This window comes from Runella defluvii, from assembly GCF_014195535.1.
Taxonomy (GTDB): domain Bacteria; phylum Bacteroidota; class Bacteroidia; order Cytophagales; family Spirosomataceae; genus Runella; species Runella defluvii.
The window spans coordinates 1-57,671 of record NZ_JACIBY010000002.1 but is presented as its reverse complement, the minus strand read 5'-3'; the positions used below and the strand labels follow the sequence as shown (position 1 = coordinate 57,671).

The window sequence follows — 57,671 nt, the reverse complement described above, 5'->3', positions numbered from 1 at the left end:
GGGGTTTCTGCTCAAGTGACAGTGACCATCGCGGCGGCCAAGGCGCTTTAAACCGTCGTCGGATTTTGACGATACATCTACACATAGAAAATTAATGCCACGCAACGACGGCAGGAAACGTACTCGAAGGTAATAAAACTACCGAACGACGTTACCGCCGTCGTTGTCGGCTTTTTGAACTATAATCCATACTTTATGAAACAATTATTACTCGTTCTTCTTTTGCTGGGGACGTTTGCTGGATGGGCGCAGGGGCCTGCGGAGGCAGAGCTTGTTATCAAAGACGAATTTTATAACAACAAGCCTTTGCTGTTTGTGTTGACTGATTTGAAGAAAAAGTACAATGTCAAGGTCGATTACGACGAAGAATTGGTCAAGAAGTACCGCGTATCGTATTGGTTTGATAACACCAAATTTCTCGATGGCTTGAAAGGTGTACTGCGCGATACCAAAGAGCTTACCTTTTATATTACGGAGGCCAATATGGTTAAAATTGTCCCTAAAAACTCGCCTGAACTTCCCAAAGAGGCCCGTAAAGAATTTGATACGCGCTATCGTGGTGTACCTACCCGCGCTGATTTTACGCTCGTGGGGCGAATTGTTGAAAAAGGAACTTCTGAAAACATGCCTTTTGCCACGGTAGCGGTTCGAGGAACCAACATTGGGGCACAGACCAACGTGGACGGATATTTTACGTTGTTGAAAGTGCCTTCCGATACTGCTACGTTGCTGGTTAGCTACGTGGGCTACAAAAATGCGACCGTGTTTCTATCCCCCAAAACACCGCTTGATAATTTTATTATCGAAATTGAGCCAGGCGAGCAGGAACTTGAAGAAGTGATGGTGTTGGGAGAAAAAACGGAAGTGCTAAAAGCCAACGAGATTGTGGGAATGATTAAAATGACTCCCAAAAATTTAGCAAAACTCCCCAATATCGGTGAACGGGACCCCTTTCGAGCATTTCAATTGATGCCTGGGGTCAGTGCCTCCAACGAATCGTCGTCGGGGCTATATGTTCGGGGAGGGACTCCCGACCAGACCCTCGTTTTGTACGATGGCTTCACGGTCTATCATGTCGATCACCTTTTTGGCTTTTTCTCAGCTTTTAATTACAACGCCCTCAAAGATATTCAGCTCTACAAAGGAGGTTTTGATGCCAAGTTTGGCGGGCGGATTTCGGCCGTAGCGGAAATTACGGGGAAGGAAGGAAACAAAAATAAAATCAACGCAGGCGCTGATTTGAGCCTGCTGAGTGCCAATGCCTACCTTGAAACGCCGTTGGGGAAAAAATTGACGCTTTTGGTGGCAGGGCGGCGCTCGTACAAAGGGCCGCTGTACGAAAAAATCTTTAACACGTTTACCTCCGAACGCCAAACGACGGTAGCCCAAACGGGTTTTGGCCGTCCCCCTGGTGGTCCTGGAGGACGATTTGGGAATAATGCGCTTCAAAACCAAACAGCACAGTCGTATTTCTATGATTTAAACGCTAAACTGACGTGGAACCTTTCCAAAAAGGACATCTTGACGTGGAGTTTGTACAATGGAACGGATAAGATGGATAACTCGTCGGCGTCATCTTTCAACTTCGGTCGTGGTGGCGACTTGGGTGCTTCCACTTCTTCCAATGACATTTCGGCTTGGGGGAATTTGGGAAGTAGCTTTAAATGGTCGCGGCGCTGGAACGACAAATTGTACAGCAATATGCTTGTAAGCTATTCTAACTTTTACAGCAACCGCGACAATACCCGCACCGTCGTTAGTACCATTCCTGCCACGGATACTTCGGTGGCGATTACGCGCAAACAAAATATCGGACAAGTTGAAACCAATGATTTGAAGGATTTTACGGCCAAAATAGACTTTGAATACAAACTTACGCCGCACAATCAATTGGAGTTTGGAATCCACTCGACGGCCAATACCATTGATTATCAATACATCCAAAACGACACTGTCAATGTACTAAGCAAAAACGACCGCGGCCTTATCACGGCGTTTTATTTGCAAGACCAAATGCGGTTGTTTAATACCAAGTTGTTGTTGAAACCAGGTCTTCGTATCAATCATTTTGACGTGACCAATAAACTGTATTTTGAGCCCCGCCTGAGCGCAACTTTTGCCCTAAGTGATAAAATAAAGCTCAAAATGGCGACGGGGCGTTATTTTCAGTTTGCCAAACAAATCAACCGCGAAGATTTGACGCAAGGTAACCGTAGTTACTGGTTACTGGCCAACGGCGGAACGCTTCCCGTCACGCAGTCGGATCACCTCATTGTGGGGGGAAGTTATGAATACAAGCAGTACTTGGTGGACGTGGAATTTTATCAAAAAAACAACACGGGTATCACCGAATATACCCTGCGTTTTGTGCCCCAAATTCGCCAAGGGTTGAGCGTTCAGGAAACGTTTTTTAACGGAAATGAAGTAGTACGCGGCGTGGATGTGTTGGTGCAACGCAAGTTTGGGGATTTCAACGGCTGGATAGGTTATACGCTCTCAGAAGCGCTTCGGAACGTGTCAGCGTTTTCTGATTTGCCCTACCATTCCGACCAAGACGTGCGTCATCAATTTAAGTTTATTGGGGCATATCGTTGGAAAAACATCGACTTCTCCCTGACTCAAATAGTCTCGACAGGCCGTCCTTATACTTCCATTGTGGGGGCATACCAAGTTAAGTTGTTGGACGGCTCGATACGTAATTTTACAATGCCGTCGGATAAAAATGCGACCCGTTTCTCGTCCTATAACCGCCTCGATATTTCGGCGACCTACAATGCGCGTTGGGGAAGCATCGGACTTTCGGTATTTAACCTATACAACCGCAAAAATGTGTGGTACAAACGTTTTGAAGTCATTACCGAAAACGGCGAAAGTGTGCTTCAAACCACTAATGTCAATTACTTGGGATTCACGCCAAACGTCACTTTCTCGTGGAAACTCCGCTAGAAGGCGAGAGGAGACTGTGTTTTTGTAAACCTCAACATGAATTTTTCGATGAACTACATAGCAACTTTTTTCCAGAAATTTCAACAAATAACGCTGATGGGTCTGCTCTTAGGCGTGTTTGGCTTGGCGTCTTGTACGGACACAAATCAGGTGGTTTTTTCTAACCAAAAACCCGTCGTAGAAGCTTTCTTAGTGCCAGGAAAACCTGTAAGCTTAAAATTGACAACGGTGACTTCCTACGCTGCTTCGAGCGACGATGCTGATTTGGTTTCAAGACCAATAACGGGGCAAACGATTAAAATCCACGTAAGCAACGGGAAAGTTTTTACCTTAAAAGAAGTCAGCGAAGGAATGTACGAGTCGGCTGCGACAGAATTGGTGACTTTTGGCTTGACTTACACCTTAGATTTTGAGTATAAAGGATTGCCTGTTTCAGCAATTACCAGCATTCCGACACGCCCTACGGGTTTTGCCTTGAGCCGAAACGTAATTTATCGAACCCAAATCGACCTTAGTAGCGGCACGACGGGTGGTTTTCGTCCGCCGTCGGGGGAAGACCGTAGCCCAATTGAGGCAACGTGGAACAATCCCACCAGCGATTATCATTTTGTAGCGTTTATCAATACCGAAACAAACCCAACGCCTATTACAATTTTGCCCGCCGAAACTACCCAAAGCCCGTTTGCTCGTCGCTTCAACAATGAACCAACGATGGCGAGTTCGAGTAGCATTATGCCGCAGACATTTCAGTATTTTGGCAAGCATTACGCAGTTTTGTATCGGTTGAATGCGGACTATGCCGCGCTTTACAAATCAACAGGAACAACGACCCAAAACATCAGCACACCTCCAACGGCCATTACCAACGGTCTGGGTGTCTTTACGGGCGTAAATGCCGATACGCTGATTGTCAATGTATATCAGTTGTAGTCCGTGCAGGAGGTTGCTCGTATAGCGTGTAGGAGGTTGCTCACAACCTCCTTGATTAGCGTATAATGTGCAGGAGGTTGCTTACAACCTCCTTGGCTAGCGTATAGTGTGCAGGAGGTTGCTCACAACCTCCTTGATTGAGCGTATCTTTAGTAAAACTCAGGTTGTGAGCAACCAGAGACACAAGAAGGGAGGTTGTGAGCAACCTCCCTCTCACTGACTAATCGTGTTTCTCCTTTTGAAATACTTGAGCGCTATAAATGCTTGAGTGCCCCGAAAAAAGGTAAGCGATGACGCTCGATAAGGCAATAAAAACGCCACATTCGGCCCCAAAAAGCTCCATCCCCATCAGTGTACAGGCAATCGGCGTATTGGTCGCACCTGCGAAGACAGATACGAAACCCATCCCTGCCAGCAACGCCATCGGCAGCGGTACGAAAGCCGAAAGTGCATTGCCCAACGTAGCGCCAATGAAGAAAAGGGGAGTGACTTCCCCGCCCTTAAAACCTGCGCCGAGGGTGAAGGTGGTCAACAAAAGTTTGAGTACAAAATCGTAAGGAGCAAGCGGCTCGGTAAAAGAGGCGACAATGGTTGGCACGCCCAAACCAATGTGCCGAGTTGTGCCCAAAAGCCAAATACAAACCGCCAATACCGCTCCCCCAACCACGGGCCGAAGTGGGGGATAGGCAATGGTTCGTTTGAAAAAATCACCCCAAAAGTGTACGATTTTAGAAAAAGAAAGGGATGTTAGACCAAATAAAATGCCCGCAAAAACGACCCAAAGTAGCGTATCTGCATGAATATGAGGTACGTTGGGGATACTATAATGCGTATGAGCTACTTGCCATGCGTGGCAGGTATAATCGGCGACCAGTGCCGTGAGAAGGCTAGGTAAAAGCGCTTCGTAGCGCATACGCCCCACAATCAGGACTTCGAGGGCAAAAACACTGCCCGCTAGCGGTGTCCCAAATACCGAGGCAAACCCCGCACTGATTCCAATGATTAGTAAAATGCGGCGGTCATCGTCCGAAAATCGGAAGAGTTTGGTAAACTGATCAGCAATAGCTCCCCCCATTTGAACGGCCGTACCTTCGCGCCCCGCTGAGCCGCCAAACAAGTGCGTAACTAACGTTCCAAAAAGCACAAGCGGTGCCATTTTGAGCGGAACAATCTGGGATGGACTGTGAAATTCTTCGATGAGTTGGTTGTTGCCTTTTACCACATCTTGCCCCCAATAGTAATAGGCGGCTCCGACGATAAACCCACCGACTGGCAAAAACCAGGTAATCCAAGCATGCGTTTCTCGCCAGTTGGTAACCCAATTGAGCGATACCAAAAAAAAAGCCGAAGCCGAACCCGCCAAAACTCCCACGATAAGGGCCATTACCAACCATTTGAACACAAAAAGAAAAGTAGCGCTGGGGAAGATGACGGATTTGTTATTTTTCACGGCTCGATGGGTTATTTTGCCCCGAAAAGTACGAAAAAGTGAATTATTACCCTAGAAAATTAGTATGCAACAGGCAGAGGGCTTGCTGTGAAAGATAAGTTGTGTAATTTTGAACATGAATTCTATCCTTGACTTTTTCCAATACCTCCTTAACTCCGAGGAACTTATCCGCACGGGAGGGCTAGTGCTCATAACGCTTATTATTTTTGCCGAAAATGGGCTGTTTTTTGCGTTTTTTCTGCCAGGCGACTACCTCGTTTTTTTGGCAGGTGTATTTTGTGCGCTCAAAATCCTCGACGTTCCCATCTTTTTGTTGCTGACGTGCCTGTTTTTAGCCGCCATTGTGGGGTCTTTGACGGGCTACCTAACGGGACGTTTTTTTGGGGATCGCATACAAAATCGACCCGATTCGCTGTTCTTTAAGAAACAACACATCAACACCACCCGTAAGTATTTCGATAAGTACGGAAGTCGCACCTTGGTGATTAGTCGATTTTTGCCCGTTGTGCGCACCTTTGCGCCGATTTTGGCAGGATTGGTGCGGATGAACATTGGCGGCTTTATGTTATTTAATGTGTTGGGAGCGGGATTGTGGATTTTTGGATTGACAGGTGGAGGATATTATTTTGGGGAAAAATTTCCGTGGATTATAGATTACGTACATTACATCATCTTTTTCTTTTTAGGAATTACGACGTTTACGGTAGTAAAAGGGTATTTTAACGCCAAAAAAGAAATTGCTGACGAATAAATTGCCAATATCAAAATAGCTAGTCGTTATTATGTTCGTTTTTCACATCGGTTTTTTGAACGTTGAGTGGGTTGACGTCTTGGATATTGCCTTGGTAGCTTTCCTTTTGTATCAGATTTACTACTTGGTGCGGGGAAGTTTGGCGAGTAGGGTATTTTTAGGGTATTTGTTGATTTACCTTTTTTACTTGGTCGTCAGGGCCATTGGTTTGGAATTGCTCACCAAAATCCTGGAGTATTTCATGGGTGTGGGCGCGGTGGCTTTGATTGTTATTTTCCAACAAGAGATTCGTCGTTTTTTGTTGTTTGTCGGGAAATCAACTGCTTTTGCCAATAACCGTCTCATTGGACGTTTTTTTCGCCAACCAACTTCGGCCGATAAAATCAATGAAATCAAGCCTATCATAGAGGCGGTTCGGGCACTGGCAGCTGAGTTTACGGGGGGCTTGCTAGTACTCAAGAAAAACGATGAACTCGATAAATACATCCAAACGGGCGAAGAGGTGGACAGTGTGTTGTCAAAACGCCTTTTTCTATCGCTTTTTAATCAATACAGCCCTATGAACGACGGGGGCGTCATCGTGGCCGATGGGCGCATCAAAGCTGCACGCTGTATTTTACCCGTTTCGGATAGCGATGATTTCGGAAACTTGGGCTTCCGTCACCGCGCGGCACTTGGTATGAGCGAAGTAACCGACGCGGCGGTGATTGTCGTTTCGGAAGAAACAGGGCGTATTTCGTTGGCCATAGAAGGCCAATTCCTTAGCAATATTTCGGCTTCAGAAGTCGAAGAACGCCTCAAAAAGTACTTGTTTGAGGTAGGCAGAAAGTAAACGGCGCCGTTTTTATCCTTCGTTTTTTAATAAGTACTTCCGACGGATATCGTTGAGAAGAAACTTCTTTTGGGCGGTAAAACTCTCAGGGTGAATTTGAGAGAACAGCTGCTCCCATTCCTGAAAACGCTCCGCTTCTTGTTGGCTAAAGGTTTTTGTGTCAATTTTTTTGGTGACAAGGTATTCTTCAAAAGTCATGGCAAAAAAGTTTGAGTATGAACCACTACTAGACTAAATCAAATCGGGTAAGGACGTCGTTGAAGTCGCTGTGCATTTGCTGAAAACGGGCAAACACACTTTTTAGGAAAACCTCGTCCGCGAAAATTTCTCTCAAAGCAGCTTCGTCTCCCCAAAAGTCCAATTGATTTACTTTATACATTTGTTCGTAAGGCCCAGCTTCAATCTTGACGATGTATTTTTCATTCCAAGTATAGAGCGAAATTTTGTACGAATCAGTCGTGGCGATGTCTCCAACGTAGCGCATGTAATTGTGTCTTATATTTTTGAAATTTACTCACACGCCTCTTTGCGGCGCGTATCAATGATGCTGAGGATTTTCCAGCCCGCAGGTGTTTTTATTAATTGAAACGCATTGACACCACAGTGGCTAAAATTGCCTTTGTAATAAAATTTGTAGGGAGTCCAAGCAGTGGCCAAGTCACCATCAATGCGAATTTGCATTCCCGAGAGGCGTTCGTCAAGGTCGCCAGGTGTAGCTTTGCCAATGCTTTTTAGAAACCCATCAAACGAATCGGACTTAACACTGATGTCGCCCGATTTGGCTTTCACAATTGATTCGAGGCGGGCGTTGGCAAGCAATGTTTGGTGTACCATCGACGAGTCACTTTTTTTCATTCCTTCAAAAAGTTGTTGAATCGGCACTTTGACGGCAGCTTCTTCGGTTTGCGAAAAGCCAATAAATGACGCAGTGAGAAAAAAGCAAAGGAGAAAAAATGGTTTCATTGGTTTAGTAGAAGGTTGATGGAAACAAAAGAAGCGACGCTTGTTCGAGCGTCGCTTCAAATTTATAACAAATCCCGCAGAAATTATTTCGCTGCTACAACTGTATCAGCAGGGGTGGCCGCAGGAGCAGTAGTTTCTGGAGTAGCACCACCAAACAATTTTTCACGGATGGCGTTGGTACGTTGCTCCAATTCTGGTTTTGCCGTATATTTAATCTTGGTTTGACGAGCCGCCGAATCGGGATGAACGCCGTAAACGTATTCATCACCAGCACGCAAATCCGTCTGTTCGATGGTATTGTTCTTTTGATACTTACAAGAGGCTAAAGAAACCGTCAACAACAAAGCACTTATTTTCAAAAAGTTACGTTTCATCTTCAAGATTCGTTTATCAAATTTGTACAAAAATAGAGGTCAAATTTGAAAATGCCAACGTTTCTACATTTGTTTTGCAAAAAAAATGCCCTTATTGCCTTCTTAAATTTATCTATTTTCACATTGTCAAATTAACGGATGTCCTCACAATTAGATAAACTAACTCCCCGCGAAATAGTCGCCGAACTAGACAAATACATTATCGGGCAGCACGATGCCAAGCGCAACGTGGCGATTGCACTCCGAAACCGTTGGCGTCGGATGAACAGCACGCCCGAGATGCAAAAAGAAATTATTCCTAATAATATTTTGATGATTGGCGCGACGGGGGTCGGGAAAACCGAAATTGCCCGCCGCTTGGCCAAAATCGCCGATGCCCCTTTTGTGAAAGTAGAAGCATCTAAATTTACGGAAGTGGGATACGTGGGGCGTGACGTCGAAAGCATGGTGCGCGACTTGGTAGAACAAGCCGTAAATATGGTGAAAACGGCCAAAAAAGAAGAAGTAAAACAAAAGGCACAGGACATCGTAGAGGAAATTATTTTGGATGTGCTGATTCCGCCGATGTATCCCAATAACACGCCCAAGAACAACAGCCGCCCAAGCGTAGGTTTTGAGATTACGGATGATACCGACGCCGTTAATCCTCCTCCGCCTGTTTCGTCGATGCCCGACCACGAACTCAACGAGCGAACACGCGTGCGTTTCCGTGATAAACTACGGGCGGGTGAACTCGAAAATCGGAAAATCGAGATTGATATGCAGTCTTCGTCGGCTCCAAATATTGGTGTTATGGGTGGACCTATCGACGATATGTCGATGATGAATTTGCAAGAAATGCTTGGTAACATGATGCCTAAGCGTAATAAAAAACGTAAAATGAGCATTGCCGATGCCCGTAAGATATTGTTGGAAGAGGAAGCAGCCAAGCTCATTGACATGGATGAAGTCAAAGAAGAAGCGTTGCTGAAGGCCGAAAATTTAGGAATTATTTTTATTGACGAGATTGACAAAATCGCTAATTCCAACGGAAAAGGCGGAGGACCTGACGTAAGCCGCGAGGGGGTTCAGCGCGATTTGCTCCCGATTGTCGAAGGCTCAACGGTCAATACCAAACACGGCCCAATCAAAACCGACCACATTTTGTTTGTAGCAGCGGGGGCTTTTCACGTGTCTAAACCTTCGGATTTGATTCCAGAATTACAGGGACGTTTCCCGATTCGGGTCGAATTGCAAAGCTTGACGGAAAACGATTTCTACCGTATTTTGAAAGAGCCGCGTAACTCTCTCACGCGTCAATATTTTGCGTTGATGGAGGCAGAGGGTGTCGAATTGACGTTCCAAGATGACGCATTGCTAGAGTTGGCAAAATTGGCATTTACCATCAATTCAGAAGTGGAAAACATTGGTGCGCGTCGCCTTCAAACGGTGATGAGTACTTTACTCAATGACTTCATGTTTGACATTCCTGATGTTATCGGGCCTAATGCCCACGTGATTGTGACCAAAGAGTTGGTGCAGGAGCGTTTGGCTAACTTGGTCAAAAACCGCGATTTGAGCCAATATATATTGTAATGCTCAACTTTAACCTCCCGAATGTTCGCCTGCGTAGAGTACAAACATTCGGGAGGTTTGCTGTTTTAACGAATATGATTTGTGCTCAACCTCCCGAATGTTCGCCTGCGTAGAGTACAAACATTCGGGAGGTTTGCTGTTTTAACGAATGTGATTTGTGCTCAACCTCCCGAATGTTCGCTTGCATCGAGTACAAACATTCGGGAGGTTTGTTATTTTAACGAATGTGATTTGTGCTTAACCACCCGAATGTTCGCTTGCGTAGAGTACAAACATTCGGGAGGTTTGCTGTTTTAACGAATGTAATTTGTGCTTAAGCTCCCGAATGTTCGCCTGCGTAGAGTATAAACATTCGGGAGGTTAGTTAACGAATAACAATTTGCCCTTCTAATTTCGCCAATAAGCCATCCCGATATTGCATCCCAATCGGAATCTGCGTATGCGAATGAAATGATAACATATTGCCGCTGATGCTTTTGATTTTTGGCAAACTGGCAATGTACGATTTGTGTACCCGCACAAAGAGGCTTTCTGGCAGGCTTTCTTCCATTTTTTTCATGGTTAGGTACGTCACGATAAAACGGTCGCGGAGGTAAATTTTAACATAATCCTTCATTGCTTCTACGTACTGAATTTCATCAAATAGAACCTTGACCAAATTCCCATCTTCTTTGACAAAAATCCCGTTGTCTTCCCCGCGAGGCGTTGGGGGAGTTTTGGCTTCGGTTTCCAGTGCTGGTTCTTGTAGTTCGTTGCGGCGTTTTTCGAGGATTTCTTTGGCCTCTCGCCGCTCTTTTACTTTTTGGATGGCCCTTAGAAAACGCTCAAAGGCGATGGGTTTGAGCAGATAATCAGTAACATCCAGTTCAAACCCATCGTGAGCATACTGGTGAAAAGCCGTTGTCATAATCACTTGTGGCCGATACGACAGCGATTTGAGAAACTCCAAGCCTGAGATTTGGGGCATTTCAATATCGCAAAAAATCAAGTCGATGGAGTGTTGTGATAGAAGCTCATAGGCTTCAAAGGCGTTGCTTGCCTTGCCCGTAAGCTCTAAAAAAGGAAGCCGTTTGACAAAAGTCTCGATGATTTCCTGGGCGATGGGCTCGTCTTCAACAATAATGCAACGGAGATTTTTCATAGCTCAAGTTTTAAATCAACTTTATACATTCCTTCATTTTCGATTACCTTCAATCGATGCTTGTTGGGGTACAAAAACGCCAATCTTTTTTGTACAGTTTCGATGCCCGAATGCTGGCAGTCGGGAACGTAGTCCGACTCAATTTTTACCTCTAACACCGCGTCTTGCGTTTTTATATCGACCTCGCAGTTGGATTTTATACATTTAAAGGCTTTTTCTAACAGGGGAAAAATTAGTAATGGACTAATCGTCAGGCTGTCGAGGAAATGGGTTTTGAGCCGAAAATTGACGTTTACGTGGTCTGCGAGTCGCGTTTCTTGCAAATCAACGTAATTAATCATAAAATCCAATTCCTTCTGAAGCGCTACTTTCTCGACATCCGTTTCATAAAGAGTATAGCGAATCATATTTGAAAGTTTGAGGGTCATTTGTTCGGCCTTTTTAGGGTCGGTATTGACCACATTTTTGATGTTTTCGAGCGACTCATTGATAAACTGAGGGTTAATCTGCGATTTTAGAAGCTTTATCTCCAAGTCCATTTTGTTTTTATTCAGCGCATTGTTTTTGCGTTGCTCTAAGGCCAAGTCTATCATTATCTTTAAGGAAATGGGCAACCAACGGGAGGCTTGTATCAAAAATATAATAGGGTTGAGCAAAAAATCGGACAAGCGCTTCAGTAGTCCCCCTCCGTCGATATTGATCATTTTTTGGTAGTCTTGGTTGAACGTTCCAAAATCAAGGTGGCTTAGCGCAATTTGCCAGATGATTTCGTTGACGACCGTTTTGACTAAATGTCCCACCACATATACTAAAAACAAATAAATGACATACTTATAGTGCACAAACAGCCGACGCACACAGTACAATGCCAATCGGTAAGTGATGTAAAAAACGATGATGTTTCCGAACGACCAAAACAAGGCACCCGACGTGAACATATTGGTGGTAGAGCCGACGTAAATGGTATTGTTGAAAAACCAAAAAAGCCAAAACAAGAACTCAAAAATGCCTGCTCGTTTATCATAAAGGTAATCTAAGGTGGACTTCATAGCTGTTTGGGTTATCGTGGATTTGGAGCGAATGGTCGGGGTAAAGAAGCGATAGGCGGCGTTTGATATTGACCAAGCCTATTCCACCTACTTTGGTTTTCGATACTTTTAAATCGGGTTTTGAATTGTAGATATAGAAATGCAACTGGTTGTTTTTCAGGGAAATGTGGATGTCGATTTGGGCGTATTTGAGGTTGTCGCTTAGGCCATGTTTGAAGGCGTTTTCGACAAAAGGTAACAAAACCCGAGGAGCAATGAAATGCTTATTCACCGTGTTTTCGTCCACCTTAAAATCAATATGAACGTTTTGGTCGTGCCTGATTTTTTCGAGGCTGATGTAGTTTTTGAGGTAATTAATTTCTGAAAGTAGCGGTACGTTATTGCCCTTAGAATCATCAAAAGATTCTTTCAAAAGGCTCTGTAGTTGGCTGATGGCGGCGGTGGTGGTAGGCTTTTGGTTTAGAATGAGCCCATAGATATTGTTGAGCGAATTGAATAAAAAGTGAGGATTAAGCTGACTTTGCAAAAACCGAGATTCGAGGTCGTGGTTAAGGTCATTGAGGTGTTTTTGCTTGATGATATTTTCAATAAAGTACTTGACGGATTTTACGAAAATAATGAGTCCAAAATGAGACTTGAATTCAAAAAACACGACAAACGCAAACGATATGCTTCGAAAGTGCCCCCACAAACCGTATCGACTATAGACGTCGAGAAAGGCAAGGAAAGGGTTATCTTCTCTGGATGCCGAATAACTAACAACGGTATTGTTGCTGTACACTTCTTGAAGAAACGCGTGAGTGAAATAGCTAAAGACCGTAAAGTACCAGAAAGCGACGGGTAAAAAAAAGTACGAGTAGCGTTCTGTGACGAAGTAGGTAGGAAATAAATAATAAAAAATGGCGTAGGCAGCGGCTAAATTGGTGAGCCAGTACACATAAAAATGGACGCCGTATTTTAAGTCTTCAACGAAAAACTCGTTGGCAAGAAATGTATAGCTCAAGTAAATGTAACACAGATGTGCCAAAATACGCAGCCAAAGCCTAGAATTATAGAAATCTAAGGCTTGTTCAACGACATCAAATAGTTGTAGATTCGGTTGGTCGAGGCGATTCATACGTTCGTCTAAAAATTTGGGCAAATTTCGTCAAAGTGCATTAGTTTCTATCAATATGTGTCGGTGGTTATGTGCCTGCGGTTGCTCACAACCGCAGAAATCGCCGAATTGGGTCGGTTAGGAGTAACCTCCCGCACGTGTGGGCGGTTATGTGTGGGCGGTTGCTCACAACCGCAGAAATCGTCGAATTGGGTCGGTTAGGAGTAACCTCCCGCATGTGCCTGCGGTTGCTCACAACCGCAGGAAATCGTCGTATTAGGGTTTGGTCGTAAGCAACCTAAACGTCCCATTTGTTGAGTTTTCGTCGAGAGGAAAGCGAGGTTCGTCAAAAAACTTTGGTAACGACAACGTATCCGTGCAGTTTTGAACCACGATTTCTAAACAAACCAAAGCGTATGGCAAACCGATTTTTTCTCTGTATTTTCTTACTTTTTGCAACTGAAAGCATGGCCCAAAACTGTGAATGCTCGGCGGTATTGGCTACGTATATCCAGAAAACAGAAGCCAACTATGCAGGTTTTCAAGACAAAGTAACTACCCAAACACGACCACGGTACGAACGATTACTGGATAGTTTGCGAACGGCAGCCCGTGACTTGCCAGGTGATAAACAGTGTTTTCAATTGGTACGGGCGTACAAGCGTTTTTTCAAAGACGGGCATTTTCAGGTTTCTTTTAATACACCCGAAGTAACGGTTCCCATTCGTACCATCAGCACCGACGAGCAGCAAGCGAAAAGCTACTTTGATGCCCACGTTGGCAAATTACACCCCTTGGAAGGCATCTGGGAAATCGTGGATGGTAGTTACCGCGTGGCACTCATGCGTGACCCACAACAACCCGATAAAATGGCAGCGGTGGTGTTGGCGGCTCAAAATAAAAAATGGCAAGTAGGCATGGTTAAATTTGAAGCCGCCGCTAGTGGCCCAAGCCCTTATAAAGGAATTTACTGGGCAGGCGACCTCACTTCGTCTGAACGTACCTTCCCGCTGGAAGGAAACTTGCTCAACGTCCCTAATTCGGGCTACTGGGTACGGCAATATCCGCAAAAGGCAACCCCCGATGAGCTCGCTAAAGCACAGCAGGCTGAGGAGGAGTTTCATGTAAAAGCGATTGATAAGCAAACTTTTTACGTACGAATTCCTTCCTTTGGTATTTCCTTTGAAATGGTAGATAGTGTCTTGAAGGCACACGATGCAACGATACGGAATTCCTCCCATTTGATTGTAGATATTCGTGACAACTTCGGCGGAATGAATGGGTCTTTTCCTGCCATTTTAAAATACCTCAATACCAATACTTTTCGAGATATTCACTCACATTTTAGAAGTACCCCCGACAATTTAAAAGCGGAAGAAGCGATGATTGACCGAGCGCTGACTCAAGGGTGGATTTCGGCCAAAGATGCAAAACCTTGGCAGGAATCACTGGCTAAAAACCGATTAAAAGTGGGACAAATGGTGGAATATCCTGCCGATACGATGTCGTACGGGGAGGTGCTGCCGTATCCCCAAAAAGTGGCGGTGCTAATGAATGAAAACTGCTACAGCAGCGCGGAGTACTTTGTGTTTTATGCCAAACAAAGTAAAAAAGTGACGCTCTTCGGTAACCATACAGGCGGAATGATGGACTATGGTAATGTGCGTGAACACGAGTTGCCGTGCAAAAACTTTGAATTACGCTTGCCCACCACCCGCACAGGTTGGGTCGATTATGCCCCCATCGACAACGTTGGTTTTCAGCCCGATGTTCAGATTCCAAGCTCGGAAAAAGATTGGATAAAATTTGTTCAAAATTACTGGCAATCAAAATAGCGTTTTAACCCTTTTTTCTTAACAGTAATGAAACATCTTTTCGTTGTACTGACCCTGGTCAGCGGGCTATGCTTTGCCCAAAACAAAGGAAGCATCAAAGGACGCACGGTGGAATTGAGCACCCAAAAAGGCGTGGAGTTTGCGAGTGTAGCGCTGCTATCATCGTCAGATTCATCGCTCGTAAAAGGGGGCGTGACGGACACACTGGGGCGTTTTACGCTGCAAAATATCGCAGATGGACACTATTTGCTGGCCATTTCTAGCGTTGAATACCAGCGTTTTGTGTCGGCTCCAATCCATATTAATGAAAACCAACGAGACTTGGATCTAGGGACGCTATTCTTACAGGCCGACCAAAAACAGCTCAACGAAGTCGTGGTGAAGGGGACTAAGCCTGTTTTTGAACAAAAAATGGGGAATATCATCGTAAATGTGGACAGCAAAATGTTCAAAACCGCTACCAACGCCCTTGAAGTAATGCGGCGTTCGCCAGGGTTGTTGGTGGACATGAGCGGAAAAATTACGTTTAGAGGAACATCGCCCAAAATTTTGATTGACGGCAAAGACCTACGAATGACCGAAGAGCAGGAAAAAAACTACCTCAAGTCGCTGACCCCCGACCAAATCGAAACGATTGAACTCATGCCCACGCCGCCTGCCAAGTACGAGTCGTCGTTTCAGACGGTGATTAATATCAAGCTCAAACGTGATCAAAACTTGGGCGGGCGGGGTTCGATTTATGGGACGTATTTGCAACACCGTTTTGCGACGGGCGATGCGGGTGGAAACCTAACGTATAAAACGCAAAAAATGGCGTTTTCGCTGAATACAGGCTGGAATTCATCCAATTGGTACCAAGAACTGACCGACCGACGTGTAATGGGAAAAGAAGGAAATAAAGATGTGTTTGAGTCGTATTCGTACCTCAAAAACCCCACCCAGAGTTTCAACGCAGTGGCAGGGGTAGAGTACGTGGTCAGTCCGCATCATAGCTTTGATTTTAAAGTTACGGGTGATGTGGGCAGGGCTCCCAGCTCAACCTATGCGGAAAATAAGTCGGTGTTGCGTGGAAATGAGCAACCGTTGACGGTGAGTCACAACCAAATGACGGAAAATAGTCGCTCGTTGACGGGATTGGCGGGCTATACGTATAAAAATAACAAAGGCCGTGAACTGATGGTGGAGGTGGCCGTGGCAGGTAGTCAGAAACCAGGAACGCAGAACATGGTGTCGGAATTTGTGCGAAACAACGAACAAGTGCGGGGTATATCGGTGCAGCGCAATGACCAACTTGCTAATTCCACTTTCAGGACATTGAATGCGATTTACACGGATGTTGTGGGGAAAGAGTGGAAATTGGAGGCAGGTTTTAAAATGAATTACGTAAAAAACCTTGCTAAAATTGACTACGATACACTCATTCGGACGGACGCGTCTCGCTCGACTCCTTTGACAGTAGCGGATTTTCGTAGAGATTTTGGGCGAAGTAATGAGTTTACATTTGACGAAAACATCACGATGTTTTTTATGCAAATGAGCAAGCAGTTTAAAAAGCTAGGTTTTACGGCAGGGCTACGGGCCGAAAATACCGTTACCCAAGGTGAATCCGTCACATTGGGAGCGATTGTAAACCGCAACTATTGGAATATTTTACCTAACCTGACATTGCAGTATAAACTCAACGACAACAGTAATTTGGTATGGAGTTCGTCGCGCAAACTTTCGCGGCCTACTGTTTGGCAGCTCAATCCTTTCCCTTTTTTCATCGACCCTTATACAGTAGCGATGGGAAACCCGTTTTTGTATCCTCGTATTCGGAATGTATCGGAGGTGACGTATTCGTACAAAAAACTCATGTTGGTCACGGGTTATAACTACAACCAAAACGGGGTGACTCAGTTGCCATTGTACAATGCCACTACGCGTCTTACGACTTGGCAACAGGTCAATGCCAACAACCATCGCCTATTTTTTGATGTGAGTCATTCGGCTACGTTACTGCCCAAATGGAACTATCAAATGTACCTCAGCACGGCCTACGGGGGCGAAAATGTCACCCTCAATGGCCAAAGCAATTCGGTGGCTGGGCTATCGGCCTCGCTCTGGGTGTCCAACATGTTCACGTTGCCCAAAGGATACACGCTCGAAGTATCAGGTTGGTACAATGTTCCCGAGCGTGCTAGTTTCTACCGAGCGCGCTCGTTGGGAGCAATGAATGTAGGCGTCCAAAAAAGCTTTGCCAATAACCGCTGGAATACGCAACTGAACCTCAACGATATTTTTTGGACGAGCATTTTTAGGGCAAACATCAAAGTGGATGATTCGGATATGACGTTTACCAACGTGCAGCCGCAGCGCTATGCGTCGTTTCGGGTGACGTACAATTTTGGGAAGTCGAAGTACCAAGCTCGGGGCCGAAAATCGGGGGTAAGTGAGGATGCGGCTCGGATTCGTAAATAATGCTGTGTTACTTTAATTGTCTCTTTTTCAATGGCTGCCTTTGTGCTTTGCAGAGGTAGCCGTTGCCATTTTTAGCCCAGTGCTGGTCGATACAAAAAGATTTTCCGAAAACTGGCGAATCTTATTGTTTATGTGGATAATGTCCTATATTTTGGGGTTTTATTCCAATAAACTACTTCAACCTTGAAAATAGCTATTTTGAAAGAAACCAAAACCTACGAAAAGCGGGTTGCGGTCACACCTGACATTGTTAAGTCTCTTCTCAAAGCGGGTTTTACCTGCGCCGTCCAACATGATGCTGGCGAGAAATCTTCCTTACTTAACACCGATTACGAGAAAGCAGGCGCTCAAGTGGTAGCAGATGTCAAAACGCTCCTTGCCGACGCCGATGTCGTTCTAAAAGTCAACGCTCCTACGCTGGAAGAAGTGGCTCAAATGCGCGAAGGCGCAGTGAGCATTTCGTTTCTGTACGCCTACACGCAGCCTGAACTGGTTCAAGCCCTCAATGCCAAGAAAATTTCAGCCTTTAGCATGGATGCCGTTCCACGTACGACCAAAGCCCAAAGCATGGATGCGCTCAGCTCGCAGGCCAACCTCGCGGGCTACAAGGCGGTATTGCTGGGAGCCAACGCGCTGGGTAAAATTTTTCCGCTGATGATGACGGCCGCAGGAACCATCAAACCCTCGCGGGTACTGATTTTTGGCGCTGGGGTGGCAGGATTACAGGCCATCGCGACGGCCAAACGCCTTGGCGCGGTGGTGGAAGTAACCGACGTTCGCCCCGAAACCAAAGAACAAGTGGAGTCGCTGGGTGGGAAGTTTCTGAGCGTCGAAGGCATGGAAGCCAACAAGTCGGAAGGTGGGTATGCCAAAGAAGTGTCGGCGGAGTTTCTCCAAAAACAACAAGACCTTATCAAACAGCGCATCAAGGACGCAGACATCGTCATCACAACGGCCTTGGTGATGGGTAAAAAAGCGCCCATTTTGGTGACGGAAGAAATGGTGAAGTCGATGAAAACGGGCAGTGTGATTGTCGATATGGCCGTAGAATCGGGCGGTAACTGTGCCTTGAGCGAAGCCAATCAGACGGTCGTAAAAAATGGGGTCACGATTATTGGAGAGTCAAATCTACCCGCACTACTCGCGACCAATGCCAGCGACTTGTACGCCAAAAACATCAGTACGTTGCTATTGCATTTGGCCAACAAAGATGGTTTTAAGTGGGAACTGGAGGAGGAAATTACCAAAGGAAGCCTCATCACGCACCAAGGTCAGCTGGTCCACGCCTTTACCAAATCAATTTTAAAATAACGTCATCTTCAAACTATGGACGCAATCATCACATTTATTGGCGAAAACATACAACTCATCTACATCCTCATTCTCTCCATTTTTGTGGGGATTGAGGTGATTTCCAAAGTACCCTCCGCCCTGCATACCCCGCTGATGTCGGGTGCCAATGCCATCCACGGGGTGGTTATCATCGGGGCGATTATCGTCATGGGTCATGCCGAAGCGGGTAACTGGCCCGCGTTGATACTCGGCTTTTTGGCGGTTATTCTCGGAACACTCAACGTTGTGGGTGGTTTCGTCGTCACCGACCGTATGTTAGAAATGTTTAAAAAGAAAAAGTAACCGTCAACTGAAATGATACAACAATATTGGTTATACCTTATTTACCTTTTGGGCTCGGTATTTTTTATCGTAGGATTAAAAATGCTTTCGGGACCCAAAACTGCCCGTAATGGCAACTTCTTGGCAGCGGCAGGCATGGCGATTGCTATTTTGGGTACTATTTTTATGCATACCAACGAGGACGGCGAGCCTATTGGCAACTACGGCTGGATTTTCGGGGGGATTGCCATCGGAACAGTCGTCGGTTGGATTTCGGCCAAAAAAGTAAAAATGACCGATATGCCGCAAATGGTGAGCCTTTTCAACGGAATGGGAGGCGCTTGTGCAGCACTTATTTCGTTGGTCGAATTTGGACACCTGCACGACGATGCTTCTCCCGCCACGGTTTTGACGATTGTAGCAGGCTTGGTGATTGGTAGCGTGTCGTTCTCAGGAAGTATCATCGCCTATGCCAAGTTGCAGGAAATTATGAAAAAAACCTTCCGCTTGCCTGCGCAAAACATCCTTACCTTGGTGTTGTTGATAGCGACGTTAGGACTGACTGTTTACATTGCGTTGGGGCATCCAAGTGCGGTTTTGCTTTACACCGTTTTTGCGTTGTCGTTGGCCTATGGTGTCCTTTTTGTGTTACCAATTGGAGGCGCCGATATGCCAGTGGTGATTTCGCTTCTTAACTCTTTTACGGGAGTGGCGGCGGCTTTCGGTGGGTTTTTGTACGATAACCAAGTGATGCTTACGGGCGGGATTTTGGTAGGTTCGGCAGGTACGTTGCTGACGATTTTGATGTGTAATGCCATGAACCGTTCCCTTACAAACGTGATTTTTGGCTCGTTTGGCGGGGGTAGCGCTGCTGCCGCTGGCGGAGGAAGTGCCACAACGGGCGGGGCCGTAAAAAGCAGTACGCCTTCTGACGTGGCGATTATGATGAACTACGCCCAAAAAGTGATTGTGGTGCCAGGCTATGGTTTGGCAGTAGCGCAGGCGCAGCACGTAATTCACGAACTCGAAGCCTTGCTCGAACAGCGTGGTGTGGAGGTAAAATACGCGATTCACCCCGTGGCAGGACGGATGCCTGGGCACATGAACGTGCTTTTGGCAGAATCGAACGTAGCCTACGATAAGTTGGTAGAAATGGAAGAAATCAACGACCAGTTTGCGACCACCGACGTGGTGTTTGTCGTAGGCGCCAACGACGTAGTAAACCCCGCAGCCCGCAGCAATCCCGCCAGCCCGATTTACGGAATGCCCATTTTGAACGCCGACAAAGCCAAAACGGTGATTGTCAGCAAGCGTTCGATGGCGGCGGGTTACGCTGGTATCGACAACGAACTGTTTTATTACCCCAACTGTATGATGTTGTTTGGGGACGCCAAAGATTCTATCACCAAAGTGGTAACTGAATTGAAAGGCATGGATTAGCAAAGGTAGAATCAAGAAATGACGAAGTACGAAATTGGTAAGGCGCTTGGGGAAACCTGAGCGTTTTGCTTTTAGTAGGTAAAAGATAAAACAGCCTGTAGCCGAAAACTTGAACAGGTATTATGTTAGAAGAATCAGGATACCGTTATTTTTATAATAAAAAGCAATCGAAAAAAAAGGCATAATGAAATTTAAAGACTTTGAATTTACCGAAGACAACCATTTTGTCGCTATGGAATACTACAATCTTATTCTAAACAGAACCTATCTGGTAGTAATTGTGAAGGATAAATTGCTGGGAATAAAAGTAAATGGGCTGGTTAGTGTAGAGGGAGGTGGCGACATTTTGACGAAAAAAGTAACAAAAATGATGGCGATAGAAGGTGATTTAAGCAACCCCTATTCGTATTTGAGCGCTAAATATGTAGATAAAATACAAGAATGTGAACTGGAAAGTGAAGAGGTATTGGCCTATGATAAATCAAATTTTATACTTCCCTTGGCTCACATAAAAAAGGTCTACCATGATCCAAAGAACAAGTGGGGTATGGGATATTATCCCCACGACGGCAAAGTTTATGTCGAAACATCTGACAAGAAGAAAAAAGAATTTATCATATTGGGGAGTCAGTCAGGGAGTAAAATAGCTAACTTTATTTTAGGGAAATTAAAGGGGGGATAGAAATGAGTAAAGAAGACTGGAGTGATGAGCGGTTGTTAGTGAGGCTAACTCAGAATAAGTCGGAGAAGGCTCGTTGGGGGACTATTGTGATTCTAAGAAAAAGACCGACCGAAAAACTTTTTAACAAGTGTGAAGAATTTATCAAATCATCAGATTCTTATAAAAGGTGTCTAGGAATTGATATTTTAGCCCAATTAGGGCCTTCTCCGAGGCCATTTCTCCAGCCAACTCTCCAATTATACTTCGATACAATTCTAAGAGAAACGGATTCAAAAGTAATAATGTCATTGCTTTGCGCGATTGGTCATAATAATGACGACCTAAATGATATTCAGGTTGGTATTGTTTCATCTTTTGCAGAACATAAAGACAAAGAGGTACGAAAAGCAGTGGTTTTTGCTTTACTCGGATTGACTAATCTTAGGGCAGTTGATACCCTAATTAAATTGTCCTCAGACAAAATTAGCTACATACGAAACTGGTCAACTTTTGGACTCGGCAGGCAAATAGAAGTACATAGTGAATCTATTAATAAGGCATTGTGGCGTAGAGTTTCCGATAAATATCAGGAGACAAGATATGAAGCTATCATAGGTTTGGCCAAACGCAGAGATGACAGGGTTTTGCCTATTATCGCCCAAGAACTTGAGAAGGGAGAGTTTGGAACGTTACTTTTAACGGCCGTACTTGCGAGCGAAAAAGTAGAGTTAATCCCTTTATTGCAGCAAAATTTGGATTCGGCTAGAGCCGATACAACTATAAACCCTGAGTGGGTGAATGAACTTGAAAACTGCATCAATGAGTTGAGTGAGCGTACACCGTCATTCTGAAATTATATATAGACAATAACCCTTTTATCCACCATGTCGGAACAAAATAGCATACAAGAGATATTTTTTACGTTTTTGATGCAGTATCAGTATCGGGAAGAAGACCTCGATTATACCGTCCTTCCTGCGCACGTGTCGGCTTTACAAACGCTCTCCCAGATTGGAAATTCGGGTATCAGTATTTTTGATATAAATAAGAAGCAAATTGCCTTTTATTCAGCCAACTATGGTAAGTTGTTAGGCTATTCACCTGCTGATTACGAAGGTTTAGGACATCAGTTTTTTGATGGTAAAATTCATCCCGAAGATAAAGTTCAACTGGCTCTGAATGGGATTTCTATCCTGAAAATGTTTAATGCGTTTTCGAGCGATGAAAAACTGAACCACAAGGTCATTTATGAATACCGAATGCTGAACGCCGAGGAGAAGTACGTTCGCCTTATTGAGCAGTATCAAATGCTGGAATTGGACCGCAAAGGGCAAATCTGGCTCATGCTCAGCATCGTGGATGTGTCGCCCAACCAAGAAGAAAACCTACCCGTCAAGTCCCAGCTATTGAACTTCCGAACGGGGCATTTTATTCCCTTTGATACTCCCCCTAAAGCTGAATTGGAGTTGACCAAAAGAGAGTTAGAGATTTTAAAGTTGGTCAAAGAAGGTTTTTTAAGCAAAGAAATTTCGGACAAACTTTCCATCAGTGTGCATACGGTTAACACCCATCGTCAACGATTTTTGGAAAAATTAGGGGCCAATAATTCGTTTGAGGCTGTCAAATTTGCCTCCAAGTGGGGGCTTTTGGAGTAAACCTACTGATAAATCAGTATTGTGCTGGCAAGTGATTTGAGGGAATTTTGTGTCCTCAAATCACTCACTGCACAGTCCATGAAATATTTATTTTCTATCCTCTTTTTTTGGGGCATAGTCTTCACATCTGCCGCCCAGCCTAGCCAAACCATTCGCGGAACAGTCATCAACGACGCTACTCTTACCCCCATTCCGTACGCCTCCGTGGCTGTTCTTGCCACTACGCCTTTGCTGGGAGTGCTCACCGATTCACTCGGCAATTTTACCCTTTCCAACGTGCCCGTTGGGCGTTATACCCTCAGCGTGTCTTGTGTGGGTTATGAGCCTGTGCTCCTGCGCGAAACCGTGGTTAGTTCGGCCAAACAAACATTTTTGTCCATACAATTAAAAGAAACCAGTCAATTGCTCGCTGAAGTGGAAGTACGGCCTAAGGTCAACAAAGAACTTCCCCTCAACCCGATGGCTACCGTAAGTGCGCGGATGCTAAGCGTGGAGGAGGCCAAACGCTACGCGGGCGGCTTTGATGACCCTTCGCGGTTGGCGTCTTCGTTTGCAGGAGTAGCTGGCAACACCGACGATAACGGAATCATCGTACGGGGCAATGCGCCCAAGTTTTTGCAGTGGAAAATGGAGGGAATTGAAATCCCTAACCCCAACCATTTTGGCGATTTGAAGTCGTTTGGGGGTGGGTCTTTGACGGCGCTAAGCAGCCAAATGCTGGCCAATTCCGATTTTTTTACGGGTGCTTTTCCTGCCGAATACAACAATGCCTTGTCGGGCGTGTTTGACGTTTCGATGCGAAAGGGAAACAACCAAAAGCACGAACACACCTTTCAGGCGGGGGTTATTGGCATTGACGCCTCGTCGGAGGGGCCGTTTAAAAAGGGAGGAAAAGCATCCTACTTGTTCAATTACCGCTATTCGACGTTGGCCTTGTTGACGCCTATTTTACCCGAAAATGTCGGCGGCCTGAAGTTTCAAGATTTCTCTTTTAAATTAAATTTTCCGACCAAACGAGCGGGTACTTTTTCGGTTTGGGGGATTGGGCTGGCCGATAAAACGGGCGCAAAAGCCAAAACCGATAGCACCCAATGGAAGTACGACGACGATAGAGAACAAAACGATATTGAGCAATACATGGGAGCCGTAGGGGTAAAACATACATTGGTGCTCAAGAATAGTGCGTACCTCCAAACCACCCTCGCGGCCACTACAACAGGCACAGATTGGAGAACACAACGCCTCACGTCTGCCTTGGCTTTGGTACCCAAAAGCAACATTTCAGTGGCCAATGCTACGTTTGTTTTATCCTCTTTTATCAATAAAGCTTTTGGTACAAAACATACCAATAAAACAGGTATGTTGCTCACAGGAATGCAGTATGATTTAGCCTTGGCCAAGGCGCAGGGAGGGAATGATGCCCCGCTAAAATCATTGGTCGATGCACGCGGGTTTAGTACTTTATTGTCGGCGTACAGCAGTTCTTCGTTTCAGCTGTCCCGCTCGCTTTCCATGAATGTAGGTATTAACAGCCAGTTTTTTTCGTTAAACAAGCACGTCACGCTTGAACCCCGAGTGGGATTCCGCTACCAGTGGAATCCCACTCACTCGGTGGGAGTGGCCTATGGGCTGCATAGCCGATTGGAGCGTTTGAATTATTATTTTAACAATTCATTGGCAACGGGAGAAACCGCGGTCAATAAAAACCTAGATTTTACCAAAGCCCATCATTTAGTGTTAAGCTATGATTGGGCTATTTCGGACGTTGCTCATCTACGCATGGAGCCCTACTATCAATCGTTGTTTTCGGTGCCCGTGATGTTGGGAAGCTCTTTTTCATTGCTCAACGTTCAAAATGACTGGTTTTTTGCCGAAAAGTTGCAAAATACAGGAGCAGGGAGAAATTACGGGGTGGACATCACCCTCGAAAAGTACCTATCCAAAGGCTACTATTACTTGCTGACGGGCTCCCTTTTTTCGTCTGAATACAAAGGTGGCGATGGCGTGTGGCGAAACACGCGCTTTAATCGAAATTTTGTGGCTAATGTCTTGTTTGGAAAAGAATGGCAATTGGGCAACGAACACCAAAATGTGCTAAGCCTCAACGCTCGCTTTACGTACCAAGGAGGCAACCGTTATTCGCCCGTTAATCAGGCGGCGTCGGAAATAGCCAAACAAGCGGTTTTTGACGAAACGAAGGCATTTTCGATGCAAGTGGCTCCCGCACTCAATGTGCATTTTACGGCAAGTTATAAACTCAATAAGCGTAAAAGCTCCCGCGAAATTGCGCTGAAAATTCTGAACCTGACTTCCCAGCCTGATTTTAACGGGTTTCGCTATAACCTTCAAACCCGTGCAGTTGAGAAGGATTTGAGCCCGATTGTTATTCCCAATTTGAGCTATAAAATCGAATTTTAAAGGGCGATAGCACGAAATAACATCTCGTGCTATCGCGAACCATTACATTGCTTATTTGGACAATTGACTTGCCTCGTCTTTGGCCAAAATCGCAGCGGCGTCAGTATCGTCGTATTGTCGAATGAGTTGTTTTAGGTCGGCCGTAAGCTGTTTTTGAATCTTCTGATAGGCGGGTTTGCCGTACAAATTATTCATCTCTTCGGGGTCTTTTTGGAGGTCGTACAACTCCCAAAACTCACCGTCTTTGTAAAAGCGAATCAGTTTATAGCGGTCGGTGCGGATGCCAAAGTGCGTTTGAACGCTGTGTTCGGCGGGGTATTCGTAATAGTGGTAATAGGTCGATTTGCGCGCTTTTTTGCTAAAAAACGACTGCCCTTGCATATCAGTAGGAACACTCAGCCCTGCTTCTTGTAAAATAGTGGGGGCAAAGTCGGTATTGTTATGAATAGCTCGGTCGATGGTGCCTGCTTTGAGGCGTTTTGGATACCGAATCAGCATTGGCATGTGGTGCGATTCTTCGTACATAAATCGCTTGTCGAACCAGCCGTGTTCGCCCAAATAAAACCCTTGGTCGGACGAATACACCACCAAGGTATTTTCGGTTAAGCCTTTTTTGTCCAAATAATCAAGCACTTTACCCACGTTACGGTCGAGCGAAAGGAGGGTGCCCAAATAATCTTGCATGTACCGTTGGTATTTCCACTCATCAAGCGCCCGTCCCGACAGGTTTTGTTTCTTAAAATCGGCGGTTACTTGGTCGTAGTAAGCGAGCCACGCCTTGCGTTGGGCGGGGTTCATGCGTTTCACAAAAGGGTCGTTGCCCGCGTCCACTTTGAGGTCTTCTTTCAAGCGCATGGTTTTGGTGACGGTCATGTCTTGGCGCTTGGCGGCAATCCGTCCTTCGTACGAATCGTAAAAACTCTTAGGAAGGGGGAATTTTACGTGGTCAAAAGCCCGCAAATCGGTGGTGTCAGGTTGCCAATTTCGGTGCGGACATTTGTGACCAATCACCAAACAAAATGGCTTCGAAGGGTCACGGTCTTGGTCGAGCCAATGAAGCGCTTTTTCGGTAATGACATCGGTAGCGTAGCCTTCTTGGCGAACCGTTTTTCCTCCCATTTCGATAAAATCAGGGTTGTAATAAGCACCTTGCCCAGGCAACACCGACCAATAATCGAAGTATTGAGGGGTAGCTTCTAAGTGCCATTTGCCAATCCAACCCGTTTGATAACCAGCGGCTTGGAGGTATTTTGGGTACATCGGTTGGCCTGCGTCAAACTTTGTGAGGTTGTCGCGGTGGCCGTTTTTGTGGCTGTATTTCCCCGTCAGCAGCGTAGCACGGCTAGGGGCGCAGAGGGAGTTGGTACAAAACATATTTTGGTACAATGCCCCCTCTTTGGCCAAGCGGTCGATGTTAGGCGTTTTGATGTAGGGACTGCCGTAAGCGCTGATGGCTTGCAAGGCGTGGTCGTCCGAAAACAGAATCAGGATGTTTGGGCGTTTATCTTTGGGCTTAAACGACAACAATCCCATGCCGAGTGTCAGCCCAAAGGCAATGGTTGTGAGGAAAGTTTTTTTCATGTTTTTCAGTTTCGTGTTTACAGTTTCGAGTTTGCTCTATGTTTCTTTCGAGCGGGTTGTGAGCAACCCTTGACACGAGCGTGCTACTTATCAATCACAATTCCTTCAAAATCTGCCAACTTAGAAAGCTTCAATTCGAGCACCCCGTTTTTCCACGAATACACCACGGGTTCTTTGTTTACCATCGAAAAAACCTTGGAAGGTTTGAACGGCGTTTGAATCCGAAAACTCAGGTTAGCAATGGGCAGAGGAGCAAAATACGTATTTCCACTAAAACCAGTAATATTCACCAAGTGCAAAATCAGGCCATCGGAAACAGATTTATTTCTGTTTCCGGGTATGTTTTTGGTATATTCTTTCAAAATCACCTCTACGCGTTCGTGGGCATTGGTTTGTATTAATTCACCTGCTTCGGGATAAACGAGGTTGAGGGCATCGAGGAGAATGTTTTTGTGTTCTTCGTACCCATGTAAGTAATAAAGCTTACCGAGGTTGATGGGCAATAGCACTGCTTTGCTCCGTGCATGTTGTTTCATCCCCATCGCAAAATACCCCGTCGGGTCGTGACCACCAATGATTTCGGGCGGGCCAGGGCGGCCTTTGGAAAGAATAGGTAATAGTCGTTGGTCGGTGCCCGAGAAGTCGTACAGTCCCAAGTTAAATTTCCAAAACACCATTTTTTGTTGGGCAAAACGTTTGAAAACCTCTTTGTTGTCGGGTGCAAGGTAAAAGCCGCTGCCTTCGTGGTCTTTGTTGATGATTTTTGCGCCAAACAATTCTTGCAAAGCCGCTGGGTTATCAAACATCGTTTGATTGGTGGCAATGAGCTGAACTCCCTGTTTGACTGCTTCTTTCAATGCCTCAATGGCGGTTTTGCTCAAATACGTAATGTCAGGTAAAATCACCACTTTGTAACCCTTTATTTTGGCGGCTAAATGCTCAATTTGAGCGTCTTCAATAATGTCAAAAGGCAAATGTGCTTCGCGTAACATGAGCTGAATGCCACGGTATTCTTGCATGGGATTGCCGCTGGGCCATGCGCCTGGGGCTACCACAGCTATTTTGGCCACCGATTTATAGTTTCCGAAATAAGGCTCGTATTTTTTGTGGTGGGCGTATATTTTTTTGATGACTCCGTAATTGCGCTCATCCTCGTAGCCGCGCATGTCGCCCATCATGCTGATGTCGAGGCCAGAGCCATTGGCAATGTTTTCGTACAAACGAATGGATACTTCCTCGGGTTCCACGGCGTTGTAGCGCGACTGAAACGAGATTTGCTGAATACTACTGTTGCTAATGATGTGGTTGGGAAACGAATTGATGGCATTGCCCACGTTGTCGGAGGCTGAGTAAGGCCAGTACGGCAAGCTGTTGGTTTGCGACTCGTGCCGAATGATGTCCACGAAACGATCCATGTAGGTGCAAATGGCGATTTGCTCGTTTTTCGACTTTACCAATGTATGCAACCGCTCCGACCAATCTTCGACCGTGAATTTTTTGAAAGCGAGGTATTTTTGAAAAACGGGGTCGGCTTTGTTTTCCTCGACGGGCAGCGACAGGCCATTACTGTATTGCGCAAATCGCTTTTTATCCGCTTCGTTTTGGTCAATGCCGTGGTATTTGCCTTCGTACGGATTATTGACTTGGTACCCTGGCATGTTCAGAAAAATACCGTCGATGGGGTAGTTGTCGATGACCTCTTCGATGATTTTAAAAGCACATTCCTGAACGTAAGGCGCATTGATGGACACCACGTACATATCTGTATTGATGATTCGTTCGCCTTTGGGAGAAATATAGCACCAGTCGGGATGGGCTTTGAAAATGCTTTCGTGAACGCGACTAAAATCAAACCGAACAATGACCTTGATGCCTTTTTGATGACAACGGGCAACAACGTCGCCTAGCATGTTGCCCTTCATGTAGGGGTTGGTGTAATGGAAAGGTAGTTTGGTGGGGTAAAACGCCATAATTCCACCCGCATTGATAAGTAGTGTATTGGCGGAACAAGCTTCCAAATCTTTCAGCAGTGAGTCGGCATTGAGGGTAGCGGCTTCGTAAGCAGGTAGGTTGGTTTGGATGACGCGCAGGTTATTGCGCTTCCACCAAGGCAAATCGGCAGGCCATGTGCTCGCTTTTTGTGCAAAGCTCAGGCAACTACACAAACTAAAAAACAGGCAAAACGTAACTGATTTTAACATTGAAAGGAGGGGTTAATCATTTCTCAAAGCATTTTATGGGTAACGTTTACCTAACTCTTGCTTATGTATTGCATTCTGCATTCGGTCAGACGATAGTCAGACCGCGTTATAGCCCATTGCGTTGTTTATCGGTCAGATGATAATCAGACCGCTTTATGAGCTCGGTCATCTTATATCGGTCTGACTGTCGTCTGACCTAGTCGTTTTTACAAACTATTTATGAAAAAGCTATTTTTGGTAAGCATTGCCCTTTCGCTACTGGCCTTGTGCGCGTTTCAAGCACCACGTAAGGCGCCCAATATTGTTTTTATGTTGGCCGACGACCTCGGTTGGGCCGATTTGGGATGTTACGGCAATACGTTTCACGAAACCCCCAATCTCAATCAGTTGGCGGCCGAGGGAGCGCAGTTTCAGCGAGCCTATGCTGCTTGTGCGGTTTGCTCGCCTACGAGGGCGTCCATCATGACTGGAAAATACCCCGCCCGCCTCCAAATCACCGATTGGATTCCTGGGGTGGTGTATCCTTATGCCAAGTTTCAGACGGCCAAAATGCGTTACGAATTGCCGAAAGAAGAAGAGATTTTGCCCGAACTATTACATAAAAACGGATACGCCACCTACCACGTTGGCAAGTGGCATTTGGGAGAAACCGAGGAGTTTTGGCCGCACAATCGGGGTTTTGATGTCAATATTGGAGGACATTCAAAAGGGCAGCCTGGGTCGTATTTTTATCCCTACAAAAACGTAACGCCTAACGCCGATTATTCCGTCAAATTCCTTCCCGAAGGTGGAAAAGAAGGCGATTATCTTACCGATTTTTTGACGGACCATGCGCTGAAGTTGATTGAAAAACACGCCAATAATCCACAGCCGTTTTTTCTCAATATGAGCTACTACCAAGTACACACCCCGCTGCAAGGGAAACCCGATTACGTCAAAAAATACGAGGAAAAGAAAAAGACATTGGGAGTCAGCAAGCCAAATCCCATCTATGCCGCCATGATTCAGAGTTTGGACGAAAGTGTAGGCCGAATCTTAAAAAAATTAGATGAGTTGGGAATGCGCGACAATACAATTGTGGTGTTTACGTCGGACAACGGTGGGCTGGTGGAGGTCGATGGAAATGCACCCCTGCGCGAAGGAAAAGGCTTTTATTACGAAGGCGGGATTCGAGTACCGTTGCTGGTGCGTTATCCTGCCGTAACTCAGCCGCGTTCTACGCCGCAAGACGTGGTCGCTAGTATTGATTATGTGCCTACGCTCCTCGAATTGGCGCAATTGGCGAAGAAAAAAGACGTGGATGGACGGAGTTTTGTACCGACATTGAAAGGGAAATCTCCCAAAGAAACGCGCACATTGTACTGGCATTATCCCCATTATCATACGCCGCAACGCCCGCCTACGGGGGCAGTGATGGCAGGAGACTACAAATTGATTGAGTTTTTGGGCGAAAACCGTTGGGAGTTGTACAACGTTCGTGACGACGTATCGGAGCAGCATAACCTTGTGACTGAAAAACCCCAATTGGCAGCGCAATTACGAAAAAAACTCCAGCGTTGGCAGTCGGAGACGGGGGCAAGATTTCCGTCGCCTAACCCCAATTATGATTCGGAGAAACCCTTTCGAAATTCCATTACAGCTTGGAAAGGTGAAAACCGGCTGTAAGGTGTTTTCGGCTACCCAAAGCAAGTGTTTTCGGTTACTCCTAACCGAAAACCGAGGTTTCTCAAAACCTCGTTAAGTGTTGAACATGCATGGATTTTTGTTAACTTTGTTTAGAGCTCATGGTAAAGCCCCTTCTCCTATGAAATACCTTTGGTTGTCTTGGTGGCTTACATTTTCATTGGTACTAAATGCACAGCGCTATACCAAAGCAGATTCGCTCAATATTTATGGATTACTCAATGCCGCAGACGCGGCTGAGGAGGTGTCTCAAGCATTACTTTTGGCAAAGCAGGCGTTGTCTTTGAGCCAACAAACAGCGATGTTGCGCGGTGAAGGTTGGGCTAATTTAAAAATCGCTTTTTTATTGGTAGAACACACGCCCAATACCGATGTGCGGCAATATTGGCAGATAGGAACCCGCATAGCCACACAACTCAATGACCCCTTCATGCTTGCATTGGCAGAGTTACAACAGGGTAAATATTGGATGTATAACAATGATTTACCCGTAGCAGAACAGTTTTTTCAAAAGGCGCTTACTACTTATTTTGACAAACAAACTTCGAACTATACGGCGGTATTGTACAATGATTTGGGGGTATTGGCAGGAAAACAAAACCAGCGCGAACAAGAAGCAAATTGGTACTTTAAAGCCATGAAACTGCACGAACAGCTCGGGGATTTGCATGGCTGGGCTAATTCGGCAGGCAATCTTGCCAATGCTTTCTATCGACTTGAGAACAAAGAGGAGGCTATCAAGTACGCCAAAGAAGCCTTGCGAGTTCACGCAAAAAATAACAATGTTTTGGGTTTGGCTACGGTAACAGGTAACTTGAGTACCATGTATTCAGCTTACAACCAGCTAGATTCGGCGACAGTTTATCGTCAAAAATCTGTCAAATATGCAACTATCAATGGGCAAAAAAAGCACCTAGTGCAAGCATACCAAAATTTGGCCTTGTTGCTTGAACGTCAGCAAAAATACCCAGAAGCGCTAGAGGCGATTGAGCAGTCGATTGCTTTAAGCCGAGCTACCAACGACTTGGCTAGTGCGGCGGCTAAAAGCCGTATTGCTGCCGAAATTTGCGCAAAAATGCAGCATAATGATCAGATGGTTCGGTATTATAGAGAGGCTGAGCGATTGGCTGATTCGCTTCAACGAAAAGATATTTTGCGCGATGTATATTTGAGCCAGTCTTCCTACTTTGCCAAGGTCAACGATTTTAAAAATGCGTACCTACATTCGGCCCAATACCACGCACTAAAAGATAGCTTAGAGGGCATACAGTTAAAAAAGAATATTTCAGATTTGCAGGTAAAATATGAATCGGAACGGAAGGATTTTGAAATAGCCAAGCTGAATACCGAAAAACTCATTCGTCAGCTAGAAATAGAAAAACAAAAGGCGATTATTGTGGGGGATAAACTGGAAGCCCAACGGAAAGAAGATAAAATTCAACTCCTTACCCAGCAACAAAAGCTCCGAGATGCCATTTTTTCTCGACAAAAGGAGTTATTTGAAAAACAACTTTTGATTACTAAAAACAAGGAACAAGAACTTCAGTTGGCTCGTCAGCGATTGGAACTTAGCCAAAAAGATAAAGAATTGAAAGAACGGCAGCTTCAACGCCAACAGATGATTCAGATGGTGGGAGCAGGGCTGGTGCTGCTGTCGATGTTGCTTGCCTGGATTTTATTTAACCGTTATCAGCTTCGCAAAAAACTCCAAGAAAAAGAAGCGCTTCTGGCCGTCAGAAACACCATTTCAAAAGACTTGCATGATGAAATAGGCTCATCACTGACCAACGTTAATATTTTAAATGAACTAACCAAACGTACACTTTCTGTTCCAACTCAGGCCCAAGAATACCTTCAGCAAGCAGGGGAAAGTATCCAACAAATCAGCGAAAGTTTGGGAGATATTGTGTGGAACATTAATCCACAATATGACGATATTCAAAACTTGTTGGTTCGGATGCGCCGCTACGCCGCTGATATGCTCGATGGAGCTTCGATTCTTTACCAATTGGAATTCCCAGAAGACGTGAGTCACTTTAAACTTCCGATGGACAAGCGGCGAGACTTTTATTTGGTATATAAAGAGGCCATCAACAATTTAGTGAAATATTCAAAGGCCACCAAGGCGCAGATAAAGCTTGCCGTGATAGGAAATGTGTTGCATTTGCGAATAGAAGACAATGGAATTGGATTTGAGATGAATACCATTCGTAAAGGAAATGGCCTTAACAACATGCAGCACCGTGCCGACTTGCTCAAAAGTAAGTTTATGATTTCTTCTCAACCGCACAGAGGTACCTCAATTGAGCTTACCATGGAAGTATAACCGCAAACAAAAATCACCCAAAAGGGTACTTTACAAACCCATTAACATCCACTAATTTTGTGAAATGGCAACCTCACTCCTCATCTTTGAAGATAACAACCAACTTCGCCAGTCGCTCCAATTACTTTTGAACGATGGAATGTTTTTTAGCGTCAAAGCTGCGTTTGAAAACTGCTTGCGTGCGGCAGAAGAAGTCCTCTTGCATGAGCCCGATTTGGTCATTATGGATATCGATATGCCTGGACGTAGTGGGGTTGAAGGTCTTAAAGCTATCAAAGCAGTACGCCCAGCCACCAAAATCATCATGTTTACGGTGTTTGATGACGATGAGCAAATTTTTGAGTGTATTTGTGCAGGTGCTGATGGATATTTACTCAAACATACGCCTCCCGCGCGCCTCATGGCTGCTTTGCAAGAAGCAATGGAAGGGGGCTCGCCCATGAGTCCTCAAGTAGCCAACAAGATTTTTCACTACTTCCGACAGGCGTCAAAACCAGCGCCAGACTACAATTTGTCGGAGCGTGAAAAAGAAATTTTACAATTACTCATCAAAGGCAACGGCTACAAAATGATTGCTGCTGAGTGCTTTATTTCATTAGATACCGTTAAAAAACATCTCAAAAACATTTATACCAAACTCCACGTGTCGTGCGGAACGGAGGCTGTGGCCAAAGCCCTCAAAGAAAAAATTGTAGCCGTTTAACATATATAAACTTATGCTAAAAAGCCGTCGGGGAACTTATCCTCGGCGGCTTTTTGGTTTTAAAAATCACCCAAAAGGGTAATTGACGAGCGTGCGTTGACCCACTACCTTTGACCCATCAATTCAACATAACTTATTGATTATCATGAAAAAGCTAACAACATTATTATCGCTCGTATTAGGACTTGTAATCATGACAGCAAGAGTTCACGCTCAAGAGAGACGCACTACGTTTGACCCCATCAAGCATGGTTTTAAGTTTTCCAACGAATTTCAAACCCAGATTCAAATTGCGGGTCTTAATGGCCCTCGTTTTGGAGGTCTGTGCGGAGGGATGGTTTATTCGGCACTCGATTATTACAAAAACAACCAGCCTATTCCAGCCCAAACCCACCGCCCTGCTTCGGGTACAACTTTGCAACAGTATATTTTGGCGAGACAAAATAACTCTACTTTACTCAACGTCAACGGTAGCTCAAATTCCGATAAGTGGGCCGAACTGATTTTTAATCCATTCGGCTGGCGTACAAATGAATTTTTTAACTGGGGGCTGCAAGGAACCAATGGTGGCAGGATACAAGAATTGGTCGAAATGATGCGCTCAGGAAGCCCAGTTCCACTAGGGTTATTTAAAAGCGGAAATGGCGGGGTAGGCCCTCACCATCAGGTCTTGGCTATAGGGTATGATTTGGGACGTTACAAAGGGGATTTGGGCGATAATAAAGAAGATTTTAAAATCTTTATCTATGATCCCAATTATCCGAACGAAACACAGACGCTGCGCGTCAATGTTACCGCCCAAAATTACTACTATCAAGAACGTCCAGCGAATAAGTGGCTCACGTACTTCGTAGATAAAAAATATACCACTGTGCGTCCACCTGTCATTTCTCCCACCCCCTTGGCCAACGATGGATTGGTACGCCAATTACTGATTGAAATAGGCACAGGTGGCGACGACTTGCGTGGCGGTAATGACAATGTCAATGTGATTGTAAAATATGCCGATGGGTCAACGGATGTGTATGCCAATATCAATAAAAATGTCCGTTGGATGGACAATTATACCGAAAATGTACCGCTGACCCTTCGCCGTGCAGCTCCATTGAGTCAAATCAAATGTGTGATGCTCCAAACTACTTTTGGAGGAGGAATAGGAGGAGATAATTGGAACGTCGATTTGCTTCGGGTGGTAGCCAAAAGCAGTGACCAAGAGCGTGTTGTATTTGCCCAGACAGGCCGCCCGTTGGTACGATTTGATGGAAATAATCGCCCTTTTGAAGCTACTTTTCGCTAAAGCTCCATAATCAGACATGAAATATCTTATCACCCTCGTTTGTGCCGTAGTAGGGTTGTTTTTAGAAAACAACCAGGCCGTAGCTCAGTCGCCCGATAGCCGTATTTGTCGCTGCTTTTCTGAGGCTGTTACCTCCAACTTTATGCTGGGTTCTAAGGCAATTTATGGCACTGTTGGCGTCATGATTTCACGAGATTTAGAATTGCCGCCCAGCCCCACACAACCCGTACAATTTATTATACCTACACTGCCAGTGCGTTCGGGTTGTCAGGGGCATTTCTCACTGTACATTACCAATGGTCGGAATGAAGTGCTTTACAATCAGACTTCTACGAGCAACGAATTTCGATATACTTTTCGAAATGTAAACGAAACCTACGATGTCATGTTGATGGCAACGGGGAGGTCAGTCACAGGGCGTGATGGAAATTGCAGCCGTTCGATTCGCTTCACTGTTAAGCCGCGCGTGTTAGCTCCTCGTTCCTGAATTTTCTTTACTTTTAATAACAACTACTTCCATGAAGCCTTCATTTTTTTCTTGCATTCTCATAACACTTTTGGCAGTTTCTTCTGTAGTGTTTTCTCAAACGAGCCAAATTCAGCCTAAACTCGCCGACCCCTCCGCTGCGGTGATTCGGGGAGCCAATTCAGGTCGCTTAGGTACTATTGACCCTGCCATTGATGACATCCGTTTTTCATTTCTAAAACTTAATACAGGCGACAAAATTCGTGTTACAGTCACCGTCAAAAACTTGGGTTTAATGAATTATGAAAGCGGAAGCAACCAGCAAAATGTTCAGCTTTGGGAGGAATATAGCAGCACAAATCGAAAAATGGTAAAGCTATTTCCCTTTCAAAACCTCAATGCAAATGCCTCTTTTAGTTTTTCGTACGAGCGCCCCGCCTTCAAGCCAAGCGATGAATTTCCTCCTCAGTACAAGGCAATTATTGTATATGAGCCAGATATTTTGAGTGATAATAATACAAAAAATGACGATTCGAAGGCGTCTAACAATTCGATGACGAAACATCCGCGAGACTAAGGCGACTCAGCCTTGCAAAAAGCGTCGAGGAAACCACCTCGGCGCTTTTTTGTTGATAACCTAGCATAGGTGGTGGCAACTGCTTTTGGTTACTCATAGCAAGTGCTTTCGGTTAATTACAGCAAGTGTTTTCGGTTACTCCTAACCGAAAACCGAGGTTTCTCAAAACCTCGTTAGGGAGTTTCGAGCGCTTTAATATTTTTCTAATGTAAAAAATTGGGCATTGCTTGGTAAATTGGGGCGTTGAAGTCACTTTTAGTATAAACTCTGACCCATGTCCAAACGCTTTTTAGGGCTGCTACTGTTTCTTGTGGGTAGCCTACACACCACTATTTCGGCGCAAGTGTCGGCCAGTCACGACCTTGTTTTTGATAAACTTCCGACGCGTTGGGACGAGGCATTGCCGTTGGGGAATGGCTTCGTGGGAGAGTTGATTTGGCAAAAAGATGATAAGCTGCGTTTTTCACTCGACCATGCCGAACTCTGGGATTTACGCCCGATGGAAGGCATGAAAAAGCCTGAGTTTACCTACAAGTGGGTTCAAGAACAAATCAAGAAAAATAACTACAAAACAGTACAAGAATACGGTGATGTGCCGTACGAAAAAGAGCCTGCTCCCAGCAAAATTCCTGGAGCCGCCCTCGAAATCGCCTCAAAAGAATGGGGTGCCGTAACCAGTGCGCGTTTGGACATTCAACGGGCGGTGGCAGAAGTGAAATGGGCGAATGGAGCGCGCCTTACCTCCTTCGTTCATGCCAATTTGCCGTTTGGGTATTTTCGGTTAGAAGGCGTAAAAGAGTTTGATATTCAGCTGTTAGCCCCCAAATACGAAGGCGAAGTGGACAAAACAGCAGGCGGCTCAGTAGCGGGCGACGATTTGGCGCGGTTGGGGTATAAACAAGGGAAAGTAAAACAAAACTCAAAGTCGGCGACGTACCGCCAAAAAGGGTGGGGCGATTTTGAATACGAAGTAAGTATCCGTTGGAAAGAAGTGGCTGACAAAACGTGGGAAGGCGTGTGGAGTATTTCGGCGCATTACCCCAACAAGCCCAAAACACCTGCCAATGAGTTGACGGCCACGGCTATGTCGTACGAAAAAGCGATGCTTCCGCACTTGAGTTGGTGGAAAAATTTTTGGGGAAAATCAAGCCTCAAATTGCCCGACCCATTGCTCGAAAAACAATACTACCTCGAACAATACAAATTTGGCAGTACGGCCCGCAAAGGAGCGCCGCCCATTTCGCTGCAAGCCGTGTGGACGGCCGACAATGGCCGCCTTCCACCGTGGAAAGGGGATTTTCACCATGACCTCAACACGCAGCTAAGTTATTGGCCGAGCTATGCCGCCAATCACCTCGACGAAGCAATGGGCTACCTCGACCACCTTGATGCCAACCGCGCGGCGTACCGCGAATACACCAAATGGTTTTTTCAAACGGATGGTATCAACGTCCCAGGCGTAACCACGCTGACGGGCGTGCCCATGGGAGGTTGGATTCAATATTCTTTTTCTCCAACGGTGTCGGCTTGGTTGTCGCAGCACTTTTACCTTCAGTGGCGCTACAGCATGGACCGCCGTTTTTTGCAAGAACGGGCGTATCCGTGGTTTAAACAAGTGGCCACTTTCCTCGAAAAAAACACCATTCTCAACGACGATTGGAAACGCCAACTGCCGATAGGCTCTAGCCCCGAAATCAACGACAACCGAGTGACGGCTTGGTTTTCGGAAAATACCAACTACGATTTGTCGTTGATGCGTTTTGCGTTTGGCAAAGCCGAAGAACTGGCCACCGAACTAAATTTGACGCAGGACATGGCCCGTTGGAAAAAATTGAACAAACAAATGGCCGATTATGCCTTGTCGGATAGTTTGGAATTGAAGGTTTCTCCGTCGCTGGCATATGCGCAATCGCACCGCCATTTTTCGCACATGATGGCGATTCACCCGTTGGGGGATATTCAGTGGGAAAAGGGCGAACGTGACCAAAAAATCATCCAAAAAAGCATAGCCTTGCTTGATTCTATCGGACCCGATTGGTGGTGCGGCTACTCCTACGCTTGGCTGGGCAGTCTGAAAGCGCGTGCCAAAGACGGCGCAGGTGCGGCCAAAACCCTCCGAACGTTTGCCTCGGCTTTTTGTTTGCCTAATTCGTTTCATGCCAATGGTGATCAAACCAAATCGGGTTTGTCCAAATTTACCTATCGTCCATTTACCTTAGAAGGAAATTTTGCCTTTGCGGCGGGAGTTCAAGAAATGCTTTTACAGAGTTATTCGGGAGTGATTAGCGTGTTTCCTGCCGTTCCTGCCGATTGGGCGGAGGCGTCCTTTCGCGACCTGCGTGCGGAGGGGGCGTTTTTGGTAAGTGCCACTCGGACGGGCGGAAATGTGGATGAAATTCAGCTGTATTCAGAAAAAGGCGGTGTGGCTCGCCTGAAACTTCCTTTCAAAACGCATCTTGTAAAAGTACAACAAGGAATGATTGTGAAGCCCATTGATGAAACCGAAATTGAAATAGTAGCACAAAAAGGGGGAAAGATAGTATTGAAAAATGGCTACGAATAGGCCAGCATAAAAATATGACGATTTGTCCGTAACTTTGCCAGCCTTTAAACGAGCGATTATTGAATATGTATTCCCCAAAACCACTTATATTGGTCAGCAATGACGACGGTATTACCTCATTAGGAATCAGGACGTTAGTAGAAGTAATGCAGGAGTTAGGAGAAGTGGTGGTGGTTGCCCCCGATAGCCCTCAGTCGGGCATGGGACACGCCATCACCATCGGAGAGCCGCTTCGATTACACGCTACTCCCATTTTTGAAGGCATAAAAGCCTACGAATGCAGCGGCACTCCTGCCGATTGTGTAAAATTAGGCAAGCACTATGTCCTCAAAGACCGTACACCTGACTTGGTTGTAAGTGGTATCAATCACGGCTCAAACACCTCGATAAGTGTCTTGTACTCAGGGACAATGTCGGCGGCGATTGAAGGAGCCATCGAAGGAATTCCGTCGATTGGTTTTTCGCTTTGCGACTTTGCGTCTGACGCGGATTTTTCGCACGTTAGGCCGTATGTAAAACAAATCGCCAGCAATGTTCTTGCCAACGGATTACCAAAAGGGGTAGCGCTCAACGTTAATTTTCCGAAAAAATCGGAAGACACCTTGAAGGGAGTACGTATTTGTCGCCAAACAAACGGCAAATGGCAAGAAGAATTTGACAAAAGAAAAGACCCACACGGCCGTAGCTATTTTTGGCTATCGGGCAATTTCGTAAATTTCGACGCAGGTCAGGAAGATACGTGCGAGTGGGCACTAGAAAATAACTACGTGTCGGTAGTTCCGTGCCAATATGATTTAACAGCCTACGAAACCATGAAGCTCATGCAGCAATGGCAATTCTAGTCTAACCTATAAAGAAAAGATACACAACACTAAAAACCCCTGATAGCATGGCACTTTTGGGAAACTTGTTAAAAGGAGGAATCAAGCTCTCAACTCGTATTCAGAAAGAAAATGTAGATTTTGCTAACATACAGCGTAAAACCCTGAGCAAGCTTCTTGCCAAGGCTCGTTATACGCAGTTTGGTGAAAAATACCAGTTTGAGGACATTCTCAACGCAGCCGTTTTTGACGAAAGCAAAACTTTTTACGAAAAATATAAAGAATTTGTTCCCGTTCACAACTACGAGAAAATCTACCGTGAGTGGTGGAGCATGGCGCGGGAAGGCGAAAAAAACGTCTGTTGGCCTGGGCGGGTTAAGTATTTTGCGTTGAGCTCAGGCACGTCCGAAGCCGCTTCAAAATACATCCCCGTGACGAAAGCCATGGCCAAATCGTTTCGTAATACGAGTTTACGCCAAATCTTTTCGCTGGGACGCTACGAAGAAATTCCGAGTGATTTGTACGAGAAAAGTTTCTTCCTCGTTGGCGGAAGCATCGACCTGACGGCCATCGACGAAGGGCGTTTTGAGGGAGACGTAAGCGGTATCAATGCCAAAAATATTCCGTTTTGGTTTGAACGCTACTACAAGCCAGGACGTGAAATTGCCCGCGAACGCGATTGGTCGCGCAAGCTCGAAAAGATTGTAGAGGAAGCCCCAAGCTGGGACATTGGTTTTATGGCGGGGGTGCCTGCGTGGCTTCAAATCATCATGGAAAAAATCATTGAGCGCTATAACCTCGATACCATCCACGACATTTGGCCCAACCTCACCGTTTTTGGTCACGGAGGGGTTTCGTTTGAACCTTACCGTGCAGGTTTTGAGAAACTTTTGGCGCGTCCATTGATTTACATCGACACCTATTTGGCTTCGGAAGGGTTTATTGCTTTCCAAAACCGCCCCCACGCCGATGGGATGCGCTTGGTGCTTGACAATGGCATTTTCTACGAATTTGTGCCTTTCAACGATAAAAACTTCAACGAGGACGGTGAGCTAATTTGCAATCCCGAAACGCTGATGATTGATGAAGTAGAAGAAGGGGTGGACTACGCACTTTTGCTTTCCACTTGCTCGGGGGCGTGGCGTTATTTGATTGGCGATACGGTCAAGTTTGTCAACAAAGAACGCGCCGAAATCGCCGTGACGGGTCGTACCAAGCATTATTTGAGCCTTTGTGGTGAACACCTTTCGGTCGAAAACATGAACAAAGCCATTGAATTGACGGCCGAAGAACTCGACATTACCATCAAAGAATTTACCGTAGCGGGCATTCGTTCCGATTCACTTTTTGCGCACCATTGGTATATCGGTACCGACGACCACGTGGCTCCCGAAGTGTTGCGAGAAAAAATAGACGGACACCTCAAAGTGTTGAATGACGACTACGTGGTAGAGCGCCGCCATGCGTTGAAAGATGTGTTGGTGACGGTCGTTCCTTCTAGTACATTTTACGGCTGGCTCGAAGCCAAAGGGAAAATGGGGGGACAAAACAAAGTCCCACGCGTATTGAAGAAAAACTTACTAACCGACTGGGAAAGCTACCTCCAAAAGCAAGGTCTAACTGTGTAAAAGTTAGTGTGGAGGGTTGCTCCCAACCCGACTTTTGCTAGAGCGCTTTATAAATAAAAAAGGAACCCAAAACACACCGTTTGGACATGATACCTACCCTTAGCATTATCCAAGCCGCCCACGAGCGCATTCGTCCGCACGTACACCGCACGCCTGTGCTTACGTGCCAAACGATTAACCGAATGAGTGGGGCAGAGATTTATTTTAAATGCGAAAATTTTCAAAAAATTGGCGCCTTTAAAGCCCGTGGAGGGGTAAATGCGGTGTTATCGTTAAGTCCAACGGAGTTAAAAAATGGCGTGACAACGCATTCGTCGGGCAACCATGCCCAGGCGATTGCGTATGCCGCAGGACTGGTAGGAGCCAAGGCGTACATTGTGATGCCTCGCACGGCTCCCCAAGTCAAAAAAGACGCCGTACGTGGCTACGGTGCTGAGGTAATTGAATGCGAACCCACGCTCGAAGCCCGCGAAAGTACCGTGGATGAGGTGATTGCCAAATACGGCGCCACCATGATTCACCCCTTCAACGACTACCGTGTTATTGCAGGACAAGCCACCGCTACCAAAGAACTTATCGAAGATTACGGCAAGTTTGACACCATTATGGCGCCTGTGGGCGGTGGGGGATTGCTCAGCGGCACGGCCTTGGCGGCGCATTACCTTTGCCCCACGGCCGAAGTTATTGCGGGTGAACCCGAAGGGGCGGCCGATGCGGTATTGTCCTTCAAATCAGGGCGGATTGAAAAAGCGCCTTACATCAATACCATCGCCGACGGACTAATGACTAATTTGGGGGATAAAACCATCGAAATCATTCGTTTGCACGTCAAAGATATTCTTCTTACGTCCGACCCCGAAATCATCGCTGCCATGCGTTTGATTTGGGAACGGATGAAAATTGTGATTGAACCTTCCTGCGCCGTACCTTTTGCGGCCTTGCTCCGTAACAAAGAGCGTTCTGCGGGCAAAAAAGTAGGCATCATCCTCACAGGCGGCAACGTGGACTTGGGGAAATTGCCGTTTTGAGAACAGGTTGAACGCATCAAAACAAAAAGCTAGCATTTGTTGCTCCAGAGGAGCTACATCTTAGTAGCAAGAATGAACCAGGTTTGAAATCAAGCCCCATCGGGGTGTCCTCTTTCTGAGCATCGGTTGCCCCGATGGGTTTTTCGGGGGAGGTTTTTTGTCTTTTTCTACTAAGATTTAGCCTCGCTGAGGCTTTTTTGTTTTTAATACGCTTAACCTGTCCCCTGAGTAAAGATGAAGATTTTAAAGCTTTATTAGCTAGGTTTTCAAACTAGCTTGCGAATTGGTGAAATTTAAAAGAGCGAGTTGAACTACACCATTGATTTTCATACCTAACCAGCCATTTTACAACCATGCGTTGCTCGCTCGTTACCGCTTGGACAACTATTGTCCTACTGATACAAGCATCCCTTTTTGTTCATGGACAAACCACCGCCACACTCACTGGCCACGTAGGAGATGCCACCACGGGAAAGCCCATGCCGTTTGCCAACGTATATGTGAATGGTAGCACGCGGGGAGCGGTGACCGACGAAAAAGGAGCATTTACGCTGGTTGGAATTCCGCTTGGTACGGTTGAAATTGTGGCTTCTTTTATTGGGTATGAGTCCGAAAAACGTACGTTCAGGTTTGACAATGCCTCTCTCCAAAAAGCTGATTTTCGGCTAAAAGCAAGCGCACAAACCTTAGAAACGGTCATAGTACGGGGTAATCAAAAGCAACGAGAACAACAGCTACGTCAGTTTAAAAAGGAGCTTCTCGGTGAACCATTTGGTGGGCAGTGCCAGCTTGTCAATAGTGATGTGCTGTATTTTAACGAAGAGAACAACCACCTGTATGCGACGGCCAACGAGCCGTTAATGATTGAAAATCAGGCGCTGGGCTACCGATTGGTGTATGATTTGCAACATTTTGATGCTGCGGCTTCAGGAAAGACGTATTCGGCGGGGACTGCGCGTTTTGAAGAACTAAAACCCGAAAGCGAACGGCAAGCCAATCGGTTTCGGCGCAATCGGTTAGCGGCCTACCAAGGCTCTATTCGGCATTTAATGGCCAGTTTGGTCGATAATACGTTTGAGCAGGCGGGCTTTATGGTTTTTCAGGAAGATGTTACTAAACCAATGCCCGCAGACCGTAAGTCCATTACGCTCGCCGCCGCCATTAGCGAATACAAGCGCTTGATTCCAGTCAAGGCTACTACGTTGATTCAACCTGGAAAGATATCGACCGAACGCCGATTGGTTTCGTCCATGAAGCTCATTGTATTTTACAGGAATGCCTCTTCCAACTTTTCACCTTATCCCGATGCCCGTTACGAATACACCGAAATATCGCTCCCCAGCGGATACCTACAACTGGCTACCAATGGGGTGATTACGAAGCCTGAAGGAATGGTGGCGCAAGGCTCAATGGGGGATGATCGACTCTCGACGATGTTGCCCGCCGAATGGCAACCCGAAGCGCATGAGAAGGAGTCGCTTACAAACGATCCGTTGGCAATGCAGGGAAAAATTGCCCTGCCTGATTCCAGCCTAAAACGCATTACTGCTGCTTTCAGTGAACGGTTTAAGTTGTTGGCTCCTACCTTGTTTGTACACATTGACAAACCCTTTTACGCCACAGGAGATCGGCTCTGGATGAGTACGTATTTACTCGACGCGGCCAACCATCAGCGGGCCAGTGGCGAAACGGCCATCCATGTGGACCTGCTTACGCCATCAGGCAAACTGGTGCAGCACCAGTGGGTGCGCATCGTGGAAGGACGTGGTGAAGGTAATTTTCGCTTGTCGGATACGCTCATGACGGGAACCTATCACCTGCGCGCCTATACCGACGAAGACGATGCCCAGCGACGCCCAGCGTTTGAGCGTTCGGTGACGGTCTATAATCTGCTTCGGAATAGCAACGCAGCCATGCCTAATGATACTGTGTCTAAGCTATTAGACGTTCAGATTCTGCCAGAAGGGGGGCGTTGGATTTTGGGATTACCAGCGCGTTTGGGCGTAAAAATTCTACAGCCCAATGGACACGGCTTGGCTATTGCGGGACGTATTGTTGACGATTTGGGAGTGGAAGTCGTTGGGTTTAAAACCAATCAGCAGGGGATGACGAGCGTGTTGCTGGAGCCCAAAGCACAGCGGACTTATTACGCCAATTTAACCTATAACAAACAACCGCAACGTGTGCCATTGCCCGAACCAGAAATGGAGGGGCTGTTGCTTTCGGCTGATGCAACCACCGACACCACCCGTCTAATGTTGACCATAAGGAGTTCGAAACGTACTTCACCCGACTCTGCCTATGTGATAATACAGCAACACGGTCGGGTGATTGACCAGCGAAAAATTCTTTTGCAAAACGGCGTGGCGAAGATAAACTTGCCTATAACGACTTGGCCAGCAGGGTTTGCACAAATCACCCTGTATGATGCCTTCGGTAAGGCCCACGCCGAACGATTGGTATTTGTCCCCGAATCTACTGCGCCAGTCCGTGTAGTGACGAGTTTGAACAAAAGCCGCTATCAGCCACGCGAGCAGGCCATCTTGAGCATCAATTTGAGTGATAATGGAGCACCAGTGTTGGCCGCTTTATCAGCCTCGATTACCGATGCCGACCAAGTGTTTGATGATACCGCCGAAGCTAACATTCACACCCACTTATTGCTGACGGGTGAGCTCCGAGGGCGTATCGAAACCCCCAACCAATATCTGAAGAATCGCTCTACGGAAACCCTGCAAGCACTGGACGACCTACTGTTGACGCAGGGCTGGCGACGCGTTAGTGGTACGCCCGAAACAGAACAGTTCGGTGGCGTATCGCTCAAAGGCCGCATTCTAAACGCTAAAAATCAACCTATTCCTGGGGCGAAACTCACGGTAGTATCGACAGGCACTGGCAAATCTTTTGTAGGAACGGCAGGGGCTGACGAGCAGGGGCGCTTCCGTCTCGTAGGAATGGCGGCGACTGATACGCTACAGTTAATGGTGCAAATTACGGATGAAAAGTCAAGAAAACTTTCTGCCAAAGAAGCCTTTTTGGTCTTGGAAACGTCGAGTAGTCAATGGGAATCGGAGCGCATAACAGCGTCACCCGATTGGTTAATGTTGCGGGCGGAATCGAAAGCGGCTCGGATTCGACAGGAGTCCAACGTTGATTTTTACCGTGATAAAACGGCTCAAGTCTTGCAAGAAGTGACGGTTCGAGCGCGTAAAATCGAAGAAAGACCTGAGGATGTTCAACTGCGGAGTTTGCACAATGCGGCCGATGCCGTTGTTGTGTTCGACGACAAGTCACCCGTTTTTCAAAATCTGTACGAAATGATTCAGGGACGGTTGACGGGCGTGACCGTTCAACGAGAGGGGGTGTCCCAAGCGCGTAGCTACAAGGTATTTATGCGGGGGGTAAATAGCTTCAAAAGCGGGATGCAACCCTTGTATTTGATAGATGGTGTCCCCATAGAGGACCGCGACGGAACGGCTTTGCTGTACTATAACGCAGGAGACATCGAACGCATCGAAGTGCTAAAAAATGCGGGTACTACTGGGACATACGGGGTTCGAGCGGGCAATGGGGTCATTGCTTTTTACACCAAACGTGCTCGGTCGATGCAGAAAAATTCTAAAACGAACGAAGGAATGACGCCAATTCATTTCATTGGTTATCCGTCGGTACAACGCGAATTTTATGTGCCCCGCTACGATGCGGAGGCAGCAATAGGAAGTACTTCAAAGGTGGATTATCGGGATGTTTTATATTGGAAACCCCTAATGCAAACCGACGGACAGGGACGCAGTCAGTTGCGTTTTCCGTTGTCAGACGTAGTACGGACGGTGCGTGTGGTCATACAGGGGGTTACCGCCGACGGTCGTCCAGTGGTGGGTGTTCAGTTAATTAGGGTTCAATAATAGAGGGATTTATTTGCAGATTGAAAGGAAATGTGTCGTTTGAAAAAAGAGAATTTTCTAATTTTGTACGTGCGTTAGAGCACCCAATTAAACCATTCTAACTTATAATTGCGAACCCCTTATTCGACATTCTGCATTCAAAAACTCGTCATTTAAAAAATGTCTCTCACTACTCTTGGACTCGAACTGCCTACCGACCCGCGTTGGGTCAATATTGCCGAAATGCAGTTGGAAGAAATTCTCGTAGATCACGCTTATTGTGAGCAAAAAGCAGCTTCGGCTTGTATTTCGATGATTGTGCATTTTCCCGAAAAAGAAAAATTGGTCGAAGTAATGACGCCCGTCGTTGCCGAAGAATGGGCGCACTTTCGGATGGTTTTGAAAGAACTCCACAAACGCGGCTATAAACTCGGGCGCGCTCGTAAAGACGAGTACGTCAACCGCCTGCAAGAAGTGGTGAAGAAAAAAGGCGACCGTGAGGAAGTGTTTCTCGACCGCCTTTTGTTTTGTGCGCTTATCGAAGCCCGAAGTTGTGAGCGGTTTAAATTACTGTCACAACATATTTCCGACGAGGAACTACGGAGCTTTTACCACGAGTTGATGATTTCGGAGGCAGGGCATTACCGAAACTTTATCGAATTGGCTGAAGAATACCTCCCCGCCGAAAAAGTACGCGAACGCTGGAAACAACTCTTGGCCGAAGAAGCCAAAATCATGCAAACCCTCGAAGTGCGTGGCGACCGTATGCACTAAGTGCTAGAACTAATCCAAAAATCAGCTATGAAACGTTTATTGTGTTTGTTTTTTGTGGTGCAAAGTTGGGCGGTGAGTGCCCAAAACTGCGATTGTCGCACCAACCTTGACTCCTTAATTCAAAAAATAAGTACCGATTATGCAGGGTATAGCGACAAAGTTAGCACCTCCAAAAATCGCCTTGCGTACGCTCGGATGGTGACGCAGTTGCGTATTCAGTCGATGCGCAGTCCGTCGCGGGCGGAGTGTTTTGATATTTTGGCTACCTACATCAACTATTTTCAAGACAAACACCTCCAAATAGGCGTTTACAACAAAGAACACGTCGCGAAGATTTTTGACCCACTTACTGAAAGTCAGGCGCGCCAGCTGACCCAAAAAGTGCCTAGTTCGTCGCCCGAAGGGATTTGGTGGCATGATGAGAAAAAGCTCAAAATTGCGATTGTGAAAGACGGCAAAACACCTGATGCTTACAAAGGAATTGTACTTGAAAGTGCCGATACGACCTATAAAACGGGACAATTGTTTTCCAAAATCAAGAAAAACGGGTCATTTTACAACGTCCACGAATTTGGCAGCTATTTGCTCAGCCTCGACCCGCGCGCGAAGTTTCAAGGGAATCTTTTTTACAATTATTTTCCTTGGAAACGACTCTTCCCGCACAATGCAACCCCTGCTGAAGAACAGGAGGTAGCCACTTGGCAAAACGGAAACAAAGGCTTGGCGTGTTGGAAACCTTCACCCAACGTGGTGTGCGTACGAATCCCCACTTTTGGAATGCAATGGAGTCAATTTGAGGCATTTATCAAAAAGAATGATTCGCTCATTCGAGCTACTCCGTACTTGATTATTGATGTACGGAACAACGGCGGCGGCAATTTTGGCATGGAATTGCTGTTGCCTTATCTATACACCAAGCCGTTTGTGGTAAAAGGAGGGCTGATGCAAGCCTCTATCAACAATAACCGCGTTTTTAGCAGCGATTATAGCAGTGACAGTACGTTGTTACGAAAATTACGCCAAAATATCGGTGCGTACGTTCCCCAGCCCGACTTTCCTGTGAGCTACGAAGCGGCCTTGCCCAATCCTAAGAAGGTGGTTGTTTTACAAAACGCACTATGCGGGAGCGCCACCGAATACTCGATTCAGGTGGTCAAGGATTTTGAAAAAGTAATCACTATGGGTGAAAACACGATGGGGATGATGGACTACGGTGACCTGCGCCAACCTACCCCCATTCCGTGCCCTGATTTTACGTTTGTGATTCCCATTGTTAAATCTTCGTGGACCGATACTGCACCCATTGACCAAACGGGTATTGCCCCAAAAATTCAGCTCAAGTCGCCCGAATCGGATTGGTTGGGTGAGGCAGTCAAGTACCTCGAAAATCAGAGATGATTCTCGTTTTTTGACCGAGAAAATGCCTAATTGTCGTAAAAAGGAAGAAAAGATACCATTCGTATCTGGCTAGGAATGGTAAAGTGTGTAAATTGCGGCGATTTGCCATAAATAATTCTACATCATGCTTCACAAACTAAAACAAAGACTACTTGGCTTGTGCTTTTTAATTACATTAAGTCTAAATTTAAATGCACAAGTGATTGGTTTAGATACCGTTACAGTTTCAGGGACTAGAATGTTCCTAAAAAAGAATCAAGTTCCACAGAAAATAGAAGTACTATCAAGTCGCGATTTGGAACTTACACCTGCCAACGATATAGCTGATTTTTTGAAAAAATTAGCCGCATTAAACATCGTTCAATACCCTCATGGATTTTCGTATGTAAACGTGCGGGGATTTGCTCCCAACACTTTTCACGGCTCTAATTCGATTCAGCCCGAGACATCGGTGCTTATCAATGGACGCCCTGCGGGAACGGTAAATCTTGCCGTTTTAGACAGAGGTTCTATAGATCGTATTGAGGTACTGAAAGGACCATCGGCAGCTATGTATGGGGCCAATACGATGGGGGGAGTCATTAATATCATTACCAAAAAATCGCAAGATAAAATAGGAGGAAAAGCCTATGTGGGTTATGGAACTTGGAATACGTTGGAGGTAGGTGCCGATGTTGGGGGAAAAATAACCCCTAAACTCGATTTTGACCTCGCGGGTACTTTTTTCAACCGAGGTGATAACTATAAAATTGGAAAAGGAAACTTTTTTAGAAATGCGTTTGGGTGGCGTAACTCGACTGTGACTGCTTTGGATCAAACTACGTTAGATACGCCCGATGATGTATATGATGGCGTTGTCCGTGAATACACGCAAATGCAGAATTATTCTATCATGGCACGGCTAGGCTATCAAATCAGTAAAAACTGGCGAATTGATGCGATGAGCCAAGGGTTTGCAACCAACAAAGTATATACCATTGGAGATATGCGAACAACCACCCGCGATCAGGCAGAACGTAAATACAATACCTCTGAGGTGGCGCTAACAGGTAAGGTTGGGAAGCATAGCTTGTTGGCAAAAGCTTATATCTCAAAAGAATACGTAGGAACGCTGCCTTTTGTTAATGCCACTACTGGTCAGGAGTTTACACCTTACAAGTCATATGAGAGCAGTGTTGATTACAAAGGTTTTCAATTACAAGACGAGGTTAAAATTTCGGAACAATTTCGACTTGCTTTTGGTACAGATTATTACACTGCAGGGACGGATTTGCGATACTGGAATGCCCCAACGGCCGCAACGGGAAATGTGCCCCAAGAAAGGGCGTCGTCAAGTCCAAACGGGCTAATTAATGACTTTGGTATATTTGCCCAGGGGTACGCTTCAGTGTTCAATAATCGTTTGATTTTGAACCCAAGTTTTCGCACCGATTTTGTCAATTATGCCATGACTAGGAGTTTTGGACTGGAAGATAAAACAAATATAAAAAGTGAAAGTAAGACCATTTATAGCCCCAACTTTGGAGCGCAGATTAACCTGACCAAAGCACTGGCTATTCATGCAAATGTAGGGACGGCATTTCGGTATGCAGTAGCCAACCAAATTGCAGGCTATTTTGAAACATTTACGACGACCAATCCTGTGAGAGTGAATGTGACATTGGGAAATCCTGATTTGAAAAATGAAAATAGCTTAACATGGGAGACAGGTTTGCGTTTTGGGAAAGCAGAAAAAGGGTTTTACCTAGATGCTACCTATTTTAATACCAAAGTCGATGATCGAATTATTACAATTTCAGATGCCTCTAAAGTGAACACCGATTGGCAGGCGTTGGATGGTAAAACCTACAAAGTAGCTTCGTATCGCACGTATGCCAATGCCAATTACTCCAAACTGTCGGGTATAGAAATGGACGGATATTATGATTTTGGGGCAATCAATCAGTTTAAAAAATCATATAAACTGTTTTTTAATGCGACCAAGATGTTGGCGTACGATGATTATATAAAAAGTACTGACCCCGCAAGTCCCGATACCAAGTCGAAGGCCCGCCACGTAGCCGACCTGAGCTTAGGAGGAGGCTTTGAATTTGATGACCTTAAACGATTTTCTGTGCGCCTGTCGGGCAGGTACATGGGTGCAAGAGAATACGTGAACTTTAATGATGTGGTCAGTCCTCAAAAATTCAGAAGTCAGCTGGTGACTTACCCACCATACCTAACGCTCGATTTGGTTGCAAACCTTACTATTTACAAAAAGCATACGGTATCGCTGCGCGTCAATAACCTCACCGACGAAAACTACTACGAGCTTCGCTACCAGCCCATGCCTGGAAGAAATACTTCGCTACGATACACGTTTAGATTCTGATATGGAACAACTTATCCAAAACACGATTGGGGTCTTGACCCAACTACTTTTATGGCCTACTATCCTTCTGCTGTTGTTTGGAATTGGCTACTCATTTTTTATGTTGGGCAGTATGCTTGTTGAGTCATTTCAACGAAAAGGCGAGCCCGAAACCCTGAAAAACCCCCAACAACCTTCGGCGCATTTACTAAGGCTCTATGGCATCAACGAGTGGAAAAAACAACTAGGCAAAGACCCCGAAGCGCCTTTATGGCTCCTTCATGACCGCACAGAGGCGGCGTTGAAAAAAAGAATCGACAACATAAAAGTGTGGGTTAGACTTGGTCCAGCGTTGGGGTTGGCAGGGACACTCATTCCGTTAGGCGGAGCTTTACAAGCAGTAGGTGTCAACAACCTGAAACTGTTGTCGGACCACCTGAGTATTGCTTTTGGTTCTACGATTCTGGGCCTTACGGCAGGGGTGATTTGCATGATTATTTCGACCAACTATGAGCGGTGGTATAGCCTAGATTTGGCCGAAATCAGACAGGCGATTGAAACTCAATCAGAAGAAACAACCCGCTAATACCGTTGACTATGAAACCAACAAGAAGAAGAAATTTGGGATTAATCAACGGGCAAGGCGACGATAACAACCCGCTTTCTATCATGGCCAATCTATTCGAAACAGGATTGGTGTTTGCTTTGGGGTTTATGGTGTCGCTGGTGAGTTCGATGAACCTCACTGACATGCTGAATCCTGATGCGAAAGTGACCGTTACGACCGAACGCAAGGATGGTATTCAGGTATTGGTAAAAGATGGGAAAAAGACGACGATTCGGCGAATGACAAAAAACATCGGTGAGGGAGAAGGCCATCGGTTAGGAGTAGCATACAAGCTCGAAGACGGCTCGGTAATTTATGTGCCTGAAAACGACGAAAAACAGGATTCGACGCAGAAAAATACCCAATAGCTGTTACATCTTTCATGGAAACTGTTAAAATCTATTTTGCTATTTGATGAGTGAAGGTCTAAAAAAATACATTGGTGGGGCGTTTTTAATCGCTTTTGCGGGCGTTTTTTTCTTCTTTTTGAGGAACAGCTCATTGCAACAGACCGACCATAAAACGGTGTTGTTTGTAGTGGGTGATAACAAAGCCGAAGCCCTCGTAAAAGCAATAGACTATTTTTATCGGGAGTACCCCAACTTGGCGAATAAAATAGATATTATTATCCGTACGCGCTCCAACGCTAATCACGGAAAAGACCCCATTCCTGCCTCCGACTTGATGCTTATGAAGGTGTCGGAAACCGAAATGTTTGAAGAACACCTTGATTTTTTGAAACAAACAAACGCCAGATTTCAGACCAACCGCACGTTAAAGCTGATTCTGGGCGAGCCTTCTACCAAATATCCAATTGAGGAACTTGAACAATTTGGGATGCAGGCCGACGAAGAATTGAATAAATACTACAAAAACGAATCTCCCGATGAGCTTAAAAAAATGCTTGTCTATTTGTTTTCCAGTTATTTAAAAATACCCTCTTTACGGGTTCAACCCCCTAATCCGCCCATTGCCAAAGGTTTTATCGTTTTTAAAAACCGAAAGGTTCAAAAAATTGTCAAAACGTGGGAAGAGTGGGTCAATCAGCAACAGCCCGACCCTAAAAAAGATAAAATTGCGGTGTTGGTGTACGAATCGGCGATTAAGGAAGGCATCCTGACGATTGAAAATGAGGTGTGTCAAAACATCGAAAGGAAAGGTTTTCAGCCAGTTATGGTGTTTGGGTATCCTTCAAGTAAAGCCCTGAAAAATACGCTGATTGATACTTTGTTGTTGAAAAATAAAGGCGTGAAAGCCGCAATTTCATGGTTTTATAAATTTCCTGATTCGCAAGCAGAAAAGGTGTTGCCTGTCTTAGATGTTCCGTTGGTCAACGCCATTGATATTTACGGAAATGGCATCAAAGAATGGGAACGTAATAAAAAAGGGTTGTCGAGTACGGAGGTAACTTGGCAAATGGCCATTCCTGAGATTGCTGGAATGGTACAGCCAACGGTAATCGGTGGCGTGGAATTGAAAGACGGAATCCCTTACAAACGAGCCATTAAAAGTAGAGTTGACCGTATTGTCAACAGAGCAATAAGGTATATCAACTTGCAAAACAAGCAAAACAAAGATAAAAAAATCGCTTTCCTCTACTGGAATTACCCACCAGGAAAAGATAATATTGGGGCGAGTTATTTGAATATTTTTGAAAGCTACCCAGTACTGTTAAAAGAGCTGACCAAAAACGGCTATACCACCCAAAATTATTCATCAGCTTTGGATGAATCGTTCAAAAAACAAATCAAAGAAAAGGGGAGAAATATTGGTAAATATGCGCCAGGGGAATTGGCCAAACTGGTCGAAAAAGGCGGTGCTATTTTAGTCCCGTTGCGCGTTTATACCGCGTGGTTCAACCAATTAAATCAGCAGTATCAGTTGGAGATAACCAATAAATGGGGGCCGCCTGAGAAAGCAAATATAATGACCATCCGAAAAAATGGAGAATTGTTTTTTGTGCTCCCTGCTGTTCGGTATGGCAATGTTTATTTTATGCCGCAAGCCGACCGCGCTCGTACGCAAGACCTAGCGGCGTTGTATCACTCACAAACCTTACCGCCTCACCACCAATATATCTGTCAATACTTATGGTTTCAGCACAACATGGACGCCATCGTTCATACGGGTACCCACGGCACCCACGAATGGCTCGATGGAAAGGAGTCGGGCTTGTCTGATCTGGATAGCCCTGAGGTATTGGCAGGCGACCTTCCGATATTATACATCTACAACATGGATGTCGTCGGAGAAGGGCTGCAAGCCAAACGGCGAGGTGCTTCAACCATTGTTGACCACTTAACTCCTGCCCTTGGTGAAGCAGGTATGACGCCCGAAATGGTCAAAATCAGTCAGTTGATTCGGCAATGGGAAACTGCTAGAGCCCTTAACCCTGACGGAACGTCTCAGCTTTTAGCGCTTATTGAGCAACAAGCCACCCAGCTTGGTATCAAAAAAGACTTAGAGAAAGACGGTTGGGGAGCTCACAAAAAACTGGCAGAGCAGCCGCCCACGGGCGCAAAAGAAATGATTGAGACTTTGCAACACTATATAGAGCAAACTCGCTCTCGTGCTACCCCTTTTGGGTTTCATACATTTGGGGTTTCGCCCGAGGGAAATAAACTGGATAATTTTGCCAAAATCATAGCCAAACCCAACGGTTCTGAACGCATCGAAGAGTTTAAGTCAAAATTGGCTCGTTCAGGAGGAGAAGAAATCCGAATGCTACTCCACGCCTTGGATGGAAAGTTTGTGGAGGCACAAGTGGGCAATGACCCTATCCGTAGCCCTGATGCTATTCCTACGGGGCGTAATTTTTACACCTTCGACCCCCGAACTATCCCAGTTCCTTATGCCGATTCTATTGGAAAGCGCTTGGCCGAAACGTTTGTTGGAGCATATAAAAAGAGCAATGGTGCATATCCTAAAAAGGTAGCGTTTGAGGTATGGGCGGTCGAAACCATTCGTCATCAAGGGGTGCAAGAAGCACAGATATTGGCCTTGTTGGGGGTAAAACTCAAGCGAAATAAAAAAGGACAAGTTGAAGGGGTTGAGCTTGTTTCCCGACAAGAATTAGGCCGACCACGGGTGGATGTATTGATGAGTTCGACGGGGCTTTACCGTGATAATTTCCCCATGTTTTTTGAGCTAATGAACGAGGCTTTTCAACTCGCGTCCGAATCGCCAGAGGAAGATAATCCTATTCGTAAAAATTCAGAAAAATTGCGACTAGAATTGATTCAAGCGGGTGTAAATGAGCAAGATGCTAGGCTACGGAGCCAAATTAGGATATTTGCTGAGCCGTCAGGAACCTATGGTAGTAAGATGGGAGAAGCCATTGCTTCGTCGGGTTCATGGGGAGACGAAGCACAGTTGGCAAAATTGTATATCCGACGAATGGGCAATGGCTACGGCAACGGTTATTGGGGTGAAAACCTCGAAAAAGAGTTTAAATCGGCCTTGTCGGGTGTTCAGTCAGTGATTCATAGCCGTTCTTCTTCGGTATATATGTCGCTCGACAATGATGATTTTTTTGCCTATGCAGGAGCGATTTCCATGGCAGTAAGGCATGTTGACAAAACAAAAAAAAGCCCCGCTTTGAACGTGGCAGATTTGCATATCAAGGGAAATGAAGAAATTAAGTCGCTGGAAAAATACATGGGACAAGAATTACGTTCGAGGTATTTTAACCCTGCGTATATCAAGGAGATGCAAAAAGAAGGGTACGCAGGTGCAAGGCATATCATGCAGGGCGTAGAGTTTCTTTGGGGCTGGCAGGTCGTTTATCCCGAAGTAGTAAACGATGAAAAATGGCAGGAGTTTTATGAGGTTTGGTTAAAAGATAGATACAATTTAAAGACAGAATCGTTTTTTGAAGAGAAAAACCCACATGCCAAAGAAAGCATCAGCGCCCGTATGTTGGAGGCCATCCGAAAAGGGTATTGGAAGCCTTCAGATGCAGTGAAAAACGATTTGGTAAAAATGTACATTACCACTATCAATAATCATGGGGTTTCGTGCAACCATACCACTTGCAATCATGCTGAATTGACCGACTATATCCGTAGAATAGGATTGTCTTCTAAAAGCGTGGTACCTAAGGACGTGGAAGCTTTTGTGAAAAAAGTAGAAGTGGCGATTCAGAAGCCATTGAACCAAGCACAGGCGGAGCAACAAGCCGATCGGAAACGCTACGCTGACGATGCAAATGTGCTTCCTTACGACCCGAACGCTCCGCAAAAAAATGCCCAAAAGACGCAACAATTGCAAAACCGACAAAAGGTATCGGGGTACAAAATGCTAGAAGAAAAAGTACTGACCGACAACAGTGCGCAAGGAACTCCTAAGCAAAAAGGAGTGCAGTGGTTTACCCCGTTGATTTTTGGGCTTTTGGTATTATGCAGTTTATTGGGGGGCTTCCTCAAATACCGCAATTAGATGGTGCCTTATTCGCGGATTTCTTTGCCTTTGACGGTCATTTCCCAGTCACCGAGGGTACCGTACAATACCAACGAGCCAAAGCGAAACTTATCCACGATTTCGGTGCCTTCCGATACGCTGTCGTAAAAATCTTTATCGACGGGAAGCTCAAATTCGATGGCATTTATGGCGTTACGAATGTGCTTTTTTACGCTCAACGAAAAGCTAGCCTGTTTCAATTTTAGCTTGAGGATGTACTTAGGCTTTTTGGCGGCATTGAGCAAGTCGAGTTGTGCTTTTAAATCGGTGTTTTCTTTGCGCAGGCGTTCCAACTCTTCGGAGTTTCCGCAGGAGGCCAAAAGACCTACAGACACGAGGGCAAGTAAGAGAGATTTGTACATGGGAGGTGAATTAATTGGTTTATTTTTTAGCTCGAATGTTGGAAAGGGCAATCCATTCGTCCCACTCGCTGCCGTAATCGTTGTAATGAATATAGTGTAAACACGAATACGTTTTTAAAACTTTGGCGGGATACCATTTTTTATCGTCGGCATAATACACCTCAACGGACGAACCTACGGGGTAGCTTTTGGGACAAACGAACGGTTTTAAACGCGAAGACGCTACCCAATCGGTTTCATTGTTGGTATAACTGTAAAAACGAACGTTGAACTTTTTTCCTGCGTCACTGTCCACGACAAATCCCAGCCAATCGGTACCGTCATAATCCACTTGGACGCGCTGACCAATCCGTTTGTCTTTTTTGGGAGAAACGTTGCTGCTGATGGCCCAAGTGCGCAAGGTTTCGGGGACAAAATAAGCCGCTTTTTGTCCTTCTACAATCGCCATTTCTTCGTCGATGTAGTTGGCGAGTTCACTCAGTGTAATTTTACCGTTTTGGTCGGTATCCACAAACGATTCTCCTTTTAGACCGTACAACAACGCATTGGAAAAAGTCCAGTTGCCCGTCGAGACGTTGGTAGGTACGACAGAGTTGAGCGCGACATAATTGCGTTGGGGAAATTTACGAACCTCCTGCGACAACCCGCCCGAATTACAGCAGTCGGCGGTAAAGAAAGCCGTATTTCCCGCAAAATTTTCATTGACAGTTCGCACCATTTCTTCGGCTGACCAGTCGGCGCCTTGGTAGCTGGCAAAGCAGACTTTTTTGGCGTCGTTTTTGTAACCGTGCCCACAGTAGTAAAAAAACAACACATCGTTGGGCTTGGCCTGGCGTAAAAACGGTGCCATCGCCGCCCGAATGGCTTTGGTGGTGGCTTGTTGGTCTTTGAGGTAGAGGATTTGTTCGGAAGGTACGCCTTGCTTTTGGAAAAATTGAACGATTTTAGCATCGACGCGCCCTTTTTTCTCAAAAGAGGCAAAGCTATTGGCATCGGCCCATTCCAACACGCCAATCATACATACCCACGTACGTTGCGGCTCAAAACTTGATTTAGACTGGGCTAGACTTGTTAGGGTAAAAATGAAAAGAAAAAAGGCTGTTTTCATTGTCTTTGTGAAACCTATGAGGTTTTCTACTGAGTTTATTAACGTAAACCTCATAGGTTTGGGAATGTATATTAATCAAAACCTATGAAGGTTTGGGATGAACTATTTTAACGCAATCGGAATCTCTCGTAGTCGCATATCTTCAATAAAGCGTGCTTTGTCAAAGTCTTCATTAAGATGGATAGTTCGTACTTTCTTATTTTTTAATAAAATATGCCCCGCCAGCCATTTATCGGGTCTCTTTTTGTTGATTTCTATTTTTACAATATCTGTTAAATGCACCTTCGCTTGGGTAGTGGTTCTTCGCCTATTGACGAATATTGAAAAAGCGGCCACTCCCAACATTCCCACTCCTAAAAATAGTTTGAAATAATCGTCTTTCTTTATGCCTTCTCCCACATTGGCACTACCTAAAATCACGAAAAAAAGGAGAAAAAGTACCTCCGTTTTCCATTGTTTCTTTTCTGTATCATCAATGAAAAGCTGTTGCTCTTGAATTTCCAAGACGCCATTTTCCAGGATGTAGTGTGCGTTGTTCATAGTATGTTAGTCCAAACCTGATAGGTTTTTGAAACCTACCCGATATACACATCTTTTTAAAGTTCTTTGACATATTGTATCTTAGTGATAAAAATGGTTGTTGAAAAACGGTTAGACTTTCAATAT

At 45.6% G+C, this 57,671-nt stretch carries 45 protein-coding genes (1 of these 45 running past the window's edge); 32 read left to right on the top strand and 13 right to left on the bottom strand.

The window, feature by feature from the left end; genetic code table 11:
• The 3 genes from FHS57_RS05060 to FHS57_RS05050 all read left to right on the top strand — a co-directional run.
• Window positions 1-51, top strand: the final stretch of a protein-coding gene (locus FHS57_RS05060; protein WP_183971814.1) for a hypothetical protein. It extends 441 nt beyond the left edge of the window; the window shows 51 of its 492 coding nt (coding positions 442-492); its start codon lies off the left edge, out of view; its stop codon occupies window positions 49-51.
• Between the two features lie 144 nt (window positions 52-195).
• Window positions 196-2,946, top strand: a complete 2,751-nt coding sequence (locus FHS57_RS05055) for a carboxypeptidase-like regulatory domain-containing protein (RefSeq protein ID WP_183971813.1) — start codon at window positions 196-198, stop codon at window positions 2,944-2,946.
• A 48-nt stretch (window positions 2,947-2,994) separates the two neighbouring features.
• Window positions 2,995-3,876, top strand: coding sequence for a DUF4249 family protein (locus tag FHS57_RS05050; protein WP_183971812.1), 882 nt, complete (start codon window positions 2,995-2,997; stop codon window positions 3,874-3,876).
• Window positions 3,877-4,096: 220 nt separating this feature from the next.
• Here FHS57_RS05050 and FHS57_RS05045 read toward each other — a convergent pair whose 3' ends face one another.
• Window positions 4,097-5,260 (bottom strand): voltage-gated chloride channel family protein, encoded by a 1,164-nt coding sequence (locus FHS57_RS05045; protein WP_183972252.1) that lies wholly within the window; start codon window positions 5,258-5,260, stop codon window positions 4,097-4,099.
• Between the two features lie 181 nt (window positions 5,261-5,441).
• Between FHS57_RS05045 and FHS57_RS05040 the strand changes: the two genes are divergently transcribed.
• Both FHS57_RS05040 and cdaA read left to right on the top strand, forming a co-directional pair.
• Complete coding sequence (locus tag FHS57_RS05040) at window positions 5,442-6,077, top strand: DedA family protein (protein WP_183971811.1); 636 nt, start codon at window positions 5,442-5,444, stop codon at window positions 6,075-6,077.
• A gap of 31 nt (window positions 6,078-6,108) precedes the next feature.
• Complete coding sequence (cdaA, locus tag FHS57_RS05035; RefSeq protein ID WP_028527079.1) at window positions 6,109-6,909, top strand: diadenylate cyclase CdaA; 801 nt, start codon at window positions 6,109-6,111, stop codon at window positions 6,907-6,909.
• A gap of 12 nt (window positions 6,910-6,921) precedes the next feature.
• Here the strand turns inward: cdaA and FHS57_RS05030 are convergent, their stop codons facing one another.
• From FHS57_RS05030 to FHS57_RS05015, 4 genes are all read right to left on the bottom strand, one after another.
• Window positions 6,922-7,107 carry a hypothetical protein gene (locus FHS57_RS05030; RefSeq protein ID WP_183971810.1) on the bottom strand — a complete coding sequence of 62 codons (186 nt, stop codon included), beginning with the start codon at window positions 7,105-7,107 and terminating at the stop codon, window positions 6,922-6,924.
• A 28-nt stretch (window positions 7,108-7,135) separates the two neighbouring features.
• Window positions 7,136-7,393, bottom strand: coding sequence for a hypothetical protein (locus tag FHS57_RS05025; RefSeq protein ID WP_183971809.1), 258 nt, complete (start codon window positions 7,391-7,393; stop codon window positions 7,136-7,138).
• 26 nt (window positions 7,394-7,419) lie between these two features.
• A complete protein-coding gene (locus FHS57_RS05020) occupies window positions 7,420-7,872 on the bottom strand; it encodes a hypothetical protein (protein WP_183971808.1) in 453 nt (150 codons plus the stop codon).
• Window positions 7,873-7,955: 83 nt separating this feature from the next.
• Complete coding sequence (locus tag FHS57_RS05015; protein WP_122931996.1) at window positions 7,956-8,246, bottom strand: hypothetical protein; 291 nt, start codon at window positions 8,244-8,246, stop codon at window positions 7,956-7,958.
• A gap of 138 nt (window positions 8,247-8,384) precedes the next feature.
• Between FHS57_RS05015 and hslU the strand changes: the two genes are divergently transcribed.
• Window positions 8,385-9,821, top strand: coding sequence for an ATP-dependent protease ATPase subunit HslU (gene hslU, locus FHS57_RS05010; RefSeq protein WP_183971807.1), 1,437 nt, complete (start codon window positions 8,385-8,387; stop codon window positions 9,819-9,821).
• A 364-nt stretch (window positions 9,822-10,185) separates the two neighbouring features.
• Here hslU and FHS57_RS05005 read toward each other — a convergent pair whose 3' ends face one another.
• Genes FHS57_RS05005 through FHS57_RS04995 form a run of 3 tightly spaced genes read right to left on the bottom strand, consistent with a single transcriptional unit; the run spans window position 10,186 to window position 13,128 of the window.
• Window positions 10,186-10,962, bottom strand: coding sequence for a LytR/AlgR family response regulator transcription factor (locus FHS57_RS05005; RefSeq protein ID WP_183971806.1), 777 nt, complete (start codon window positions 10,960-10,962; stop codon window positions 10,186-10,188).
• Complete coding sequence (locus FHS57_RS05000; RefSeq protein WP_183971805.1) at window positions 10,959-12,011, bottom strand: sensor histidine kinase; 1,053 nt, start codon at window positions 12,009-12,011, stop codon at window positions 10,959-10,961. Before FHS57_RS05000 ends, FHS57_RS05005 begins: the two co-directional genes overlap by 4 nt.
• Window positions 11,983-13,128, bottom strand: coding sequence for a sensor histidine kinase (locus tag FHS57_RS04995; protein ID WP_183971804.1), 1,146 nt, complete (start codon window positions 13,126-13,128; stop codon window positions 11,983-11,985). Before FHS57_RS04995 ends, FHS57_RS05000 begins: the two co-directional genes overlap by 29 nt.
• A 395-nt stretch (window positions 13,129-13,523) precedes the next feature.
• On the opposite strand from FHS57_RS04995, the gene FHS57_RS04990 reads away from it, so the two are divergent.
• The 9 genes from FHS57_RS04990 to FHS57_RS04950 all read left to right on the top strand — a co-directional run bounded on the left by FHS57_RS04990 (window position 13,524) and on the right by FHS57_RS04950 (window position 25,190).
• Window positions 13,524-14,942, top strand: a complete 1,419-nt coding sequence (locus tag FHS57_RS04990; RefSeq protein ID WP_183971803.1) for a S41 family peptidase — start codon at window positions 13,524-13,526, stop codon at window positions 14,940-14,942.
• Between the two features lie 27 nt (window positions 14,943-14,969).
• Window positions 14,970-17,402 carry an outer membrane beta-barrel family protein gene (locus tag FHS57_RS04985; RefSeq protein WP_183971802.1) on the top strand — a complete coding sequence of 811 codons (2,433 nt, stop codon included), beginning with the start codon at window positions 14,970-14,972 and terminating at the stop codon, window positions 17,400-17,402.
• 183 nt (window positions 17,403-17,585) lie between these two features.
• Window positions 17,586-18,713 (top strand): Re/Si-specific NAD(P)(+) transhydrogenase subunit alpha, encoded by a 1,128-nt coding sequence (locus FHS57_RS04980; protein ID WP_183971801.1) that lies wholly within the window; start codon window positions 17,586-17,588, stop codon window positions 18,711-18,713.
• A gap of 15 nt (window positions 18,714-18,728) precedes the next feature.
• On the top strand, window positions 18,729-19,037 hold the full coding sequence (locus FHS57_RS04975) for an NAD(P) transhydrogenase subunit alpha part 2 (protein ID WP_028527091.1): 309 nt from the start codon (window positions 18,729-18,731) through the stop codon (window positions 19,035-19,037).
• A gap of 12 nt (window positions 19,038-19,049) precedes the next feature.
• Window positions 19,050-20,456: an NAD(P)(+) transhydrogenase (Re/Si-specific) subunit beta gene (locus FHS57_RS04970; RefSeq protein ID WP_183971800.1), complete on the top strand. Its 1,407-nt coding sequence runs from the start codon at window positions 19,050-19,052 to the stop codon at window positions 20,454-20,456.
• A gap of 184 nt (window positions 20,457-20,640) precedes the next feature.
• Complete coding sequence (locus tag FHS57_RS04965; RefSeq protein ID WP_183971799.1) at window positions 20,641-21,138, top strand: hypothetical protein; 498 nt, start codon at window positions 20,641-20,643, stop codon at window positions 21,136-21,138.
• A gap of 2 nt (window positions 21,139-21,140) precedes the next feature.
• Window positions 21,141-21,968 carry a hypothetical protein gene (locus tag FHS57_RS04960; RefSeq protein WP_183971798.1) on the top strand — a complete coding sequence of 276 codons (828 nt, stop codon included), beginning with the start codon at window positions 21,141-21,143 and terminating at the stop codon, window positions 21,966-21,968.
• Between the two features lie 33 nt (window positions 21,969-22,001).
• The gene (locus FHS57_RS04955; RefSeq protein ID WP_221225552.1) at window positions 22,002-22,772 is read left to right on the top strand and encodes a LuxR C-terminal-related transcriptional regulator; all 771 of its coding nucleotides are present in this window, start codon (window positions 22,002-22,004) and stop codon (window positions 22,770-22,772) included.
• Window positions 22,773-22,850: 78 nt separating this feature from the next.
• Window positions 22,851-25,190, top strand: coding sequence for a TonB-dependent receptor (locus tag FHS57_RS04950; protein WP_183971797.1), 2,340 nt, complete (start codon window positions 22,851-22,853; stop codon window positions 25,188-25,190).
• Window positions 25,191-25,241: 51 nt separating this feature from the next.
• Here FHS57_RS04950 and FHS57_RS04945 read toward each other — a convergent pair whose 3' ends face one another.
• Window positions 25,242-26,771: a sulfatase family protein gene (locus tag FHS57_RS04945; protein WP_183971796.1), complete on the bottom strand. Its 1,530-nt coding sequence runs from the start codon at window positions 26,769-26,771 to the stop codon at window positions 25,242-25,244.
• An 83-nt stretch (window positions 26,772-26,854) separates the two neighbouring features.
• On the bottom strand, window positions 26,855-28,972 hold the full coding sequence (locus FHS57_RS04940; RefSeq protein ID WP_183971795.1) for an alpha-amylase family protein: 2,118 nt from the start codon (window positions 28,970-28,972) through the stop codon (window positions 26,855-26,857).
• Window positions 28,973-29,191: 219 nt separating this feature from the next.
• On the opposite strand from FHS57_RS04940, the gene FHS57_RS04935 reads away from it, so the two are divergent.
• The 17 genes from FHS57_RS04935 (at window position 29,192) to FHS57_RS04855 (ending at window position 55,514) form a co-directional block, all read left to right on the top strand.
• Window positions 29,192-30,637, top strand: a complete 1,446-nt coding sequence (locus tag FHS57_RS04935; RefSeq protein ID WP_183971794.1) for a sulfatase — start codon at window positions 29,192-29,194, stop codon at window positions 30,635-30,637.
• A 139-nt stretch (window positions 30,638-30,776) separates the two neighbouring features.
• Complete coding sequence (locus FHS57_RS04930) at window positions 30,777-32,981, top strand: tetratricopeptide repeat-containing sensor histidine kinase (RefSeq protein WP_183971793.1); 2,205 nt, start codon at window positions 30,777-30,779, stop codon at window positions 32,979-32,981.
• Between the two features lie 64 nt (window positions 32,982-33,045).
• Window positions 33,046-33,684, top strand: a complete 639-nt coding sequence (locus tag FHS57_RS04925; protein WP_183971792.1) for a response regulator — start codon at window positions 33,046-33,048, stop codon at window positions 33,682-33,684.
• A gap of 145 nt (window positions 33,685-33,829) precedes the next feature.
• Entirely contained in the window at window positions 33,830-34,981 is a 1,152-nt protein-coding gene (locus FHS57_RS04920) for a hypothetical protein (RefSeq protein ID WP_183971791.1), read from the top strand.
• A 16-nt stretch (window positions 34,982-34,997) separates the two neighbouring features.
• Window positions 34,998-35,468: a hypothetical protein gene (locus FHS57_RS04915; RefSeq protein WP_183971790.1), complete on the top strand. Its 471-nt coding sequence runs from the start codon at window positions 34,998-35,000 to the stop codon at window positions 35,466-35,468.
• A gap of 31 nt (window positions 35,469-35,499) precedes the next feature.
• Window positions 35,500-36,024, top strand: coding sequence for a hypothetical protein (locus FHS57_RS04910; protein ID WP_183971789.1), 525 nt, complete (start codon window positions 35,500-35,502; stop codon window positions 36,022-36,024).
• A gap of 274 nt (window positions 36,025-36,298) precedes the next feature.
• Window positions 36,299-38,587 (top strand): glycosyl hydrolase family 95 catalytic domain-containing protein, encoded by a 2,289-nt coding sequence (locus tag FHS57_RS04905; protein ID WP_183971788.1) that lies wholly within the window; start codon window positions 36,299-36,301, stop codon window positions 38,585-38,587.
• Window positions 38,588-38,652: 65 nt separating this feature from the next.
• Entirely contained in the window at window positions 38,653-39,429 is a 777-nt protein-coding gene (surE, locus tag FHS57_RS04900; protein ID WP_183971787.1) for a 5'/3'-nucleotidase SurE, read from the top strand.
• Window positions 39,430-39,476: 47 nt separating this feature from the next.
• A complete protein-coding gene (locus FHS57_RS04895) occupies window positions 39,477-41,036 on the top strand; it encodes a GH3 family acyl-acid amido synthetase (RefSeq protein WP_183971786.1) in 1,560 nt (519 codons plus the stop codon).
• Window positions 41,037-41,122: 86 nt separating this feature from the next.
• The gene (locus tag FHS57_RS04890) at window positions 41,123-42,064 is read left to right on the top strand and encodes a threonine ammonia-lyase (protein WP_183971785.1); all 942 of its coding nucleotides are present in this window, start codon (window positions 41,123-41,125) and stop codon (window positions 42,062-42,064) included.
• 353 nt (window positions 42,065-42,417) lie between these two features.
• A complete protein-coding gene (locus FHS57_RS04885) occupies window positions 42,418-45,969 on the top strand; it encodes a carboxypeptidase-like regulatory domain-containing protein (RefSeq protein ID WP_183971784.1) in 3,552 nt (1,183 codons plus the stop codon).
• Between the two features lie 159 nt (window positions 45,970-46,128).
• The gene (locus tag FHS57_RS04880) at window positions 46,129-46,722 is read left to right on the top strand and encodes a MiaE family protein (RefSeq protein WP_183971783.1); all 594 of its coding nucleotides are present in this window, start codon (window positions 46,129-46,131) and stop codon (window positions 46,720-46,722) included.
• 27 nt (window positions 46,723-46,749) lie between these two features.
• Window positions 46,750-48,120, top strand: a complete 1,371-nt coding sequence (locus FHS57_RS04875; RefSeq protein ID WP_183971782.1) for a S41 family peptidase — start codon at window positions 46,750-46,752, stop codon at window positions 48,118-48,120.
• 124 nt (window positions 48,121-48,244) lie between these two features.
• Window positions 48,245-50,491, top strand: coding sequence for a TonB-dependent receptor plug domain-containing protein (locus tag FHS57_RS04870; protein WP_183971781.1), 2,247 nt, complete (start codon window positions 48,245-48,247; stop codon window positions 50,489-50,491).
• 1 nt (window position 50,492) lies between these two features.
• Window positions 50,493-51,056, top strand: coding sequence for a MotA/TolQ/ExbB proton channel family protein (locus FHS57_RS04865; RefSeq protein ID WP_183971780.1), 564 nt, complete (start codon window positions 50,493-50,495; stop codon window positions 51,054-51,056).
• Between the two features lie 11 nt (window positions 51,057-51,067).
• Window positions 51,068-51,445 (top strand): DUF2149 domain-containing protein, encoded by a 378-nt coding sequence (locus FHS57_RS04860; RefSeq protein ID WP_183971779.1) that lies wholly within the window; start codon window positions 51,068-51,070, stop codon window positions 51,443-51,445.
• A gap of 46 nt (window positions 51,446-51,491) precedes the next feature.
• Complete coding sequence (locus tag FHS57_RS04855) at window positions 51,492-55,514, top strand: cobaltochelatase subunit CobN (RefSeq protein WP_183971778.1); 4,023 nt, start codon at window positions 51,492-51,494, stop codon at window positions 55,512-55,514.
• A gap of 8 nt (window positions 55,515-55,522) precedes the next feature.
• On the opposite strand, the gene FHS57_RS04850 is transcribed toward FHS57_RS04855, so the two are convergent.
• The 3 genes from FHS57_RS04850 to FHS57_RS04840 all read right to left on the bottom strand — a co-directional run bounded on the left by FHS57_RS04850 (window position 55,523) and on the right by FHS57_RS04840 (window position 57,509).
• Entirely contained in the window at window positions 55,523-55,897 is a 375-nt protein-coding gene (locus FHS57_RS04850; RefSeq protein WP_183971777.1) for a hypothetical protein, read from the bottom strand.
• A 19-nt stretch (window positions 55,898-55,916) separates the two neighbouring features.
• Window positions 55,917-57,005 (bottom strand): agenet domain-containing protein, encoded by a 1,089-nt coding sequence (locus tag FHS57_RS04845; RefSeq protein ID WP_183971776.1) that lies wholly within the window; start codon window positions 57,003-57,005, stop codon window positions 55,917-55,919.
• A gap of 102 nt (window positions 57,006-57,107) precedes the next feature.
• A complete protein-coding gene (locus FHS57_RS04840; RefSeq protein ID WP_221225551.1) occupies window positions 57,108-57,509 on the bottom strand; it encodes a hypothetical protein in 402 nt (133 codons plus the stop codon).
• Window positions 57,510-57,671: the final 162 nt, after the last annotated feature.

Excerpts from the sequence above, each read along its gene's own strand:
- FHS57_RS05055 (WP_183971813.1), top strand. The coding sequence starts at position 196 with ATGAAACAATTATTACTCGTTCTTCTTTTGCTGGGGACGTTTGCTGGA.
- FHS57_RS05050 (WP_183971812.1), top strand. The coding sequence starts at position 2,995 with ATGAACTACATAGCAACTTTTTTCCAGAAATTTCAACAAATAACGCTG.
- FHS57_RS05045 (WP_183972252.1), bottom strand. The coding sequence starts at position 5,260 with ATGGCCCTTATCGTGGGAGTTTTGGCGGGTTCGGCTTCGGCTTTTTTT.
- FHS57_RS05040 (WP_183971811.1), top strand. The coding sequence starts at position 5,442 with ATGAATTCTATCCTTGACTTTTTCCAATACCTCCTTAACTCCGAGGAA.
- cdaA (WP_028527079.1), top strand. The coding sequence starts at position 6,109 with ATGTTCGTTTTTCACATCGGTTTTTTGAACGTTGAGTGGGTTGACGTC.
- FHS57_RS05030 (WP_183971810.1), bottom strand. The coding sequence starts at position 7,107 with ATGACTTTTGAAGAATACCTTGTCACCAAAAAAATTGACACAAAAACC.
- FHS57_RS05025 (WP_183971809.1), bottom strand. The coding sequence starts at position 7,393 with ATGCGCTACGTTGGAGACATCGCCACGACTGATTCGTACAAAATTTCG.
- FHS57_RS05020 (WP_183971808.1), bottom strand. The coding sequence starts at position 7,872 with ATGAAACCATTTTTTCTCCTTTGCTTTTTTCTCACTGCGTCATTTATT.
- FHS57_RS05015 (WP_122931996.1), bottom strand. The coding sequence starts at position 8,246 with ATGAAACGTAACTTTTTGAAAATAAGTGCTTTGTTGTTGACGGTTTCT.
- hslU (WP_183971807.1), top strand. The coding sequence starts at position 8,385 with ATGTCCTCACAATTAGATAAACTAACTCCCCGCGAAATAGTCGCCGAA.
- FHS57_RS05005 (WP_183971806.1), bottom strand. The coding sequence starts at position 10,962 with ATGAAAAATCTCCGTTGCATTATTGTTGAAGACGAGCCCATCGCCCAG.
- FHS57_RS05000 (WP_183971805.1), bottom strand. The coding sequence starts at position 12,011 with ATGAAGTCCACCTTAGATTACCTTTATGATAAACGAGCAGGCATTTTT.
- FHS57_RS04995 (WP_183971804.1), bottom strand. The coding sequence starts at position 13,128 with ATGAATCGCCTCGACCAACCGAATCTACAACTATTTGATGTCGTTGAA.
- FHS57_RS04990 (WP_183971803.1), top strand. The coding sequence starts at position 13,524 with ATGGCAAACCGATTTTTTCTCTGTATTTTCTTACTTTTTGCAACTGAA.
- FHS57_RS04985 (WP_183971802.1), top strand. The coding sequence starts at position 14,970 with ATGAAACATCTTTTCGTTGTACTGACCCTGGTCAGCGGGCTATGCTTT.
- FHS57_RS04975 (WP_028527091.1), top strand. The coding sequence starts at position 18,729 with ATGGACGCAATCATCACATTTATTGGCGAAAACATACAACTCATCTAC.
- FHS57_RS04970 (WP_183971800.1), top strand. The coding sequence starts at position 19,050 with ATGATACAACAATATTGGTTATACCTTATTTACCTTTTGGGCTCGGTA.
- FHS57_RS04965 (WP_183971799.1), top strand. The coding sequence starts at position 20,641 with ATGAAATTTAAAGACTTTGAATTTACCGAAGACAACCATTTTGTCGCT.
- FHS57_RS04960 (WP_183971798.1), top strand. The coding sequence starts at position 21,141 with ATGAGTAAAGAAGACTGGAGTGATGAGCGGTTGTTAGTGAGGCTAACT.
- FHS57_RS04955 (WP_221225552.1), top strand. The coding sequence starts at position 22,002 with ATGTCGGAACAAAATAGCATACAAGAGATATTTTTTACGTTTTTGATG.
- FHS57_RS04950 (WP_183971797.1), top strand. The coding sequence starts at position 22,851 with ATGAAATATTTATTTTCTATCCTCTTTTTTTGGGGCATAGTCTTCACA.
- FHS57_RS04945 (WP_183971796.1), bottom strand. The coding sequence starts at position 26,771 with ATGAAAAAAACTTTCCTCACAACCATTGCCTTTGGGCTGACACTCGGC.
- FHS57_RS04940 (WP_183971795.1), bottom strand. The coding sequence starts at position 28,972 with ATGTTAAAATCAGTTACGTTTTGCCTGTTTTTTAGTTTGTGTAGTTGC.
- FHS57_RS04935 (WP_183971794.1), top strand. The coding sequence starts at position 29,192 with ATGAAAAAGCTATTTTTGGTAAGCATTGCCCTTTCGCTACTGGCCTTG.
- FHS57_RS04930 (WP_183971793.1), top strand. The coding sequence starts at position 30,777 with ATGAAATACCTTTGGTTGTCTTGGTGGCTTACATTTTCATTGGTACTA.
- FHS57_RS04925 (WP_183971792.1), top strand. The coding sequence starts at position 33,046 with ATGGCAACCTCACTCCTCATCTTTGAAGATAACAACCAACTTCGCCAG.
- FHS57_RS04920 (WP_183971791.1), top strand. The coding sequence starts at position 33,830 with ATGAAAAAGCTAACAACATTATTATCGCTCGTATTAGGACTTGTAATC.
- FHS57_RS04915 (WP_183971790.1), top strand. The coding sequence starts at position 34,998 with ATGAAATATCTTATCACCCTCGTTTGTGCCGTAGTAGGGTTGTTTTTA.
- FHS57_RS04910 (WP_183971789.1), top strand. The coding sequence starts at position 35,500 with ATGAAGCCTTCATTTTTTTCTTGCATTCTCATAACACTTTTGGCAGTT.
- FHS57_RS04905 (WP_183971788.1), top strand. The coding sequence starts at position 36,299 with ATGTCCAAACGCTTTTTAGGGCTGCTACTGTTTCTTGTGGGTAGCCTA.
- surE (WP_183971787.1), top strand. The coding sequence starts at position 38,653 with ATGTATTCCCCAAAACCACTTATATTGGTCAGCAATGACGACGGTATT.
- FHS57_RS04895 (WP_183971786.1), top strand. The coding sequence starts at position 39,477 with ATGGCACTTTTGGGAAACTTGTTAAAAGGAGGAATCAAGCTCTCAACT.
- FHS57_RS04890 (WP_183971785.1), top strand. The coding sequence starts at position 41,123 with ATGATACCTACCCTTAGCATTATCCAAGCCGCCCACGAGCGCATTCGT.
- FHS57_RS04885 (WP_183971784.1), top strand. The coding sequence starts at position 42,418 with ATGCGTTGCTCGCTCGTTACCGCTTGGACAACTATTGTCCTACTGATA.
- FHS57_RS04880 (WP_183971783.1), top strand. The coding sequence starts at position 46,129 with ATGTCTCTCACTACTCTTGGACTCGAACTGCCTACCGACCCGCGTTGG.
- FHS57_RS04875 (WP_183971782.1), top strand. The coding sequence starts at position 46,750 with ATGAAACGTTTATTGTGTTTGTTTTTTGTGGTGCAAAGTTGGGCGGTG.
- FHS57_RS04870 (WP_183971781.1), top strand. The coding sequence starts at position 48,245 with ATGCTTCACAAACTAAAACAAAGACTACTTGGCTTGTGCTTTTTAATT.
- FHS57_RS04865 (WP_183971780.1), top strand. The coding sequence starts at position 50,493 with ATGGAACAACTTATCCAAAACACGATTGGGGTCTTGACCCAACTACTT.
- FHS57_RS04860 (WP_183971779.1), top strand. The coding sequence starts at position 51,068 with ATGAAACCAACAAGAAGAAGAAATTTGGGATTAATCAACGGGCAAGGC.
- FHS57_RS04855 (WP_183971778.1), top strand. The coding sequence starts at position 51,492 with ATGAGTGAAGGTCTAAAAAAATACATTGGTGGGGCGTTTTTAATCGCT.
- FHS57_RS04850 (WP_183971777.1), bottom strand. The coding sequence starts at position 55,897 with ATGTACAAATCTCTCTTACTTGCCCTCGTGTCTGTAGGTCTTTTGGCC.
- FHS57_RS04845 (WP_183971776.1), bottom strand. The coding sequence starts at position 57,005 with ATGAAAACAGCCTTTTTTCTTTTCATTTTTACCCTAACAAGTCTAGCC.